At 66.2% G+C, this 57671-nt stretch carries 49 protein-coding genes (1 of these 49 running past the window's edge); 22 read left to right on the forward strand and 27 right to left on the reverse strand.

The window, feature by feature from the left end:
• Positions 1-198: 198 nt before the first annotated feature.
• Positions 199-1101 (reverse strand): hydrogen peroxide-inducible genes activator, encoded by a 903-nt coding sequence (locus SM191_RS07670; protein ID WP_341505669.1) that lies wholly within the window; start codon positions 1099-1101, stop codon positions 199-201.
• Between the two features lie 156 nt (positions 1102-1257).
• Here SM191_RS07670 and SM191_RS07675 point away from each other — a divergent pair, with 156 nt between their 5' ends.
• Both SM191_RS07675 and SM191_RS07680 read left to right on the forward strand, forming a co-directional pair.
• Positions 1258-1803 (forward strand): peroxiredoxin, encoded by a 546-nt coding sequence (locus SM191_RS07675; protein ID WP_007403328.1) that lies wholly within the window; start codon positions 1258-1260, stop codon positions 1801-1803.
• Between the two features lie 120 nt (positions 1804-1923).
• Complete coding sequence (locus SM191_RS07680) at positions 1924-2445, forward strand: carboxymuconolactone decarboxylase family protein (RefSeq protein ID WP_267433287.1); 522 nt, start codon at positions 1924-1926, stop codon at positions 2443-2445.
• Positions 2446-2545: 100 nt separating this feature from the next.
• On the opposite strand, the gene SM191_RS07685 is transcribed toward SM191_RS07680, so the two are convergent.
• Entirely contained in the window at positions 2546-3310 is a 765-nt protein-coding gene (locus tag SM191_RS07685) for a sulfite exporter TauE/SafE family protein (protein WP_341505670.1), read from the reverse strand.
• A 154-nt stretch (positions 3311-3464) separates the two neighbouring features.
• Between SM191_RS07685 and epsC the strand changes: the two genes are divergently transcribed.
• Both epsC and SM191_RS07695 read left to right on the forward strand, forming a co-directional pair.
• A complete protein-coding gene (gene epsC / locus SM191_RS07690) occupies positions 3465-4148 on the forward strand; it encodes a serine O-acetyltransferase EpsC (protein WP_307000744.1) in 684 nt (227 codons plus the stop codon).
• Positions 4148-4480, forward strand: a complete 333-nt coding sequence (locus SM191_RS07695) for a DUF2794 domain-containing protein (RefSeq protein ID WP_267433289.1) — start codon at positions 4148-4150, stop codon at positions 4478-4480. Before epsC ends, SM191_RS07695 begins: the two co-directional genes overlap by 1 nt.
• Before the next feature lie 59 nt (positions 4481-4539).
• Here the strand turns inward: SM191_RS07695 and SM191_RS07700 are convergent, their stop codons facing one another.
• The 8 genes from SM191_RS07700 to SM191_RS07735 form a co-directional block, all read right to left on the reverse strand.
• Positions 4540-4878 carry a hypothetical protein gene (locus SM191_RS07700; protein WP_341505671.1) on the reverse strand — a complete coding sequence of 113 codons (339 nt, stop codon included), beginning with the start codon at positions 4876-4878 and terminating at the stop codon, positions 4540-4542.
• A gap of 105 nt (positions 4879-4983) precedes the next feature.
• A complete protein-coding gene (gene phoB, locus SM191_RS07705) occupies positions 4984-5676 on the reverse strand; it encodes a phosphate regulon transcriptional regulator PhoB (protein ID WP_294274968.1) in 693 nt (230 codons plus the stop codon).
• A gap of 13 nt (positions 5677-5689) precedes the next feature.
• Positions 5690-6373, reverse strand: coding sequence for a phosphate signaling complex protein PhoU (gene phoU / locus SM191_RS07710; RefSeq protein ID WP_341505672.1), 684 nt, complete (start codon positions 6371-6373; stop codon positions 5690-5692).
• An 11-nt stretch (positions 6374-6384) separates the two neighbouring features.
• Entirely contained in the window at positions 6385-7149 is a 765-nt protein-coding gene (pstB, locus tag SM191_RS07715) for a phosphate ABC transporter ATP-binding protein PstB (RefSeq protein ID WP_341505744.1), read from the reverse strand.
• On the reverse strand, positions 7143-8402 hold the full coding sequence (pstA, locus tag SM191_RS07720; protein WP_341505673.1) for a phosphate ABC transporter permease PstA: 1260 nt from the start codon (positions 8400-8402) through the stop codon (positions 7143-7145). Before pstA ends, pstB begins: the two co-directional genes overlap by 7 nt.
• Entirely contained in the window at positions 8395-9771 is a 1377-nt protein-coding gene (gene pstC / locus SM191_RS07725; RefSeq protein ID WP_341505674.1) for a phosphate ABC transporter permease subunit PstC, read from the reverse strand. Before pstC ends, pstA begins: the two co-directional genes overlap by 8 nt.
• Positions 9768-10814, reverse strand: a complete 1047-nt coding sequence (locus tag SM191_RS07730) for a substrate-binding domain-containing protein (RefSeq protein WP_341505675.1) — start codon at positions 10812-10814, stop codon at positions 9768-9770. Before SM191_RS07730 ends, pstC begins: the two co-directional genes overlap by 4 nt.
• Before the next feature lie 72 nt (positions 10815-10886).
• Positions 10887-12131 carry a sensor histidine kinase gene (locus SM191_RS07735; protein ID WP_341505676.1) on the reverse strand — a complete coding sequence of 415 codons (1245 nt, stop codon included), beginning with the start codon at positions 12129-12131 and terminating at the stop codon, positions 10887-10889.
• A gap of 111 nt (positions 12132-12242) precedes the next feature.
• Between SM191_RS07735 and SM191_RS07740 the strand changes: the two genes are divergently transcribed.
• The 4 genes from SM191_RS07740 to SM191_RS07755 are packed head-to-tail and all read left to right on the forward strand — an operon-like array spanning position 12243 to position 14824.
• Positions 12243-12680, forward strand: coding sequence for a hypothetical protein (locus SM191_RS07740; protein ID WP_341505677.1), 438 nt, complete (start codon positions 12243-12245; stop codon positions 12678-12680).
• A gap of 4 nt (positions 12681-12684) precedes the next feature.
• A complete protein-coding gene (locus tag SM191_RS07745; RefSeq protein WP_341505678.1) occupies positions 12685-12969 on the forward strand; it encodes an HPr-rel-A system PqqD family peptide chaperone in 285 nt (94 codons plus the stop codon).
• The gene (locus tag SM191_RS07750; RefSeq protein WP_341505679.1) at positions 12966-13811 is read left to right on the forward strand and encodes an HprK-related kinase A; all 846 of its coding nucleotides are present in this window, start codon (positions 12966-12968) and stop codon (positions 13809-13811) included. The genes SM191_RS07745 and SM191_RS07750 overlap by 4 nt, the downstream gene beginning before the upstream one ends.
• Complete coding sequence (locus tag SM191_RS07755; protein ID WP_445949829.1) at positions 13808-14824, forward strand: nucleotidyltransferase domain-containing protein; 1017 nt, start codon at positions 13808-13810, stop codon at positions 14822-14824. The genes SM191_RS07750 and SM191_RS07755 overlap by 4 nt, the downstream gene beginning before the upstream one ends.
• Here SM191_RS07755 and SM191_RS07760 read toward each other — a convergent pair.
• On the reverse strand, positions 14784-15476 hold the full coding sequence (locus tag SM191_RS07760) for an HAD-IA family hydrolase (protein WP_341505680.1): 693 nt from the start codon (positions 15474-15476) through the stop codon (positions 14784-14786). The two genes, SM191_RS07755 and SM191_RS07760, sit on opposite strands and share 41 nt — an antisense overlap.
• A 60-nt stretch (positions 15477-15536) precedes the next feature.
• Between SM191_RS07760 and glmU the strand changes: the two genes are divergently transcribed.
• From glmU to SM191_RS07780, 4 genes are all read left to right on the forward strand, one after another.
• Positions 15537-16904, forward strand: a complete 1368-nt coding sequence (gene glmU / locus SM191_RS07765) for a bifunctional UDP-N-acetylglucosamine diphosphorylase/glucosamine-1-phosphate N-acetyltransferase GlmU (RefSeq protein WP_341505746.1) — start codon at positions 15537-15539, stop codon at positions 16902-16904.
• A 6-nt stretch (positions 16905-16910) separates the two neighbouring features.
• The gene (gene glmS / locus SM191_RS07770; protein WP_341505681.1) at positions 16911-18734 is read left to right on the forward strand and encodes a glutamine--fructose-6-phosphate transaminase (isomerizing); all 1824 of its coding nucleotides are present in this window, start codon (positions 16911-16913) and stop codon (positions 18732-18734) included.
• 79 nt (positions 18735-18813) lie between these two features.
• Positions 18814-20724: a putative bifunctional diguanylate cyclase/phosphodiesterase gene (locus tag SM191_RS07775; protein ID WP_341505682.1), complete on the forward strand. Its 1911-nt coding sequence runs from the start codon at positions 18814-18816 to the stop codon at positions 20722-20724.
• Between the two features lie 14 nt (positions 20725-20738).
• Complete coding sequence (locus tag SM191_RS07780) at positions 20739-22559, forward strand: ATP-binding protein (RefSeq protein WP_341505683.1); 1821 nt, start codon at positions 20739-20741, stop codon at positions 22557-22559.
• Here SM191_RS07780 and dinB read toward each other — a convergent pair whose 3' ends face one another.
• The gene (dinB, locus tag SM191_RS07785) at positions 22560-23690 is read right to left on the reverse strand and encodes a DNA polymerase IV (RefSeq protein WP_341505684.1); all 1131 of its coding nucleotides are present in this window, start codon (positions 23688-23690) and stop codon (positions 22560-22562) included.
• 166 nt (positions 23691-23856) lie between these two features.
• Between dinB and SM191_RS07790 the strand changes: the two genes are divergently transcribed.
• Together SM191_RS07790 and SM191_RS07795 are read left to right on the forward strand one after the other, a co-directional pair.
• Positions 23857-26883, forward strand: a complete 3027-nt coding sequence (locus SM191_RS07790; RefSeq protein WP_341505685.1) for a ligand-binding sensor domain-containing diguanylate cyclase — start codon at positions 23857-23859, stop codon at positions 26881-26883.
• Between the two features lie 43 nt (positions 26884-26926).
• Positions 26927-27136: a DUF5818 domain-containing protein gene (locus SM191_RS07795; protein ID WP_341505686.1), complete on the forward strand. Its 210-nt coding sequence runs from the start codon at positions 26927-26929 to the stop codon at positions 27134-27136.
• A gap of 100 nt (positions 27137-27236) precedes the next feature.
• Here the strand turns inward: SM191_RS07795 and SM191_RS07800 are convergent, their stop codons facing one another.
• Both SM191_RS07800 and SM191_RS07805 read right to left on the reverse strand, forming a co-directional pair.
• Complete coding sequence (locus SM191_RS07800) at positions 27237-28172, reverse strand: DUF808 domain-containing protein (RefSeq protein WP_341505687.1); 936 nt, start codon at positions 28170-28172, stop codon at positions 27237-27239.
• 79 nt (positions 28173-28251) lie between these two features.
• Complete coding sequence (locus tag SM191_RS07805; protein WP_341505688.1) at positions 28252-29124, reverse strand: LysR family transcriptional regulator; 873 nt, start codon at positions 29122-29124, stop codon at positions 28252-28254.
• A 112-nt stretch (positions 29125-29236) separates the two neighbouring features.
• Here SM191_RS07805 and SM191_RS07810 point away from each other — a divergent pair, with 112 nt between their 5' ends.
• From SM191_RS07810 to SM191_RS07825, 4 genes are read left to right on the forward strand one after another with little or no spacing between them, the layout of a single operon-like run.
• The gene (locus SM191_RS07810) at positions 29237-31336 is read left to right on the forward strand and encodes a malate synthase G (protein WP_445949830.1); all 2100 of its coding nucleotides are present in this window, start codon (positions 29237-29239) and stop codon (positions 31334-31336) included.
• Positions 31337-31906: a gamma carbonic anhydrase family protein gene (locus SM191_RS07815; RefSeq protein ID WP_341505690.1), complete on the forward strand. Its 570-nt coding sequence runs from the start codon at positions 31337-31339 to the stop codon at positions 31904-31906. It abuts the gene before it with no gap.
• A gap of 9 nt (positions 31907-31915) precedes the next feature.
• Complete coding sequence (locus SM191_RS07820; RefSeq protein WP_307000695.1) at positions 31916-32626, forward strand: response regulator; 711 nt, start codon at positions 31916-31918, stop codon at positions 32624-32626.
• A complete protein-coding gene (locus tag SM191_RS07825) occupies positions 32623-33954 on the forward strand; it encodes an ATP-binding protein (protein WP_341505691.1) in 1332 nt (443 codons plus the stop codon). Before SM191_RS07820 ends, SM191_RS07825 begins: the two co-directional genes overlap by 4 nt.
• A 365-nt stretch (positions 33955-34319) precedes the next feature.
• Here SM191_RS07825 and SM191_RS07830 read toward each other — a convergent pair whose 3' ends face one another.
• From SM191_RS07830 to SM191_RS07875, 10 genes are all read right to left on the reverse strand, one after another.
• Positions 34320-37448, reverse strand: a complete 3129-nt coding sequence (locus SM191_RS07830) for a hybrid sensor histidine kinase/response regulator (RefSeq protein ID WP_341505692.1) — start codon at positions 37446-37448, stop codon at positions 34320-34322.
• Positions 37449-37522: 74 nt separating this feature from the next.
• Positions 37523-38149 (reverse strand): retropepsin-like aspartic protease family protein, encoded by a 627-nt coding sequence (locus tag SM191_RS07835; protein ID WP_341505693.1) that lies wholly within the window; start codon positions 38147-38149, stop codon positions 37523-37525.
• 91 nt (positions 38150-38240) lie between these two features.
• On the reverse strand, positions 38241-38429 hold the full coding sequence (locus SM191_RS07840) for a hypothetical protein (protein WP_267433316.1): 189 nt from the start codon (positions 38427-38429) through the stop codon (positions 38241-38243).
• Positions 38430-38522: 93 nt separating this feature from the next.
• A complete protein-coding gene (locus SM191_RS07845) occupies positions 38523-39110 on the reverse strand; it encodes a DNA-3-methyladenine glycosylase (RefSeq protein WP_341505694.1) in 588 nt (195 codons plus the stop codon).
• Positions 39111-39112: 2 nt separating this feature from the next.
• Positions 39113-41506: a malto-oligosyltrehalose synthase gene (gene treY / locus SM191_RS07850; RefSeq protein WP_341505695.1), complete on the reverse strand. Its 2394-nt coding sequence runs from the start codon at positions 41504-41506 to the stop codon at positions 39113-39115.
• A 29-nt stretch (positions 41507-41535) separates the two neighbouring features.
• Positions 41536-43434, reverse strand: coding sequence for a 4-alpha-glucanotransferase (gene malQ / locus SM191_RS07855; RefSeq protein ID WP_341505696.1), 1899 nt, complete (start codon positions 43432-43434; stop codon positions 41536-41538).
• Positions 43431-45125 (reverse strand): malto-oligosyltrehalose trehalohydrolase, encoded by a 1695-nt coding sequence (gene treZ / locus SM191_RS07860; RefSeq protein ID WP_341505697.1) that lies wholly within the window; start codon positions 45123-45125, stop codon positions 43431-43433. Before treZ ends, malQ begins: the two co-directional genes overlap by 4 nt.
• Positions 45122-47224 (reverse strand): glycogen debranching protein GlgX, encoded by a 2103-nt coding sequence (gene glgX, locus SM191_RS07865; RefSeq protein ID WP_341505698.1) that lies wholly within the window; start codon positions 47222-47224, stop codon positions 45122-45124. The genes treZ and glgX overlap by 4 nt, the downstream gene beginning before the upstream one ends.
• 112 nt (positions 47225-47336) lie before the next feature.
• Complete coding sequence (locus SM191_RS07870; protein ID WP_341505699.1) at positions 47337-47630, reverse strand: DUF2934 domain-containing protein; 294 nt, start codon at positions 47628-47630, stop codon at positions 47337-47339.
• Positions 47631-47715: 85 nt separating this feature from the next.
• Positions 47716-48852 carry a Gfo/Idh/MocA family protein gene (locus tag SM191_RS07875; protein WP_341505700.1) on the reverse strand — a complete coding sequence of 379 codons (1137 nt, stop codon included), beginning with the start codon at positions 48850-48852 and terminating at the stop codon, positions 47716-47718.
• Positions 48853-48987: 135 nt separating this feature from the next.
• On the opposite strand from SM191_RS07875, the gene SM191_RS07880 reads away from it, so the two are divergent.
• On the forward strand, positions 48988-50793 hold the full coding sequence (locus SM191_RS07880) for a glycoside hydrolase family 15 protein (RefSeq protein ID WP_341505701.1): 1806 nt from the start codon (positions 48988-48990) through the stop codon (positions 50791-50793).
• Between the two features lie 62 nt (positions 50794-50855).
• Positions 50856-52904, forward strand: coding sequence for a hybrid sensor histidine kinase/response regulator (locus tag SM191_RS07885; RefSeq protein ID WP_341505702.1), 2049 nt, complete (start codon positions 50856-50858; stop codon positions 52902-52904).
• A 15-nt stretch (positions 52905-52919) separates the two neighbouring features.
• Here SM191_RS07885 and SM191_RS07890 read toward each other — a convergent pair whose 3' ends face one another.
• From SM191_RS07890 to SM191_RS07900, 3 genes are all read right to left on the reverse strand, one after another.
• On the reverse strand, positions 52920-53192 hold the full coding sequence (locus SM191_RS07890) for a DUF1488 family protein (RefSeq protein WP_267433326.1): 273 nt from the start codon (positions 53190-53192) through the stop codon (positions 52920-52922).
• A 65-nt stretch (positions 53193-53257) separates the two neighbouring features.
• Positions 53258-53686: a DUF2147 domain-containing protein gene (locus tag SM191_RS07895; protein WP_341505703.1), complete on the reverse strand. Its 429-nt coding sequence runs from the start codon at positions 53684-53686 to the stop codon at positions 53258-53260.
• Positions 53687-53804: 118 nt separating this feature from the next.
• The gene (locus SM191_RS07900) at positions 53805-55139 is read right to left on the reverse strand and encodes an MFS transporter (RefSeq protein WP_341505704.1); all 1335 of its coding nucleotides are present in this window, start codon (positions 55137-55139) and stop codon (positions 53805-53807) included.
• 171 nt (positions 55140-55310) lie between these two features.
• Here SM191_RS07900 and cyoA point away from each other — a divergent pair, with 171 nt between their 5' ends.
• Both cyoA and cyoB read left to right on the forward strand, forming a co-directional pair.
• Entirely contained in the window at positions 55311-56522 is a 1212-nt protein-coding gene (gene cyoA, locus SM191_RS07905; RefSeq protein ID WP_341505705.1) for a ubiquinol oxidase subunit II, read from the forward strand.
• A gap of 11 nt (positions 56523-56533) precedes the next feature.
• Positions 56534-57671: the 5' portion of a cytochrome o ubiquinol oxidase subunit I gene (gene cyoB / locus SM191_RS07910; protein WP_341505706.1), read on the forward strand. It continues 857 nt past the right edge of the window; only the first 1138 of its 1995 coding nucleotides appear in the window; it begins with the start codon at positions 56534-56536; the stop codon falls past the right edge of the window.

Consider the following 57671-nt stretch of genomic DNA (forward strand, 5'->3'; position numbering starts at 1 on the left):
GCGGTGGAGGGGGTGGCGGGCGCGGCCTTCTGGTCCGCGCCTCGTCCGCAGGCCCCAAGCCCGATCAGGGCGACGAGCGGCAGCGCGGCCAGCAGGCGTCGTGCGGTAAGGGTCATCGGGACATCTCCTGAAGCAATGAGGTCGGAGGCAAAGACGCGTGCGATGCGCTCCGGTTGCGGATGGGTGGGCGACGGGCGATCAGGCCGCCTCGCCCAGGACCTGCGCCAGCAGGCGGAAATCCTTCTCGCGCGGGCTGGCCCGCCGCCAGACCAGCGCGATCTTGCGCATGGCGTTCTCCGCATCCAGCGGGCGGGCGGTGATGTTGGTATTCTCCAATATCCCCGCACGCAGCGCCATTTCGGGCAGCATCGTCATACCCAGCCCGTTATCGACCATTTGCACGATAGTGTGAAGCGACGTGCCCAGCATCGTTGCCTCGGCCCGCAATTCGGGGCGGTTACACGCGGCCAGCGCATGATCCTTCAGGCAATGCCCGTCCTCCAGCAGCAGCAGCCGGGCCTCGTCGATCGCAGAGGCCGGGATGGCGCCGGGCGGGGACCGGTCCTCGTCCGTGGGAAAGGCGACGAACAGCCGGTCGTCGAACAGCGGCTCCGCCGTCACCTCGCCGCAGGCGAAGGGCAGAGCGAGCAGCACGCAATCGGTGCGGCCGTTGTGGAGGCGCTCGCAGGCCGGGCCGCTCGGCTCCTCACGCAGGAACAGCTTCAGGTCGGGATAGTCGCGGCGCAGGCGCGGCAGGATGCGGGGCAGCATGAAGGGGGCGATGGTCGGGATGACCGACATGCGCATCTCCCCCGACAAGGGACGCCCGGCCGCGCGCGCCATGTCGCCCAGTTCGTCCGCCTCACGCAGCACGCGCCGCGCCTTGTCGGCGATCCGCTCACCCAGCGGCGTGAAGCGGACCACGCGCCGGGTCCGCTCGACCAGCGTCACGCCGATCAGCGTCTCCAGCTCGCGCAGGCCCGCCGACAGGGTGGATTGCGTGACGAAGCACGCATCGGCCGCCCGCCCGAAATGACCGTGGTCCTGCAAGGCCACCAGATATTGCAGTTGTTTTAACGTAGGTAGGTAGGTCGCGGCCATTGATCGTCTCAGTCGATTGCGATTTGACAAATAGCTTGTTGGATCGAACGCGCCAGTCCCCATATCCGTCACCACAACGAATACAGGCGGCCCACCGCCGATCGTGTGAGAGGATGGCTGAAGCCGAATTTTTGGGAAGAAATGGAGGCTATTGCCATGTTGACCGTTGGAGACAAGCTCCCCGCATTCACCGTCCCCGTCCAGCAGGGGACCAACGCGCTGCCCGCCGGCGAGACGATCAGCGACACCTCCTATGAGGGCAAGTGGAAGGTCCTCTTCTACTGGCCGAAGGACTTCACCTTCGTCTGCCCGACCGAGATCGTCGGTTATGCGCAGCTGAAGGATGATTTCGCTGACCGTGACGCCGTGCTGATCGGCGCGTCGACCGACACTGCCCATGTCCACCTGGCATGGCGCAAGTCGGACCCGGATCTGGCCGCGGCCGATTTCCCCTGGATCGCGGACAATGGCCGCGTCCTGGCCGACGCACTGGGCATCGTCGACAAGAATGAGCATGTCGCCTACCGCGCGACCTTCATCATCGACCCCGACAATGTCATCCAGCACGTCACCATCAACGGCCTGAACGTCGGCCGCAACCCGCAGGAAACCCTGCGTGTTCTCGACGCGCTGCAGACCGACGAGCTGTGCCCGTGCAACTGGAACAAGGGCGACGACGTCCTTCAGCTCGCGGCCGAGTAATCCTGTCGTCCGGGGGCGTTCGCGTCCCCGGACCCATCATTCCCGACGCCCCGGCGAGGGCTGCCGATCCGTGATGATCGGCGGCCCGGACTGGGGCGTCGTTTATCCGGAGCATATCCCATGTCGCTCAAGGAATTTGCCGGGCAGTTGCCCGACTTCGCCAAGGACATTCGCCTGAATGTCGGATCGCTGCTCAACGAGACGGTGCTGAACGATCAGCGCAAATATGGCCTGCTGCTCGCCTGTGCGCACGGCACCGGCCACAAGCCGCTGGTCGAGGCCGCTGAGGCCGAATGCGCGCCCAAGCTTTCGCCCGAGGCCGCCAATGCGGCGCGCGCGGCGGCGGCGGTCATGGCGATGAACAACGTCTATTATCGCTTCACCCACCTGGCCGGGAACCAGGAGTATCGCAACATGCCGGCCAAGCTGCGCATGAACGTGATCGGCGCGCCCGGGATCGACAAGATCGACTTCGAGCTGTTCAGCCTCGCGGTCTCGGCGATCAACGGCTGCGGCATGTGCATCGACGCGCATGAGGCGGTGCTGAAGAAGGCGGGTGCCTCGGCAGAGATCATCCAGACCGCCGTCCGTATCGCCGCGGTGATGCAGGCGGTGGCGACCGTCCACTCGGCGATCGCATAAAAATCCTCCCCAGTGCGGGGACGGGGACCGCCGCGAAGCGGTGGTGGAGGGGGTTTCCCGCCGGATACCCCCTCCGTCAGGCCCATGGCCTGCCGAGGATTTACGCGGCAATCGCCTGATACAATCCCCAGAAGCTGGTCAGCGTCAGGATGACCCCCACCAGCGTCAGCAGAATGCGCGCGGGCACCCGCTTGGCGAGCATCGCTCCGAACGGCGCGGCGAAGACGCCACCGATGAGCAGCCCGACCGTCGCCATGGTGAACGCACCCCAACCAAGCTGGGTGATGAAGGTCGCCGAGATGGTCGCGGTCAGGAAGAATTCCGCCGTGTTGACCGTGCCGATGGTGGTCCGGGGTGCGGCCCCCTGCGCCAGCAGGTTGGAGGTCACGACCGGCCCCCAGCCTCCGCCACCCGCCGCATCCAGGAAACCACCGAGAAAGCCCAGTGGCTCCACCACTTTCGGCTCCCGCACATGCGCCTTGTGCCGCCAGGCGCGGATCAGCAGGTAAAGGCCGATGGCGGTCAGATAGGCGAGCACGAACGGCTTCACGACCGCCGCGTCGATGTTCGACAGGACATAGGCACCCAGCGCCCCCCCGATCACGCCCGGGATCATCAGGCGCAGGAACAGCCGCCAGTTGACGTTGCGATGGACCGCATGGCTGATCCCCGAGACCGCGGTGGTGAAGGTCTCGACGCTGTGCACGCCTGCGGACGCGGCGGCGGGCGGCACGCCCAGGCTGATGAGCAGCGTGTTCGAGATCACGCCGAACGCCATGCCCAGCGCGCCATCGACCACCTGCGCGGCAAAGCCGACCGCCACAAAGGGCAGGATATGGATCAGCTCGGTACTGGTCGGGTCCATCGTGTCTCCTTGGGTCGTCCGGCCAGGGCCATGCCGTGTCGTCTCCAACGCTGCAACAAAGATAGAGTTTGTCGCGCGGATACGCCTTGTCCCGCTATCTGGATTTCGAGGACCGCTGTGCTTAAATGCACCTATCGCATCTGGGGACATGCTCATGCCGAGCCGTTTGGCCGCTTATCTCGATTCGATCCGGGCTCGCGACCCCGCGCCGCATTCGCGCGCGGAGATATTGCTGTATCCGGGCGTCTGGGCCCTGGCCGGTCACCGGATCGCGCATCGCCTCTATCGCGCGCGCGCCTTTTTCCTGGCACGGCTGGTCAATCACTTCACCCGCTTCCTGACTGCGATCGACATCCATCCGGGTGCCGAGATCGGGCGCAATTTCTTCATCGACCATGGCTTTGTCGTGATTGGCGAGACGGCGGTGATCGGTGACGACGTCACCATCTATCAATGCGTGACGCTGGGCGGCACCAGCCCGGACAATGGCGTGGCGGGCAAGCGTCACCCGACGCTGATGGACGGGGCGATCATCGGTTCGGGCGCGCAGGTGCTGGGCCCGATCACCGTCGGCTCACGCGCTCGGGTCGGGGCAAATGCGGTGGTGACCCGCGACGTGCCCGAGGGCGCGGTGATGGTCGGCATTCCGGCGCGCCCGACGGTGGTCGAAGGCGGCGCCGCGCCCGAACGGCGTTTCGTCCCTTATGGTACGCCCTGTTCCGATGTGTTCGATCCGCAGACGCAGAAGATCGAGTTGCTGCGATGCGAACTCGACACGATGCGGCGGCGACTGGATGCGGTGCTGGCCGAGCAGGAAGAGAAGCGCGACCGCGCCTGATGGGGGTCCTGCCGTTTCCCAAGTCCCCAGGGCAGGTCGGGTTCGAGCGGACCGAACTCAACCGTATCCTGGACCTGTATGGCCGGATGGTGGCGGCGGGGCATTGGCGCGATTATGCCATGGATCTCGGGCGGGACGCGGCGATCTTTTCCGCCTTTCGCCGAACCGCCGAGCGGCCCGAATACCGGATCGAGAAGCGCCCCGCCTTGCGCAACCGCCAGGGCATGTGGGCGCTGATCGGCGAGGGCGGGGCGGTGCTCAAGCGCGGGCATGAACTGGGCCCGGTGCTCGCGCCCGTCGAACGCCGCCTGATGAAACTGGTCGAAGAATAAGAAAAGCGCCGGTCCCCTGAGGGAACCGGCGCTTTTTCTACAGCCGGGTGAAGGGCCGGTTACTTGCCGCCACGCTGGCGGCACTGGTCATACTGACCCTTTTTGCAGATCGGATAGCTCTTGAGCGGGGCCGGAGCCGGATAGGCCTGCGACGGGCTCGGAGCCTGTTGGAACACGACCGGCGCGCCGGGGGCGGGGGGCGACGCCATCGGCGGCTGGGCGGGCTGATAGCCGCCTGCGGTCATCGTCGCGGCGGACGCGGCGGCATTGGCCTGCGCATCACCGGTCGTGGTGTCGGTCGAGGCACCCGCCTGCGCGGTGGTGTCGGTCTGGGTCGTGGTCTGGGCCATGGCGGGCATGGCCATCAGCGCGGTGGCGGCCAGAAAAACGAGCTTCATGCGAATCTCCTGTTCAGAAGCGCAAGTGCGTTAGCGCGTGGGCAGAACGTCCCATGCCGCACTTGGCTCCCTCGTTTCGCATCCGGCCCGATCCTGACGCTTTTTTCAGCCTCCCGCGTCGAGCGAATAGCCCGCCGAGCGTACGGTGCGGATGATGTCGGGCCGATCGCCGATATTGATCGCCTTGCGCAGACGGCGGATGTGCACGTCGACCGTCCGGCTCTCGATATCGGAATCGTGCCCCCAGACCGCGTCGAGCAGCCGCTCGCGCGAGAAGACCCAGCCCGGATGCTCGAGGAAATGCTTGAGCAGGCGGAATTCGGTCGGCCCGAGCGAGACGACCTCGCCTGCGCGGCGGACCTTGTGGCCGACCGTGTCCATCTCGATATCCGCATAGGTCAGCGCTTCGCCCGCCAGCGCGGGGCGGACGCGGCGCAGCACCGCGCCGACGCGGGCGACCAGTTCGCGGGGGGAGAAGGGCTTGGTGACATAATCGTCCGCCCCCGTCTCCAGCCCGCGGACCCGATCCTCTTCTTCACCACGCGCGGTCAGCATGATGATCGGCACGTTCGCCGTCTCGGCCGAGCGGCGCAGGCGACGGCATACCTCGATCCCCGAAATCCCCTCGACCATCCAGTCGAGCAGCACGATGTCCGGCGTGCTTTCGCGCGCCAGCAGCAATGCCTCCTCGCCATCGGGCGTGTGCGTGACCTCGAAATCCTCGCGCTTGAAATGGAAGACGAGCAGTTCCGCGAGCGCGGCGTCGTCCTCGACCAGCAACATCTTTACCCGTGCCATGGTGCCTGTTCCCTCAAGAAGGCCAAGTGCCGCCGCGGTCCCGCTCACCCATCTGGGTGCCGGTGGCGGCGAAATAGACCATTTCCGCGACGTTGGTCGCATGGTCTCCGATCCGTTCGAGATTCTTGGCGATGAACAGCAGGTGCGCGACCTGCCCGATCGTCTTGGGATTCTCGACCATATGGGTGACGAGCGTGCGGAAGATGGAATCGTAGAAATCGTCGAGCGCGTTGTCGCTGTTGCGGACCCGGACCGCCGCCTCGGCATCGCGTGCGGCGAAGGCGTCGAGAACGTCATGCACCATCGCCGAGGCGATCTTCGCCATGGCGGGCAGGATCGAGATCGGCTCGATCCGGTCCTCGCTCTCGATCATCGGCACGCGCTTGGCGATATTCTTGGCATAGTCGCCGATGCGCTCGACGACGCTGGCGATCTTGAGCGCCGCGACGACTTCGCGCAGGTCGTTGGCCATGGGCGCGCGCAGGGCGATGGTGCGCACCGCCAGCCGCTCGACCTCGGCCTCGATCAGGTCGATCGCCTTATCGTCCTCGCGAACCTTGCGCGCCAGTTCCAGGTCGGAGCGTTGCAGCGCCTTGATGGCATTGGCAATCGCCTCCTCGGCCAATCCGCCCATCTGGCTGATCAGCCCGCGTAACCGGCCGATATCGTTGTCGAAGGCTTTTACGGTGTGGTCCATGATCCTCGTCCTCAGCCGTACCGGCCGGTAATATAGTCCTTCGTCCGCTCCTCCCTGGGGTTGGTGAAGATGTCGGACGTCTTTCCGTACTCGACTAAAGTGCCGAGGTGGAAAAAGGCGGTACGCTGGGAGACGCGGGCGGCCTGTTGCATGTTGTGGGTGACGATCGCGATGGCGTAGCGGCCGCGAAGGTCGTGGATCAACTCCTCGATCCGCGCGGTCGCGATCGGATCGAGCGCGCTGCACGGTTCGTCCATCAGGATCACCTCCGGGTCGACCGCGATGGCGCGGGCGATGCACAGCCGCTGTTGCTGGCCGCCCGACAGCGCGGTGCCGCTTTCCGACATCCGGTCCTTGACCTCGTTCCACAGCCCCGCTCGGGTCAGCGAGCGCTCGACGATCACGTCCAGTTCGGCCCGGGACGAGGACAGGCCGTGGATGCGCGGGCCATAGGCGACGTTTTCGTAGATCGACTTGGGGAAGGGGTTGGGCTTCTGGAACACCATGCCGACCCGCGCGCGCAACTGCACCACGTCCATTTCGGGTGCGTAGATGTCCTGTCCGTCCAGCCGGACGTCGCCCGAAACGCGCGCCGACGGGATGGTGTCGTTCATCCGGTTGAGCGTGCGCAGGAAGGTCGACTTGCCGCAGCCCGAGGGGCCGATGAACGCGATCACATGATCCATATCGACATCGATCGAAATGTCGTGGATCGCCTGCTTGGCGCCATAGGACACGCTGACGTTGCGCGCGCTTATCTTGGGGGTGCTCACCAGCGTGTCTCGAACCGATTGCGGAGGTAGATGGCCAGCCCGTTCATCGCGAGCAGGAAGACGAGAAGGATGATGATCGCGGCCGAGGTCTTCTCAACGAAGCCCCGGTCCACCTGGTCCGACCATAGGAAGATCTGCACCGGCAACACGGTCGCCGGATCGGTCAACCCATGCGGCGGCGCGGCGATGAAGGCGCGCATGCCGATCATCAGCAGCGGCGCGGTCTCGCCCAGCGCGCGGGCCATGCCGATGATCGTGCCGGTCAGGATGCCGGGCAGAGCGAGCGGCAGCACGTGATGGAAGATCACCTGCACCCGCGACGCGCCGACGGCCAGCGCGGCATCGCGGATCGACGGCGGCACCGCCTTGATCGCGTTGCGCCCGGCGATGACGATCACCGGCATGGTCATCAGCGCCAGCGTCAGTCCACCGACCAGAGGCGCGGAGCGGGAAAGCCCGAAGCTCCCCAGGAACACCGCCAGCCCCAGCAGGCCAAAGATGATCGAAGGCACCGCCGCCAGATTGTTGATCGACACCTCGATCATGTCCGTCCAGCGGTTCTTCGGCGCATATTCCTCCAGATAGAGGGCCGCCAGCACCCCGATGGGGAAGGCCAGGGCAAGCGTGACCAGCATGGTCAGAAGCGACCCCTTGGCCGCGCCCCATATGCCGACCCGCGTCGGATCGGTCGCATCGGCGTCGCGCAGGAAGCCGATATTCCATCCGGTCGACACCAGCCCGTGCGCCCGCAACCGGGCGACGACCCGCTCGGCGTCCGGCATCCCCTCGCCCTTGGCGGCGACGTCATAGGCGCTGGCGAGGGGCAGGCTGAAATCGGTGGTTCGACGAAGGAGCGAGGGATCGGCCTTCACCGCATCACGGACCACGATCCACGCGCCGGGCGACAGCAGGTCGATCCCGTCCGACCCGAAGGCGTTGGTCGCCGCGCGGTCGACCGCATCCTCCAGCCCGGCACCCGCCAGCGCCAGATCGGCCCCGCGCCCCTTCAACCGGGCGGGCTCGATGGGAAGCTCCGCCGCCGCCAGATCGATCGGCAAGGTGACGCGCGTTTCGGTGAAGCCCCGAAAGCCTTGGGCGATCATCGTGATGAGCAGGAACGCCAGGAATGCCGCCGAAAGCGCGACCGCCGCCGCGCCCATCCGGCGGAACCGGCGCTCGGCGGCATAGCGGCGACGCAAGCGCCGCGCCATCGCCGGGCTGCCCCAGCGGTCTGCGGACGAGGGCGGCCTATTCATAGCTTTCCCGATACCGCTTCACCACGCTCAGCGCGACGATGTTGAGGAGCAGGGTGATGACGAACAGCGTCAGGCCCAGCGCGAAGGCGGCGAGCGTCTTGGGGCTGTCGAACTCCGCCTCGCCGGTCAGCAGGTCGACGATCTGGCGCGTGACGGTGGTCGTGCTGGCGAAGGGATTGGCGGTCAGCGTCGCGACGCCGCTCGCCGCCATGACGACGATCATCGTCTCGCCGATCGCGCGGCTGACCGCGAGCAGGACGCCGCCGACGACGCCGGGCAGGGCGGCGGGCAGCATGACGCGGGTGATCGTCTCGGACGGTGTCGCGCCCATCGCCAGGCTGCCGTCGCGCATCGAACTGGGGACCGCAGCCAGGCTGTCATCGGCCATGGACGAGACGAAGGGGATGATCATCACCCCCATGACCAGCCCGGCGGCCAGCGCGCTTTCCGAAGAGGCCCAGTCGATGCCGATCGCGACCGCGAACTGCCGCACGGCGGGGGCGACGGTCAGCGCGGCGAAATAGCCGTAGACGACGGTCGGAATGCCCGCGAGCACCTCCAGCACGGGCTTCATGATCCGGCGCACGCGCGGCGCGGCATATTGGGTCAGATAAATGGCGCTCATCAGGCCGAAGGGGATGGCGACCGCCATGGCGATCACCGCGCCGATGAAGAAGGTCCCCCAGAACAGCGGCACCGCACCCAGCGACGCGCCGGGATCGCGCGGGTCGATGACCTGCGGGCTCCAATGGGTGCCGAACAGAAAGTCGGTGATCGGCACGACCGAGAAGAAGCGTCCGGCTTCGTACAACAGGGAGGCGACGATCCCGGCGGTGGTCAGGATCGCGATCAGCGAGGCGGCGAGGAGCAGGCCCAGCACCACGCGCTCGATCCGGGTGCGCGCCGAGAAACCGGGCTTCACCCGCAGATAGGCATAGGCACCCCCCGCCAGCGCCAGCAGCAGGACGATCGCGGTGGCGATCCAGTCGATCCGCGTCTGCGCCCGGTCATAGGCCGGGGCGAGCGTCCGCGACAGCGCGTGGAAGGTGCCATGCGCACGCCCCGCCGCCAGCGCGCGTGCTTCGGACAGGATCGCCGCCCGCTCGAACCCCGCTGCGGGCAGTTGCGCGGCGGCAGGGGCGTGCAGCACCATGTCGGTGACGAGCGCGGGTGAGGTCGCCGACCAGATGGCGAGGAAGATCATCGGCGGCACCGCGGTCCACAGCGCGACATACCAGCCGTGATGATGGGGCAGCGAACTGACCCGCGTGCTGGACCGCCGCCGAAAGCCGAGCGCGCGCATCCGCGTCGAGGCCCAGGCGATGATGCCCAGCCCCAGGATCAGGATGAGGAGGATTACGCCGCTCATGACGGCAGATGCGCCGGATCGAGCGGAATTTCCCTGGTGATGATCGTGCGGGCCTGCGCCTGGACCGCAGCGGGCGACGCGATCAGGCCGCGCCGCGTCAGGGGGCCGTTGGCGCCCCAATTCGCGGCATAGAGCGTCAGGAAGTGCCGCAGGCCCGGAATGGCGTCGAGATGAGCCTTCTTCACATAGATGTAGAGCGGGCGGGACCCCGGATAACGATCGGCGGCGATCGCGTCATAGGTCGGTGCGACCCCGTCGATGGTGACGCCGTTCACCGTCTGGCGGTTTTCCTCCAGATAGGAATAGCCGAACACGCCCAGCGCATCCGGGTTGGCCTGTAGCTTCTGGACGATGAGGTTATCGTTCTCGCCCGCGTCGATATAGGCACCGTCATCGCGGACGCGCGTGCAGAGCAGATGGTGTGCTTCGGGATCGCGCACGGAGAGCGCCCGTGCCTGCGGCTCGACCGCGTCGCATCCGCGCATCAGGATCAGTTCGGCCAGGGCGTCGCGGGTGCCGCTGGTCGCTGGCGGGCCATAGACCTGGATCGGAATGGCGGGCAGCGCCGGGTTCACGTCGCGCCAGGTCCGTGCGCGATTGGGCTTTCCGCCCGGATGCGCCCCGATCGCGCGATAGATGTCGGCGGTGGTCAGCGCCATGCGCGGCCCGCGCTTCGACTCGGCAAAGGCGATGCCGTCGATCCCGATGGGGATTTCCAACACCTCCGCCGCGCCATGCGCCGCGCAGTCGCGATACTCGCCCGCCTTCATCCGGCGCGAGGCGTTCTCAATATCCGGGTGGCCCGCCCCGATCCCGGCGCAGAACAATTTCATGCCGGCACCCGTGCCGGTGGATTCGATAACCGGCGCCTTGGCCTCGGGATCGGCGGCGACGAAGCGTTCGGCGATGATGGTGGTGAAGGGATAGACGGTCGAGGACCCCACCGCCGTGATCTGCTCGCGCACGCCCGCGCCGCCGCCATTGGCCTGATCGTGACAGGCCGCCAGCGCGAACATCGCGGCGAGAAGGCAGGGCAGGCGCATCGAGATCCTCAGGCCACCGGAACGGGTGCGAACTGGGCGCTGCCACGTTCACCATACCCCCGTGTGACATTTCTATTGCGCTTTTGTGACAGCCTCCTCCGAAACGCCTTTCGCGGCGGTCTTCGCGATGGGCAGGCGCACGGAAATGGTCGTGCCAACGCCGACCTCGCTGGCGATCTCCAACCGACCCCGATGCCGCTCGACGATATGCTTGACGATCGCCAGGCCCAGCCCGGTGCCGCCGATACTGCGACTGCGCCCCGAATCGACCCGGTAGAAGCGCTCGGTCAGGCGGGGCAGGTGGTTGGCGGCGATCCCCTCTCCCTGATCCGCGACGGTCAGGCGCAGCTTGGCGTCGTCCTGTTCCAGCGTCACCCGGACCGGCGTGTCCGCACGGCCATATTTCATCGCATTGCCGATAAGATTGTGGAGCATCTGCGACAATTGCGCCCGGTCGCCCACGACCGGCGGCAGATCCTGGCCCAGGTCGCACACGATATCCGCCGCGCGGGGCGAGCCGGAGTCGAGAAATTCCTCGTGAACATCCTCGACCAGATCGACCAAATCGACTGGCTGGGCAGGCTGGCGGTATTTGTCCGCCTCGATCCGGCTGAGCGAGATCAGGTCCTCGACCAGCCGCTGCATCCGCCGGGCCTCGTCGAACATCACCTTCAGGAACCGGGCGCGGATTTCGGGGTCGTCGCCCGCTTCGTCGCCCAGCGTCTCGATAAAGCCGAGGATGGAGGCCAGGGGGGTGCGCAACTCGTGGCTGGCATTGGCGACGAAATCGACGCGCATCCGCTCGGCGGCGTCATGCGCGGTCTGATCGATCAGATGGACGATGCGTTGGCCCCCGGTCGTATCCGCGACCCGCATTTCCCAGCGCTGTTCCAGCGAGCCCAGCCCGACCAGCGAGATGGGTTGATCCGGCTCGGTAACGCCTCCCTTGGCCAGCAGGCGATCGGCGGCGGCGGGGTGGCGGATCGCGATGCGCGCATCCTCCCCGACGATATGCGCGCCCAGCAAGGCGCGGGCCGATCGGTTGGCGAGGACGACCTGCCCCTTTTCGATCAGCAGCACCGGCTCGACGATCGCGTCCAGTGCCTCCTCCAGCAGAGGTGATAGCGGTCCCCGCCCATCCTCGGGTGAGGCTTGCTCCTCATCCTTCTGGGGCACGCCCTCGCTGGCGACCAGAGCGGCCGCGATGCCGCCGACCAGGGTGATGATCGCCGGGGCGGGGCCGCCGGTCATGAACACCACGATCGCAGCGACGACGATGACGACGATGGCCCATAAGGTGCGAATGCCGAATCCCATGGCATGCCGATGTAGCGGGCGGCGTCCGGCCTGTCTTCCTCCCAGCTTGGGTCAACCTCCGTTCGCTTGGGTGCTTGTCGGGCGGGCGCGAATATGGAACACCGCGCCGTCATGGATGACATGTCCCCATCCCCCGAAAATCCGGCCCCCGACAATGGGGTGGAGCCCGTCGCCGGCACGTCGCCCGTCACCAGTCGGCGGATGCTGATGCTCGGTGCCGTCGGGGCGAGCGCGGTGGTCGCGATCCGCCCGGCGCTGGCGCAGACGGCGGGATCGGTCCTGAACTGCCAGATCCCCGTGCCCGATCCCGGTCGCGCGGGCAGCTATATCGCGCTCGACGGATCGACCGTCCCGGCGCGAACCCTGGGCGCCTTCGCGCCGCCGAGCCGCCCCTATACGGGCGAGGAGGTCCGCCAGGCGTTGCAGGGCGGGATGCTGCCCAATTCCAATTTCCTCAGCAACCGGGCCTATCTCAACTATATCCGGCGGTTGCAGCGCGGGCAGGGCGGCTTCACCTGCTATGCCTCGTTGCAGATGCCGGGCAATTGAGGCCATGAGCGGCCCGCGCTACCGCGCGGCGGGGGCGGAATTGCTGATCGTCGAGCCGCTCGATCTGTTCACTGCCGTTTTCCATCGTGCCTCGGGCATGACGCATCTGCTGACCGAACCCGCACCGCAGATATTAGAGATACTCGCCGGGGAGACTCTGACCGCCGATGCGCTGCTGGCCCGGCTGTCGCAGGATTATGAACTGGGTGACGCGGCGGGTGAGGGGGCCGCGATGCTGCAGGCCCGGCTGGAGGAATTGGAAGCGGCGGGGCTGATCGACGCGCGGTGAGGCATCATGTCACCTTGCGGGTCGGGCCGGTCGGCTTTCGGATCGGGTCGGACTGGCGCGATCCCATCGACGCGGTGACGGCGCTCTATCGCGATTATCCGCGCGCCGACTTCGCCGATTACACGGTTCGTCTGGAGGCGACTTCGCCCATCCGTCGCCGGTTTCGGCCATCCATCCATATCGCGGGCGATTACCGCCTGCCCGAAGCGGCGCCGCTTCCGCTGGCGCAGGGGCTGTTGGCGGCGGAATTGGGGATGAACCTTCAGATGGCGCTGGGTCATCGCCGTCATCTGCTGCTCCACGCGGCGGTGGTCGCGCGGGACGATCGGGCGATGCTGATGAGTGGCATTTCGGGGGCTGGCAAGTCGACGCTGTCGCTGCTCCTGGCGCGGCGCGGTTGGCGCTTCCTGGGCGACGAATTCGCGCTGATCGACCCGATGACGGGGCTGGCCGTTCCCTTTCCCCGCCCGATCAGCCTGAAGAACGAAAGCTTGGCGGCCATCCCGCCGGACAGCCACACCGGCCCTCTGCTCACCGGCACGCCCAAGGGCGATATCCGCCATGTCGCCCCCGACGCTCGGGCGATCGCGGCGATGGATCGGCCGGCGCGACCGGCGCTGCTGGTCTTTCCGCGCTTCGGCTTTCCGTCCGCCAGCCGGGTGCTGCCCCCTGCCGAAGCCTTTGTCCGCCTGACCCAAGCGTCGACGAACTATGTTGCGATGGGCGAGGCGGGGTTTCGCGCGCTCACCCGATTACGCGCCGAGGTGCCCGCCGTCGCGCTCGACTATCCGGACGGCGCGGCGGGTGTGGCGGCGGTGGAGGCGTTGTGGGACGCGCTGTGACGCCGGTCGAGCGGCTGGTCGAGCTGCTTCGCGAGCCGACCGGGGCGATGGCTCTGCCCCTAACCGAATGGACTGATGTGCTGACCGTGGCGCGGGCGGAACTGCTGTTGGGGACGCTCGCCTCCCGTGCCGACGGACTGGCAGTGCCGGCGTCGGTAGCGCGGGTTCTGGCCAATGCGCGCGCCGAGGCGGAGGAGACACGCCGCGCGGCGCTCTGGGAAGCGAACCGGGTGGCGCGGGCGCTGACGCCGCTGGGGATTCCGATCATTCTGTTGAAGGGTACCGCGTTCGTCGCGGCGGGACTGGCGGCGGGACGGGGCCGATCGATCGGCGACTGCGACATCCTGATCCCGCGCGCGACCTTGCCCGAGGCCGAGGCGCTGTTGGCGCGAGCCGGGTGGGAATGGGTGAAGGCCGACCCCTATGACGACTATTATTATCGGGAGTGGATGCACGAGCTTCCCCCGTTGATCCACCGCGAGCGGGACCGGATGCTCGATGTCCACCACACCATCCTGCCGCCAACCGCGCGGCCGAAGCCGGATGCGGCGGCGCTGATCGCCGGAGCCGAGCCGCTGGGTGGTGGTCTGGCCGTGCTGTCGCATACCGACATGATCGTCCACGCCGCTGCGCATCTGTTCGCCGATGGCGATCTGACCGGCGGGCTTCGCAATCTATGGGATATCCACGCCTTGATCGGCGAGCGTGGATGCGACGGCGTCGAACGCCAGGCGGCGCGCCATGATCTTTCGGATACCGTTGCCCGCGCCCTGCGACTGGCCCATGCCATCTATGCCACGCCGGTACCGCCCGCTTATCGGCGAGCGACCGTGATCGACCAGCTTTATCGTCGCCGGGTGCTGGCGCGGGACGGTTGGGGGCGGGGGCGGCACCCGGTGACGCGGGGGGCCTTCTATCTGCGATCCCATGCCATCCGAATGCCGCTGCCGCTGCTGGCCCGGCATTTGTGGATCAAATGGCGGAAGGGGAAAGCCGCGCCAGCGTCGGAATGAGATCGCCATAGCCGTCGATGATCGCGTCGGCCCCCAGCGTCCCGACCGGCTGGCTTAGAAAGCCGAAGGAACAGGCGACGACCGGCAGCCCGGCGGCCTTGGCGGCCTCCACATCGAAGATCGAATCGCCGACAAAGGCCGCCGTCCCGCCCCCGCATCGCTCGACCAGCGCCTGGATCGGCACCGGCGAGGGTTTCGCCACCCCCAGCGTATCGCCGCCGATGATCGCCGCGAACCAATCGGTCAGACCCAGCGCATCGAGGATGGCGCGGGCGAAATGCTCCAGCTTGTTGGTCATGATCCCCATGGTCACGCCGCGCGCCGCCAATTGGTCGAGCGCGGCCAGCGCACCGGGAAAGGGCGCGGTGTGAATGGCGAGATGGCCTTCATAATAGTCGAGCAACCGGCGATGCAGCAGGTCGAGGGTTTCCGTATCATATCCCCCCGTGGCGTCGAGTCCGTGGCGAAGCATCGCCCGCGCGCCGCCACCGATCATCGGCTTGACCGCCTCGACGCTCAGCAGCGGTCGCCCGATCGAGGCCAGCGCATGGTTGACCGCCGCCGCCAGATCGCCGCTGGTATCCAGCAGCGTGCCGTCTAGGTCGAAGCCGACGATGGAAAAGGGGAAACCGTCTGGTGAATTCGCGTCCATGATCTTGTCCGTCGCCGTTCTGTGACTGGCCTTGGCCGGAAAAGCATGGCAGGCGCAACCATCATGACAAGACCGGTCGCTGCCATCATTCTCGCCGCGGGCAAGGGCACCCGCATGAAGTCGGACCTGCACAAGGTCCTCCACCCGATCGCCGGGCGGCCGATGCTGCTCCACCTGATCGACAGCGTGGGGCAGTTGTCGCCCGAGCGGGTGGTCGTGGTGACCGGCGCGGGGCGCGAACAGGTGGAGGCGGCGGTCGCCCCACTGGGTATCGCTACCGCGCTGCAGGGCGAGCAATTGGGTACGGCTCATGCCGTCGCTCAGGCGCGCGAGGCGCTGGCGGGCTTCGACGGCGATGTGCTGATCCTCTATGGCGACGTGCCGCTGGTCGAGGTCGCGACGATGCGGCGGATGATCGATCGGCTGCGGGAAGAGGATCGGCCGGCGGCGGTCGTGCTCGCCTTCCGTCCCGCCGATCCCGCCGCTTATGGCCGGGTGGTGGCCGACGATAGCGGACGGCTCGACCGGATCGTGGAGTATAAGGATGCGAACGCCGAAGAGCGTGCGATAACCCTCTGCAATTCCGGGCTGATGGCGGTCCATTCCGCGGATCTGTTCGGTCTGCTCGACCGGGTGGGCAACGACAATGCGGCGGGCGAATATTATCTGCCCGACGTCATCGCGCTGGCGGCGGCGGATGGGCGTCACTCGGCGGTCATCGAAACCGATGCGGGCGAGGTGGCGGGCGTCAACAGCCGTGGCGAACTCGCACAGGTCGAGGGTGAGTGGCAAAGCCGTGCCCGTGCCCGTGCCATGGCGGATGGCGCGACGCTGATCGCGCCGGAGACGGTGTGGTTCTCGCACGACACCCGCATCGGTCGCGACGTGGTGGTCGAACCCAACGTCGTGTTCGGCCCCGGCGTCCAGGTCGCCGATGGGGTGACGATCCATGCCTTCAGCCATTTGGAGGGGGCGACCGTCGCCACGGGTGCGGATATCGGTCCCTATGCCCGCCTGCGCCCCGGCGCGGATGTGCGCGAGGGGGCGCGGGTCGGCAATTTCGTCGAGATGAAGAAGGCGGTGCTCGGGCCCGGCGCCAAGGCGAACCATCTGACCTATCTGGGCGATGCCGAGGTCGGCGCGGGTGCCAATATCGGCGCGGGGACGATCACCTGCAATTATGACGGCTTCCTGAAATACCGTACGGAAATCGGGGAGGGCGCCTTCATCGGCTCCAACTCCGCGCTCGTCGCACCGGTCAAGGTCGGGGCGGGCGCGATCGTCGGCGCGGGTTCGGTGGTCACCAGCGATGTCGAGGCGGACGCGCTGGCCCTCGTCCGGGCCGAGCGGCGGAGCAAGCCCGGCTGGGCGAAACGGTTCAGAGAGATGATGATGGCCAAGAAGGCCGCGAAAAAGGCTGGGGAGTAAGCGCGTATGTGCGGTATCGTAGGAATCCTTGGCGGTGAGGATGTGGCCGAGCGGCTGCTCGATGGTCTGCGTCGCCTGGAATATCGCGGCTATGACAGCGCGGGCATCGCGACGATCGATCATGGCGGGATCGATCGGCGGCGCGCCTCGGGTAAGCTGATCAACCTGGCCAAGGAACTGGCGGCCCATCCGCTGCCCGGATCGATCGGCATCGCCCATACCCGCTGGGCGACGCATGGCGGCCCGACCACCAACAACGCTCACCCGCATGCCACCGATCATGTCGCGGTCGTCCACAACGGCATCATCGAGAATTTCAAGGCCCTGCGCGACGAGCTGATCGGGCGGGGTCGGGTGTTCACCAGCGAGACCGATACCGAGGTCGTCGCGCATCTGGTCAGCGAGAAGGTCGAGCAGGGGCTGGACCCCGTCGCTGCGGTCCGGGAAGTGCTCCCCCTCCTGCACGGCGCCTTCGCGCTTGCAATCCTGTTCCGCGACCAGCCCGACCTGCTGATCGGCGCGCGGCTCGGTTCGCCGCTCGTGGTGGGCTATGGCGACGACGAGACCTATCTTGGTTCGGACGCACTGGCGCTCGCGCCGTTGACCCAGCGTATCGCCTATCTGGACGAAGGCGACTGGGTCGTCTGCACCCGCGAAGGGGCGCAGGTCTATGACCGCGACAACAATCCGGTCGAGCGGCCCGTCACCCTGTCGGGTGTCACCGGTGCGCTGATCGACAAGGGCAATCACCGCCACTTCATGCAGAAGGAAATCTACGAGCAGCCGATCGTCGTCGCCCAGACGCTGCGCTCGTATCTCCATCGGCTGGAGGGCAAGATCGCCTTGCCCATTCCCGACTTCGACCTGTCGGGCATCAAGCGCGTCACCATCGTCGCGTGCGGCACCAGCTTCTATGCGGGCATGGTCGCCAAATATTGGTTCGAGCAGTTCGCGCGGGTGCCCGTCGACCTCGATGTCGCGTCCGAGTTCCGCTACCGCGCGCCGGTGATGGAGCCGGGTGGGTTGATGATCGTCATCAGCCAGTCAGGCGAAACCGCCGACACGCTGGCCGCGCTGCGTCACGCCAAGTCCGAGGGGCAGACGATCGCCGCGGTGGTCAATGTACCGACCAGTTCGATGGCGCGCGAGGCCGACCTGCTGCTCCCCACCCATGCCGGGCCGGAGATCGGCGTCGCCTCGACCAAGGCCTTCACCTGCCAGTTGAGCGTGCTTGCGGCGCTCGCCGCCAATCTCGCCAAGGCCAAGGGGCGGCTGTCGGCGGACGAGGAGAAGCAGATCGTCCGCCATCTGGCGGAGGCCCCCGCCGCGATCAACGGCGCACTTGCCTATGACGAGGCGATCGAGGGCATGGCGGGTGCCATCGCGGGTGCGCGTGACGTTCTGTATCTGGGACGCGGAACCGATTATCCGCTGGCCCTGGAAGGTGCGCTGAAGCTGAAGGAGATCAGCTATATCCATGCCGAGGGTTATGCCGCCGGCGAGATGAAGCATGGCCCCATCGCCCTGATCGACGAATCCGTGCCGGTCATCGTCATCGCCCCCTCCGGCCCCCTGTTCGAAAAGACCGTGTCGAACATGCAGGAGGTTCAGGCGCGCGGTGGCCGGGTTGTGCTCATTTCGGACTATGACGGGATCGAGGCGGCGGGCGAGGGTTGCATCGCGACGATCACCATGCCGAAGGTGCATCCCCTGATCGCCCCGATCGTCTATGCGGTGCCGGTCCAGTTGCTGGCCTATCATGTCGCGGTGGCCAAGGGCACCGATGTCGACCAGCCGCGTAACCTGGCGAAGAGCGTAACGGTCGAATAACTGCCCGTTTACGTCAGATTAAGCATGATCGGTTACCATCGATCCCCGTGCCGAGTAACGAGGGACTGATGGTAGCCGGATGCGCATTCTGATCGTCGACGACGAACCAGCGGTTCATGACAGCTACGCCTTCTGTTTTTCGGGCGGGCGCGGCGTTGCGGCGGAAACCCGCGACGCGCTGAACGCGATGGCGACCGACCTGTTCGGCGCGCCCGATCATGACGAAGCGCAAGCGAACGACGAGGCCGCCGTCGCGTTCGAGCCGCTTCATTGCCATCAGGGGCTGGAAGCCGTCGCGGCGGTCGAGCGGGCAATGGCGGAGGATCGCCCCTTCGCGGTCGCATTCATCGATATCCGCATGCCGCCGGGCATCGACGGGCGGGAGACGGCACGGCGGATCCGGGCACTCGATCCCGACATTCATCTGGTGATCGTCACCGGCTATTCCGATTTCTCCCCCGTCGAGATCAGCAAGGTGGCCGGGCCCGCCGACAAGATCTTCTACATCCCCAAGCCTTTCGAAGTTGCCGAGATATTTCAGATGGCGCTGGCCTTGTCCCGCCGCTGGCACATCGACCGGGAACTGGCGGTCGCACGGGGACTGTTGGCCGCGGAGGTCGCGGCGCTGGAGGAAAAGAGCGCCGAACTGGAAGCCAATGAAAGCCGCGCCATGCATATCGCGATGCACGACGCGCTGACCGACGCGCCGAACCGCGTCGCCTTTTTGAGGGCCTTGACCGAGCGCGGGCGGCAGGCGCGCAATTTCGCCACCGCGATGCTCGATCTCGACCGGTTCAAGATGGTCAACGACACGCTCGGGCATCTGGCCGGGGACGAACTGATCCGCGAGGTCTTCGCCGCGATCCAGCATGCGGTGCCGTCGGGCACGATGGTCGCCCGGCTGGGCGGCGACGAATTCGGGCTGTTCTTTGATGCGAAGGATGAGGCGGAGGCGATCGCGGCCTGCGAGCGGATCGTGGCGGCGTGTGCGACCAGCTTCAACATTCTGGGCCATGCCGTGCGCTGCGGCGCGTCCTGCGGTCTGGTGATGAGCAGCGGGCGGGGGGATCGCGATCCGACCGATCTGGTGCGGCAGGCGGACATGGCGTTGAACGATGCGAAGCGCTCCGGGCGGGGTGTGGTGCGGGTCTTCGATACGCATATGGACGAGAGCATTCGCATCCGCCGTGAGATCGAGGCGGGGCTGACCCAGGCGATCGCGCGCGACGAACTCAGCCTGTCATTTCAGCCGATCGTCGGACGCGGCGCGCTGGACGTCGTCGGGTTCGAAGCGCTGGTCCGCTGGAACACGCCGGACCACGGCGCGGTCAGTCCCGCGATCTTCATTCCGATCGCCGAGGAAAGCCATCTGATCCACGATCTGGGCGACTGGGTCCTCGACCATGCGCTGGCGGAATTGCACCACTGGCCGGGGCAATATGTCTCGGTCAATTTCAGTCCGATCCAGTTCCGCCGCTCGCACTTCGTCGGCCATATCATGGACAGCGTCCGGCGTGCGGGCGTCGATCCGGGACGGGTGCAGATCGAGATCACCGAAACCGCGATCTTCGACGATGCCGAGCGCGCCTCCAAGACCCTTTGCGAACTGCGCAGCCTGGGCTTTCGCATTGCCCTCGATGATTTCGGGACCGGCTATTCCAGCCTGTACAATATCCGCAAATTTGCACTCGACTGTCTGAAGATCGACCGTAGCTTTATCGACGGCATGGGGCGTGAGCGGGAGTCGGCGGCGATCGTCCATTCGATCATCCATCTGGGCCGCGCACTGGGATTGGGCGTGGTCGCCGAAGGAGTCGAGACCGAGGCACAGGCCCAGGCGCTGCGCGTCGCGGGGGCGAGCCATTTGCAGGGCTTTCTCTTCTCCCGCCCAGTCCCGGCGGAGGATGCGCGCGTGCTGGCGGCCCAACAGTGGCTGACCTTTTCGTCCGGCACCGGTGGCGAGGCCATGGTCGAAGGCGCGCTGAGCTGATCCGGATGAACCGCGTGCGGCGATGGCTGGGCGCTAGGGTCCGGCCGCGATCGCTCCGCGATACCATGGTGTCGGTCCTGACCCTGGCCGGGATCGGCAGTGCGGTGGCGCTGACGGCGATGCTCGCCTTCGTCATCTCGCCTGGATTTGCCGAATTGGAAGAGCGGGCGACGGCAGGATATCACCACCGTTTGCAAACCGTCCTCGCCGAATTTCCCGAGACGATGGAAGGGATCGCGCGCGAGTATGCCCAGAGCGCGGCGTCGGATCGGGCCCGCGATGCCTGGGCCCGGTCGGTCTTCGCCGCCCATGCGGTCGATGCGGTCGCCTATCGTCCGGTATCCGCGAAAGACTGGGCGATGCGTGCCGGATCAGGGATGGAATGGAATGGCCAAGATAGCACGGCGGTCAGGCTGGCGGAGGCACTGAACCGGATCGACCTTGCCCGAACGGGATCGAGAGCGGGCTTCTATCTGCCGGTTGGAGGGGAGGTGATGGCCCTTGGGCTGGCAGCGGTCATGGACAGGAATGGCCGGACCATCGGCCATGTCGCGATGGCACGGCGACTGACCGCCGTAGATCTGTCGGACGTGCTCGGTCGGGCGGCGCGGATAGACCAATCGGCGACGGCCGGGACCGATATCGTCCGACGTCACGCAGGGGTCATCGATATCGCGTCACCGATCCGCAGCGCGGACGGGCGGCCCATCGCGACGGCGACCCTGCGAGTTTCGCGCGAGGTCGTGCTACTCGGGCGCCGGGTGCTGCTGTTGGCGGTCGCAGGGTCGATCCTGTTGTTGGTCTTCATGCTGCTTATGCTGCGACGGGCGCTGGGATCGCTCGTCCTCGCACCGCTTGGACGGGTGGAGCGGCATATGCGGCGCGTCCAGGCATCGGGCGCGCTCCTGCCCTTCGAGGATGGCGGGCGTGGCGATGACGAGTTCGGTGCCCTCGGCCGCAGCTTCAACGCGATGCTCAGCCAGTTGAAGGATTTGCGCGAACAGAATGAAATCCAGAGCTTCGCGCTCGGACGATCCGAAAGCGCGGTCGCGGTGCTCCACAACGTCCGCAACGCGCTGGCCCCGCTCGGCACCATCCTGAGCGTCGGGCTGGTGCCGGAGGATCGGGGTGACCGGATCTTGATGGACAGGGCGCTGGCCGAACTGGCGCGGGACGATATCGCGCCGGAGCGGCGGGCGAAGCTGGTGTCCTTCCTCCGAACGGCGCTGGACGCCGAGGCCATGGCGCGGGACGCCGTTCGCGGGCAGTTGGAGTTGGGGCGCGACGCGATGCGCCAGACGCTGGAAATCATCGGCGCGCAACAGGCCCGTGCCCATGAGCGGCCCGGACGGGAGCGCTGCGACATCACCGACATCATCGCGCGCAACGCGACGATCGCCCGCTATGCCCAGTCGGTGTCGATCGGCTTCACCTTTCCTGCCCATTCCGCCTATGTCCTGGCCAATCGGGTGATCCTGAGCCAGGTGATCGGCAATCTGCTGTCCAACGCGGTCGACGCGATCGTGGCGACCGGGCGGGGGTATGGCTCGATCCTGGTCGAGATACTGCCCCCCGTCGGTGGTCGGATCGCGACACGGATCATCGATGACGGCGAGGGGTTCGAGCCGGGCATGGTGACGCAGCTTTTCCTGCCCGGATTTTCGACCCGTACCGACAAGTCAGGCGGCCTCGGCCTTCATTGGTGCGCCAATTCGATGGCGGCGATGGGCGGCACGCTGGAACTTCGCAGCGCCGGCCGCGGCACGGGGGCGGTGGCGATCCTGACACTCGACCTGGATGGAAGCGACCGGGAGAAGGCCGGGCTGGCCGCCTGATCAGAGAGGCAGTTCGGGTTGGATCGGCGGCGTCGTGTCGTCCTCTTCCCTATGATGAAGCCCCGACAGGGTCAGCCCGAGAAGTCGGACGCCACCCGCGACCGGCAATTGCTGATCGAGCAATTCGCGACCCATGGCGGCGAAGAGCGCGCGGTCCATGATGGGTTGTCCCGTCGAGCGGGCGCGCGTGATGGTGCGGAAATCGCTATGCCGCAGCTTCAGCGTGACGGTCCGCCCCGCGGCGCCGCTCCGCTCGATCCGGGTCCAGGCGGCGTCAACCACCCGGTCGAGCGCGGCGTGAAGGGCGTCGCGGTCGCTCAGGTCATTCTCGAACGTCCGCTCCGCACCGACCGATTTGGCGATGCGATGGGCACGGACGGGGCGATGATCGATCCCGCGCGCGGCGCCGAACAGATAATCGGCATAGCTGCCGAAATGGCGTTGCAGGAACTCCAGGGGCCTGTCGCGCAGGTCCTGGCCGGTCAGTATGCCCAGGGCCTCCATCTTGCGCGCCGTGACCGGTCCGACCCCGTGGAAGCGTTTGACCGGCAGCCCCGCGACGAAGGACTCGCCATGCGATGGCGGGATGACACAGATGCCGTTCGGCTTGTTCTGGTCCGAGGCGAGCTTGGCGATGAACTTGTTATAGCTGACCCCCGCCGATGCGGTCAGCCCGGTTTCGGCCAGGATCGCGGCGCGGATCGCATTGGCGATCGCCGTTGCCGAGCCCAGTCCGGCGCGATCCTCGGTCACGTCCAGATAGGCCTCGTCCAGCGATAGCGGCTCGATCCATTCGGTATAGCGCGCGAAGATCGCCCGGATCTGGCCGGAGACCTCGCGATAGACCTCGAACCGGGGCGGCACGAACACCAGTTCCGGGCACCGCCGCAACGCCGTGACCGATGGCATGGCGGAGCGCACGCCAAAGGCGCGCGCCTCGTAACTCGCCGCCGCGACGACGCCCCGCGCCCGCGATCCGCCCACCGCCACGGGCTTGCCCCGCAACGCCGGATCGTCACGCTGTTCGACCGAGGCATAGAAGGCGTCCATGTCGACATGGATGATCTTGCGTCCGTGCCCGATCGCTGACGGATCGGTGTCGGGGGAATGGGATGGCAGTGGGGAGCCCATATCGTCCTGCTGCTCGCCTCCTGCGCGCCGCGAAACGAAACAGGAACAATGCGCTTAGGTCAAGACCCAGAACACGGCCCATAGGTTAAATTCATTGCGGACCGCCGCAACAGGGTTAACGTCCTTTCAACTTGTCATATGTCAAAAAAAGACCTGGACTAACCCCTTGAACCGCGTTCGATCTTTCGGTGCCGCCGCCCTGTTCCTCCTGGCCCTCCTGCCATCGGCGGGCGCGGCCGGTGTAAATGCGTGGGAGAAGTGGCAATGGGCCGCCTTCACGCGGCTGGGCGGCGATACCGGGCTTCCGCACATCACGGCGACCACCATCGCGCGCGCGCCGGACGGCACCATGTGGATCGGCACGCGTGGCGGGCTGGTCCGCTATGACGGCCAGCGGGTCCGCCGTTTCAAGCAGCGCCTGTCCGATTCCTATTCGCTACCGGACAATTATGTCCGCTCGCTACTCGCGCTTCCCGACGGCAGCATACTCGTCGGTACCAATGTCGGTGGTACGGCGCGTTACGACCCGCGAACCGGTCGGTTCATCCGTTTGAAGGCGATGCGGGGACGGATCGGTACCCGTATCTATGGCTTCACGCCCGACGGGCAGGGGGGTGCCTATCTGAGTTCGGACGGTGGCGTGCATCATTATGTACGCCGTGCCGACGCTATCGACCCTATGGCCGAACAGGCGATCCACGCGACGGACGGTCGCCCGCTGGGGTCCTTCTCCATCCTTCGCGATTCGGATGGGACCCTATGGGTCGGGTGCGAGGAGGGCTTGTGGGTCCGGCACCCCGGTACGGGTCGTTTCACGCTGGTCGAACTGGGCGGCGATCGCGGCAGCAGCGACGTCTGGTCGATCCTGCGTGACCGGGAGGGACGGCTGTGGATCGGGACAGGTGCGGACGGGCTTTATCTGTCGAACGGGCAGGAGCCGTTTCGTGCGCTGCCAGGGCTGGACGGCGCGTCGGCTCTGATCGGCCACCGGACCATTCGGGCGTTGATACAGGATGCGCGGGGGCGGATATGGGTGGGCACCGACGGGTTGGGGATCGTCCTCATCGACCCCTCGCGCGGCTTTGCGGCCTGGCCGATCCGTCATCTGGCGGCCAATCCGCTGTCGTTGGTGGGGGATACGGTTCGCTCGCTGGCGCAGGACGGAGCGGGCGGAATCTGGGCCGCGACCGAATTGGGGGCCGCGCGCACCTCGGGGCCGGGCGGCGGGGTTCTGCGCATCGGATCGGCGATGCCCGATCCGCGCATGTCGCTGTCGGACGACAATGTTCGCGGGATCATGGTCGATCGCCGAGACCGAATCTGGCTGGGGCTGAGCAAGGGCGCGGTCGACCGGCTCGATCGCACGGCGGGGCGGGTGCGCCGGGTCAATCTGGAGGGCCGCCACGCCGGTCAGGATATCAAGGCGCTGCTGGAATCGGATGACGGGACGATCCTGGTCGGCGCACGCGGCGTCGTGGCGATCGATCCCGAGGACCTGAGGCAACGCCCGGTCACGGTGTCGGGGTTGGGCGACCTGCCCGTGATCTCGCTGGCCGAGACGCCGGATGCCCTCTTGGTGGGCACCTATAAAGGCCTGTTCGTCCGCCGTCGTGCCGATGGCGCTGTTCGGCATTTCCAGCACGACATCGCCGACCCCCACAGCCTGCCGAACAACGAGGTGATCAACATCGTCGTCCAGCCGGATCGGACGGCACTGGTCGCGACGCCGGGCGGTATCGGTCGGCTCGACCTGCGGACCAGACGCTTCACCAATTTTGCCAGCCGGGCGGGGAACCCGACCAGCCTGCCGCAGGACTATGCGGGCTCGATCGTCCCGTCCGGTCGGGACATATGGGTCGGAACCTATGGCGGCGTGGGATATGGCCAGGCGGCACCCGGCGGCTGGCGGTTCCGGGCGATCGCCGAGGCACAGGGTCTTGCGGGGGACAATGTCGCCTCGCTCGTCATGGATCGCCGCCATCGCCTATGGGCTGCGAGCACCGGTGGGATATCGCTGATCGATCCGACCGGCCGCCGCGTCCGCGTGATGAGCCGTCGCGACGGCCTGACCATGAGTGCCTTCAACCAGCGGGCTGCTGCGCGAACGGCGGACGGATCGCTGCTGTTCGGATCGCCCGAGGGATTGCTGGTGCTCCAGCCCGACCTTTTGCTGGAGCAGAAGGCCCATGCCGATACCGCGCAACTGATCGTCGGCGGCGCCGAGGTGGACGGGCGTCCGCTGCCGGTCGATCCGGTTTCGTCGGATTTCGCCCTGCGTTTGAACGGGGACGAGCGGACGGTACGCATCGGCTTCGCGCTGACCGATTATGCCGCGCCGGAGGAAATCCGATACGGCTATCGCCTGTACGGGTTCGACCGGCAATGGATGGGCGTGCCCTCCGGCACCCCCGCCAGCGCGACCTACACCAATCTGCCTGCCGGCCGCTATGAACTGGAATTGCGGGCGTCGGTGCCGGGCCTGAACGCGCGGACCATGACCCGTCGCATCCGTGTGATCGTGGAGCCCGAATGGTACGAGGCCTGGCCGGCGCGGGCCGGGCTTGCCCTTCTGGTGATCCTGTCGCTGGGCGTGGTCATCTGGTTCGTGACCGCCGTGATCCGACGCCGGGCCCGCATGTTGGAGGCGATGGTCGAGGAGCGGACCGGCGCGCTGCGCGCCGCCAACGCGCAACTCGACCGGTTGGCGAGCACCGATCCGCTGACCGGGCTGGCCAACCGGCGAACCCTGATGACCGCGATCGACGCGGAGCGGGAGCGTGCGGTTCGCGAGGGCGGCGACTTCGCCTTCGCGCTGCTCGACCTCGACCATTTCAAGCGGATCAACGACCGATATGGGCATGGCGCGGGGGACGAGGTGCTGATCGAGATCGCCACCCGCCTGCGTCACGGCGTTCGGAGCGCGGACCGCATCGCGCGTTATGGCGGAGAGGAGATCGCGATCCTCTTTCCCGCCGCCTCGCTCGATGCCGCGTCGGCCATTGTCGAGCGGTTACGCAGGGACGTGGCGGAGCGGCCCATCATCGTCGACGACCGCGCGATCCCCGTCACCTTCAGCGCGGGCGTGGCGCAGTGGCGCAACGGCGAGGATGTCGAGACGATGATCCGCCGCGCCGACCATGCGCTCTACCGTGCCAAGGGCGAGGGTCGCGACCGGGTAGGGCGGGCGTCGTGATCGTGCGGGAACCGGGCGCGGGAGTCGGCGATTGCCGAGGGTGATGGATAACGACCTCTTCCCGTCAGAGCGAACCTTCACCGGTCGTCTGCTCCGCCGCCACGGCGCCTTCATCCTGCAATGCGACAGCGGCGGGGAGCTGGAATTGCGACTGCCGCGCGTGCCGGTCGATCATGTCGGTAAAACGGTTTGCGTCGTCGGACGGATGCTGGCTCCCGGCCTGATGGAGGCAGAGGGAGTGCGCGGTGCCTGACTGGACCGGGGGCCAATTCACATTCGCCTATGCCCTTCTTTTCCCTTCGCCCCTCATCGAGGGGAGGGGGAAGTAGGAATAACACGTACGTCGATCGGTTTTAGTGTGCGGCCTTGCGGGGGATCAGGTGGAGCACGCCCACGATCACCCCACCGACGATCAGGCCGATGATCGCCGAACCGATCGCGCCGACGACCCAGGCCACAGCCGATCCGGCGACGGGCACGGCCTCGCCGACATGGTGCGCCGTGTCGTGGATCAGGTGGGGAAGGGTGGTGAAGCCGAACTCCTCCATGCCGTGCACGATGATCCCGCCGCCGACCCAGACCATCGCGGCGGTACCGACGACCGCCAGCACGCGGAGCACCACCGGCATCGCCTTGACCAGTCCGCGACCGATCGTCTGCGCGGCGGGGCTCTGCCGCTGCGCGAGGTGAAGGCCGATATCGTCCATCTTCACGATGGCGGCGACCAGGCCATAGACGCCGACCGTGATCGCGATCCCGACCAGAGCCAGCGCGATCGCCTGCGTCCCGATCGACAGGTCGGGCAGTTCCGACAGGGCGATCGCCATGATCTCCGCCGACAGGATCAGGTCGGTGCGGATCGCACCCGAGACCTGGCGATCCTCCAGCGTCTTGGCGTCGACGGTGGCGGCCTCTTCGGCTTCGGCATGGCCGCCCATCAGGCTTTCGACGATCTTCTCGCTCGCCTCGAAGCACAGGAACGCGCCGCCCGCCATCAGGATCGGGGTGATCGCCCATGGCGCGAAGGCGCTGAGCAGCAAGGCGGCGGGCAGCAGGAACAGCAGCTTGTTGCGCAGCGACCCGAGCGCGATCTTGCCGATGATCGGCAATTCCCGCTGTGGCGCCAGACCGACGACATAGCGCGGCGTGACGGCGGTATCGTCGATGACGACGCCCGCCGCCTTGGCACCGGCGCGCGCGGAGGCCCCCGCGACATCGTCGAGCGATGCCGCCGCCAGCTTGGCGATCGCCGCCACGTCGTCCAGCAATGCGACCAGACCCCCTGCCATCGACCCATTACTCCCTATCGATCCTTTCGCCCTGCCTAGAGGCGGATGCGGGGCGATGCACGGGAAAATGACGCGGACGTCATGTCATCCACGCGGTGTCCCGCCAGCATTCGGTCAGGTGCGCAATCAATGCGGGCACGGCGGCGGGCGTGCCGACATTCGCATGGAGCGCCCATAGGGCCACCGACGCCGCGCCCTCGTGTCGGGGAAGGATTCGGACCAGCCGCCCATCGGCCAAGGCATCGGACACGTCCCACAAGGACCGCAGCGCGATCCCGGCCCCCGCCAGCGCCAGTTCGCGCACGACCTCGCTGGAGTTCGTCTCGATCCAGCTCTCCCCCGTCACGGTCACGCCCGCCAACCGCCAGGGGAGTTGCCCGGACGCGGCGAGCAGGCGATGCGCCGCCAGATCCTCGATGTTTTCCGGGGCTCCGGCGCGTTCCAGATAGGCCGGACTGGCGCACAGGATGCGGCGGTTGACGGTCAGCCGGTGCGCCGCGACCCCGCTGGGCGGTGTCGCCGTGATACGAAAGGCGATGTCGATCCGCCCACCGATCACGTCCACGAAATCATCGGTCAGGTCGATCCGCAACCGCACGGCGGGATGCCGTTCCAGGAACGCAGGTAGATAGGGGGCGATCCAGAGGCGACCGAAGGAGGTCGGCGCGGTGACATGAAGCGGCCCTGCCGGTTCGGATGCGGCCTGCGCCATGCGATCCTGCGCGGTGCGAAGCCCGGCGATCAGCGGCGCGACCTCGGCATGGAAGGCGGCCCCGCTTTGCGTCAGTGCCAGCCGGCGCGTCGTGCGGTGGAGCAGGCGGACTCCGAACCGGGCCTCCAGTCGTGCGATCCGCTTCGACACCATGGCGGGCGATAGCCGCCAGACCCGTGCCGCCGCCGCAAGGCTGCCCTCGCGCACCACATCCACGAACAGCGCGATGTCGGGGTCCATTCGTTCCTCCTGCGATCGACATCGCTTCGATTATGCCGACTACCGGGAGGAATGGCGATACCCTATCATGGCCCCATCGCAACGGAGTTGGGACATGGTTGAGGAAAGCAGCATGATCGATCGCCACGGCCTGTCCGTCGCTCCCGAGCTCGTCCGGTTCCTGGAGGAGCGCGCGCTTCCGGGGAGCGGCGTCGATCCGCAACGTTTCTGGGCCGGGCTTGCGGAAATCCTGAACCGTTTCACGCTGGAAAACGCCGCGCTCTTGCGTCGCCGGGACGCGTTGCAGGCGAAGATCGATGACTGGTACCGCCAAGGCGGCTCGGTCAATGGCGCAGAACAGCGGCGCTTCCTGAGCGAGATCGGCTATCTCGTGCCCGAACCCGAACGCTTCTTGATCTCGCCGGAAGGCGTCGAGGAAGAGGTCGCCAGTTTGGCGGGGCCGCAACTCGTCGTGCCGATGTTGAACGCCCGTTTCCTGCTCAATGCGGCCAATGCGCGTTGGGGCAGCCTTTACGATGCCCTTTATGGCACGGACGCCCTGGCACCGCCCTCGGATAAGGCGGGCTATGACCCGGAACGCGGCGCGGACGTCATCGGCTGGGCACGCGCCTTTCTGGACGAGGCGCTTCCGATCGAGGGCGGATGGGACGGCGTGACCGACCTGGAGACGGCGACCGTCCGGCTTCGTGATCCCACCCAATATCGTGGTCGCAGCGAGAAGGGTTGGCTGTTCCGCCATCATGGTCTGCATATCGAGATCATCGTCGATCCGTCGCACCCCATCGGTCGCACCGACCCGGCGGGCATCGCCGATATCGTGCTGGAGTCCGCACTGACCACCATTTGCGATCTGGAAGATTCGGTCGCGGCGGTCGATGCGGCGGACAAGGTCGCTGGCTATGCCAATTGGCTCGGGCTGATCGACGGCAGCCTGACCGCGCAAGTCGACAAGGGTGGCCGAATGCTGACCCGGACGCTGAACGCCGATCGGTCCTATCGGGCACCCGACGGATCGTCCTTCACACTGCCGGGGCGCAGCCTGTTGTTCGTCCGCAATGTCGGTCACCTGATGACGACCCCCGCGGTCTACCTGCCGGACGGCAGCGAGGCGCCGGAGGGGATCATCGACGCCGTCGTCACCAGCCTGATCGCGATGCGCGACGGCTTGAACGGAGAGCCTCGGCGCAACGGTCGCTTCGGTTCGATCTATATCGTCAAGCCCAAGATGCACGGACCGGACGAGGCCGCCTTCGCCGACCGCTTGTTCGACGCGGTCGAGGACATGCTGGGCCTGGCGCGGCACCGGATCAAGATCGGCGTGATGGACGAGGAGCGCCGGACTTCGGCCAATCTCGCCGCCTGTATCCATGCCGTGCGGCACCGGATCGTCTTCATCAACACGGGCTTTCTCGACCGGACCGGGGATGAGATCCACAGTGCGATGCACGCCGGGCCGATGCTCCGCAAGGGCGCGATGAAGGAGACGCGGTGGATCGCGGCCTATGAGGATCGCAATGTCCAGATCGGCCTGGCCTGCGGCTTTGCGGGGCGGGCGCAGATCGGCAAGGGCATGTGGGCCGCGCCCGACCGGATGGCGGACATGCTGGCGCAGAAGATCGCACATCCACGCTCGGGCGCGACGACCGCATGGGTTCCGTCGCCCACCGCCGCGACGTTGCACGCGACCCATTATCACCGTGTCGACCTCGCCGCTCGCCAGGCGGAACGGGCAAACGAGCCGGTGGCGGCGCTCGAACGCCTGCTGACCCCGCCGGTCGCGGTCCAGCCGGACTGGACGGCGGAAGAGATCGCCGACGAACTGGACAATAACGCCCAAGGGCTGCTCGGCTATGTCGTCCGCTGGATCGATCAGGGGGTGGGCTGTTCCAAGGTGCCCGACCTGCACGATATCGGCCTGATGGAAGACCGCGCGACATTGCGCATTTCGTCACAGCATATCGCCAACTGGCTGCATCACGGTATCGTCACCGATGACCAGGTGGAGGCGGCGCTGGCGCGCATGGCGGCTAAGGTCGATGCACAGAATCGGGGCGACCCGGCCTATCGCCCGATGACCGGGTCGGGCGGCGACGGGCTGGCCCTGCCGGCGGCTCGCGCGCTGATCTTCGAGGGGATCTCGCAACCCAATGGCTATACCGAGCCGCTGCTCCACCTCTATCGTCGGCGGGCCAAACAGCAGGAGAATGGCTGAATGCCGCTTTATGCCATGGGCGAGCATCGCCCGGTCGTCCATCCCTCCGCCTGGATCGCCCCGTCCGCCGATGTGGTGGGCCAGGCGATCCTGGAGGAACAGGTCAGCCTCTGGTTCGGCGCGGTGTTGCGTGCCGATAACGGCCCGATCCGTGTCGGGGCGCGCAGCAATGTGCAGGATGGGGCGGTACTTCACTCCGATCCCGGCAGCCCGCTGACCATCGGGGCGGACTGCACCATTGGGCACAAGGCGATCCTGCATGGCTGCACCGTCGAGGATGGATGCCTGATCGGCATGGGCGCGACGGTTCTGAACGATGCGGTGATCGGCGCCGGATCGCTGGTCGGGGCGGGGGCGCTGGTGACCGAGGGGAAGGTGTTTCCGCCCGGCAGCCTGATCGTCGGCGTGCCCGCCCGCGCCGTCCGCGCGCTGGAGCCGGAGCAGATCGCCGGGCTGCGGCTGTCCGCCAATGGATATGCCGCGCGCGCGGCACGATATGCCACGCATTTGCAGCGTCTTGACGGGAATCAGGCCGATGCGGTCGTTGACGTGGGCGGCGCACCTGCCTAGCCAAGCGGGGTGACCCCGCCCACCATCCTGATCGTCGAGGACGATCCCGCCCTCCGCACCCTGACCGCCCGCGCGCTTCAGGAGAATGGTTTCGCCGTCAAGCTGGCCAATGCCGCGCCCGAGATGTGGCAGGCGCTGGAGGTCGGGCAGATCGACCTGATCCTGCTCGACATCATGCTGCCCGGCACCAGCGGCATCGATCTGTGCCGCCAGATTCGTCAGAAGAAGGCGGTCCCGATCATCTTCATCAGCGCCAAGGGCAGCGAGGTCGACCGGGTCGTCGGTCTGGAACTGGGTGCGGACGATTACCTGGCCAAGCCGTTCGGCACGCGCGAACTGGTGGCGCGGATCCGTGCCGTGCTGCGTCGCGGCGGGCTGGAGAACGCGCCGGGCGAACGGGAAGCGGGCATATTGGGTTTCGACGGCTGGACCGCCAATCTGCCGCGTCGCGAGCTGATGTCGCCATCGGGCGCGCAGGTGGAGTTGACCGGCGCGGAGTTCGATCTGCTGGTCGCCTTTCTCGACAATGCGCAGCGGGTCGTCGCACGTGAGCGCCTGATCGAGCTGTCGCGGGCGCGGATCGGTGATAGTTCGGACCGCAGCATCGACGTGCTGGTCAGCCGCCTGCGCCGCAAATTGTCGGGGGCCGGGGGCGCCGCGCCGATCGTCACCGTACGCGGCGTCGGCTATATGCTCAACGTGCCGGTGGAACGACGGTGATCCGTCCCTCGGTCGGCCTGCTCGGCCGGATCGTCGCGATCCTGCTGCTGGCGGTGACGATCGAGTTCGCGGTCTCCACCTATCTCTACGAGCGGGCCAGCCATGTCTCGGTCCGCGATGACGAGGCGCGGCGACTGGCCGAGCATCTGATCGTCGCGCGCCGCGTCCTGAACGAGCGGCCCGCCATCGAGCGGCCCGAAGTGGCGGAGGAACTGACCACCGACCGCTATATCGTCAGTTGGTCGTCGGTGGCACCGCCCCGACCCACCATCGCGCCCGCGATGGACAGCATGCGTCGCCAGATCGTCGATTGGGAGCCTTCGCTGGCGGCGACGGACATTCATCTTCGGCTGACCTCGCCGGGGCGGACTTCGGTGGTGTCGGGGGATTTGCGGCTGGACGACGGGTCTCTGTTGAGCTTCCGGATGCGCGAGGGGGTCCGCACGCTCGACCTGGCGCTCGGGCGCGTGCTGCTCGCGTTGATCCCGGCGATCGCGCTGATGCTGCTGAGCGGGGCGCTGATCGGACGCATCCTGCATCCGCTGAGGACACTCGCCCGCGCCGCCGATACGTTGGGGCGCGGGCAGGGCGGCGGAAAGGGGGCCGCGTTGCTCGTCCCCGAACGCGGGCCGGGCGAGGTGCGTCATGTGACTCGCGCCTTCAACCGGATGCAGGCGCGCATCGGCCGGTTGATCGAAGAGCGGACAAGGGCGCTGGCGGCGGTCGGCCACGACCTGCGCACCCCGCTCGCCCGGCTCAGGCTGCGCGCCGATGCCATTCGCGACGATGACGTGCGCGAGGCGATCGGCAGGGATATCGAGGAGATGGAGGCGATGGTTTCCTCCCTCATGGCGTTTCTGGGCGGCGAGGGCGATGCCGAGCAACCCGAACTGACCGACCTGGCGATCCTCTGCGCCAATCTGGCCGACGATGCCGCCGATCACGGTCGGGACGTCCGCTATGTCGGGCCCGACCATTTCGATTGCCGCCTGCGCCGCTTCGGCATGAAGCGCGCGCTCACCAATCTGGTCGAAAATGCGCTGCATTACGGCGAACATGCGATCATCACGCTGCGGACCGATCCGGGCGACGATGTCCGTATCCGGGTCGAAGATGACGGGCCGGGTATCCCGGAGGAATCGCTGGAGCTGGTGCTGGAGCCGTTCGTCCGGCTGGATACCGCGCGGCGGCGCGATACGGTGGGTTTCGGCCTAGGCCTGTCGATCGTCGCGCGGGTGGTCGCGGCGGAAGGCGGTGTGCTGACCCTCGCCAACCGTGCGGAAGGCGGGCTTTGCGCTGAAATTCGCCTTCCGCATTGCCGGACATGATTTGTCACGTTTTCGCTGCACGACAGCAAAACTCAAAGCGTATTTACTGATCGCAGAGGCAGGATGCCGCCGCGACCGAGCGTCGGATCATCCTCCTCGCCGAATTGGTGTGCGTTCGTGCTCTCCCCAGGGGGAGAGCCATCCGGACACTGGGGTTTGGACATCACTCGGGAGATAGCCGATGACGATGGAGTTCGATTTGACCGCACTGGAATTGCAGGGTGCTCTGCTGGTGCTGGCGGTGATCATCACCTTCGCCGCTATCGAGGGCTGGAAGGCCCGTTAACCGACACACGGTTTCGCAAGGGTTCCTCTGCCGCCCCCCTCCGGCATGAGCCCGACCGAAAAGGGGTAGGCGGCCCGGATCAAGCCCGGGTCGCCTGCTCCATAATTTCAAGCTGACCACGGATCGCGGCGATCAGCCGATCCGCCGTATAGGGCTTGGTCAGCAGCGCGGCGTTCATGTCCGCCGCCTCCGCCGCCATACCGCCATCCCCCGTCGCGAAGACGACCGACAGGCTCGGGCGAAGCTGCCGCGAACGCTTGGCGAGTTCGATGCCCGATTCGCCCGGCAGGTTCAGGTCGGTCACCAGCACGTCGATCTGCGCGGTTTGCAGCGCCGTCATCGCCTCTTCCGCCGTCACCGCGTGGACGACGACGAAGCCTGCTTCCTGCAATGTTTCCGCCGTGTTGGCGCGGATCAGATCGTCATCCTCCACCAAAAGGATCGTTCGCCCGTCATGCAGCGGTCGCGGCGTCGGTTCGTCCGTCGCCTTGGCATCCCGCCCGGGCAAGTCCCGCGGCGCGCCGGATACCGCCATGCGCCGCTGCCGCTGATTGGCGAGCACATGGCGGAATTTCCGCGCCAGCGCCTCACGGGTATAGGGCTTGGACAAAAGCTCGACGCCCTTGTCCAGCCGCCCGCCATGGACGATCGAATTCTCGGTGTAACCCGAGGTGAAGAGGACCGCGATATCGGGCAGCCGCTCGCGCGCCTTGCGGGCGAGTTCGGGGCTTTTCAGCGTGCCGGGCATGACGACATCGGTGAAGAGGATGTCGATCGGAATGCCGCTTTCGATGACGTTGAGCGCGCTTTGCGCATCCACCGCCTTCAGCACGCGGTAGCCCAGGTCCGACAGCAACTCGACCACGGTCCCGCGCACCTCGGCATCGTCCTCGACGACCAGAACCGTTTCGGAGCCGCCGGTGATCGGGCCGGTATCGACCGCGACCTCGACATCCTCGGCCTCCATCGCACGGGGCAGATAGAGCTTGATCGTCGTGCCATGGCCGATCTCGGAATAGATCTTCACATGGCCGCCCGACTGTTTGACGAAGCCATAGACCATCGACAGCCCGAGGCCCGATCCCTTGCCTTCGCTCTTGGTCGAGAAAAAGGGCTCGAAGACCTTCTGGATGATCTCTTCCGACATACCGCTGCCGGTGTCGGACACGGCGAGCATCACATATTGGCCCGGCGTCACCTCGTCATGGGTGCGCGCATAATCGTCGTCGAGATGGGCGTTGCTCAACTCGATGGTCAGCTTGCCCTGGCCATTCATCGCGTCGCGCGCGTTGATTGCCAGGTTCAGCAGCGCATTCTCGATCTGGTTGGGATCGATGAAGGTGTTCCACAGACCGCCACCGACGATCGTCTCGATTTCGACACCCTCGCCGATCGCACGGCGGAGCATGTCGTCCATCCCTTGAACGAAGCGGGTGACGTTGACGACCTTGGGCTCCAGCGCCTGGCGACGGCCGAAGGCGAGCAACTGCGCCGCGAGCTTCGACCCGCGAGAGACGCCCGCCATGGCATTGGCGACGCGCTGTTCGGCGCGGTCGTTGCCCGCCACGTCCTTGCCGAGCAACTGGAGATTGCCCGACACGACCTGAAGCAGGTTGTTGAAGTCGTGGGCGACACCGCCGGTCAGCTTGCCGATCGTCTCCATCTTCTGCGCCTGGGCGAGCTTCATCTCGGCCTGGCGTCGCTCGGCGATCTCCTCGATGACGCGGCTCTCCAGCGTCTCGTTGAGCTGGCGGAGTTGCGCCTCGGCGCGTTCGCGGTGATGGACCTGGCGCGCGAGCACATTCGCCTGATCGCGCAGGGCCTGTTCGGCGGCGCGCTGTTCGGTGATGTCGGTATGGACCCCGACCCACTCGATCAGTTCGCCGTCCGCGCCGATGATCGGCAGAGCGCGGATGGCATAGGTGCGCCAGACGCCGTCGTGACGGCGGACACGATGTTCATGGATGAACTGGCCCTTGGCGGCGACCGCCTCGTTCCAGGCGGCGACGGTGGCGGCGGCGTCATCGGGATGCACCGCGTTCGCCCAGCCGAAACCCTGATATTCCTCAAGTGTCTGGCCCGTGATCGCCGCCCAGCCGGGCTGCTCGCCGACCATCCGGCCATCCGCGGTGTTGGTCCACAGCACGCCGTGCACCGCGTCCATCGCGGCGCGGAAGCGGCGATTGCTCCGCTCTATCGCGTCGGCATGGCGCATCCGCTCATCGACGTCGAACACCAGGATATGGAAGCCGACCACGCTGCCATCCGCGTCGCGGCGGGGGAGATAGCGGGTCTCGGCCCGGCGACGGCTGCCGTCCCGGTGGTGGATATGGACGTCGGCCACCACCTCTTCGCCCGCCAGCGCGCGCTCGATCAGGGGCAGGCGCTCGGCATAATCCTCTTCGGTCAGGACATCGGCGATCCGGGTCCCGATCATCGCATCGGGATCGACGCCGAGGAAATCGCGGTAATAGTCGTTGGCGAAACGGTAGCACTGATCCCGGTCGACAAAGGCGACCAGCATCGGAAGCGAATCGGTGATGACCCGCAACTCCGCCTCGCTCTCGGCCAGGCGGCGCTCCGCCGCGACCCGCCCGGTATTCTCGACGACGGTGCACATCACGCCGCCGACCGAATTCCGCTCGACATAGACCGGGGTGTAATAGAGGTCGAACACCACCTCTTCCTGGACGCCCGCGCGCGTGACGATCAGGGTCTGGTCGCGATAGGCGACGTCCTCACCCTGAAAGCCGCGGTCCAGAATGGACTGGTTCCAGTCCCAGATTTCGGGCCAGACATCCGGCACCAGTCCGCCAAAGGCGGCAGGATGGCGCGGGCCCACGATCGCACGATAGGCGTCGTTGTAGATCATGACATGGGCATCGCCCCACATCAGAACCTTGGCGATCGGCGAATGGACGATATTGGCGACCGTGGTGCGCAACTCGCCCGGCCATCCGCAGATCGGGCCGAGCGGCGTCGCCGACCAGTCATGGTCGCGCACGCGCTGCCCACATTCGCCGCCCCCGATCAGCCAGCTCTTAGGATCGACGGGGCCGCTTTCCATACGCAGCCGCTCGATCGCGGCGCGCAGCAGGGCCTGCTCATCGGGAAAGTCGCCCGCGTCCAGGGCCTGGGCAACATATCGGTCGAGCTGCGGCGGGAGCGACAGCATGCGCGACAGGGGAGTGGTCATGGGTTCGGGCATGAAAAAGCTACATCATCAAGTCAATCGGCAAGAGCGTCAAATACGTTGATCTCTATCAGCTTTCCGCCGACGCGTCATGAGGGCTCCGCCGGCGGCTGGGGATGATGGGGCTCCAGGATCAGGGTCGAGCCCTCGACACGCCAACTCTTCAGCCGGGACAGGAAATTCATGCCCAGCACGTCGGTCTCGCCGAATGCCGCCGACACGACGACGGGGACATTGTCGGCGCGGATCGTGCCGATGCGCAGCGACTGGACGCGTGCGGTTTGTGCGCGGATCATCCCATTCGCGGTGTTGAGCACCACCGGAAAGACCGGCGCGGCGGGACGGAGCCCCGCCGCACGCGCGGTGTCGGTCGACAAGGCGGTCAGGGTCGCGCCGCTATCGACCAGCATCCGGCGGGTGACGCCGTCGATCGTCACCCGTGCCCAGAAATGCCCGTCAGGCGCCATGCGGATGCGCACCGTGTCGCCGACGACGCTTTGATCCTGCAAGTTCAGGATCTGCATCGCACGCTGGATATAGGGATCGAACTGCTCCCGCTGTTGCAGCACGACGAACAACAGGCCCGCCAGCAGGACCCAACTGACCAGACTGATCGCCACCCGCAAAATCGGCACCCGCCGCGCCAGGATACCGGCGGCGACGACCGCAATGACGATGATGACCAGGGGCAGGGGAACGCCCGGATTGGCAAACATGAAGGCCCAAGTCCTCGATCGACCCGAAGATCGGGCCGCAAAGACCATCCCCTAACCCGGCGGATGTGTACGGTAGCTGACCGGCGGACAATCAGCCCTGATCGGGCATTCCCACTTCCGAAGCGGTAAAGCGCCGACCGCCATACCACCGGCGGAAACTACCGTCCGGCTGGCGGAAATAACGGGCGCCGTCATGACGAACAGGAGCGCCCAGCGAACGATAGGCCGCCCAAATTCCATAGACCATGGCGACAACCGCCAGGACCTTGATCCACTCCATCGACTCGCCCTTTTCTTGTTATGACAGGAGGCTGTGTCGAAATACGGCCAAGAGCAAGGAAATTAGTTTGTGCGCTGCGGTCGAAAGTTGCGTTTATCTATGTTGCGATGCGGCGCTTTCGTTCGGAAAGGGACGGCTGAGCCAGGGCGAATGCCTCGCGCCATAGCGTCGTTGCCGGTCCACGGCCTGCGAAATGCCGATGCGGGGACCGCTGACGATATCGGGCTGCCCGGACGCTTGGGTCAGAAGGAAAGGCGGCGACGTCAGCGAGACGCCGTCGAGATCGCGGCCGATCGCCAGGGCGGCGCATAGCCGCCCCGGACCCGCGCAAAGCAGCCGGGGCGCAATCCGCGCACCGCGCCGGGTCTGCATCACGTCCAGGCCCTGACGCGGTTCGATGGCGCGGATCAGCACGGCGCTGCCCGGTGTGCCACAGACGATGTTCAGGCAGTGGTGAAGGCCATAGATGCGATAGACATAGGCATGACCCGGCGGCCCGAACATCGCCGCGTTGCGTGCGGTCCGACCGATGAAGCTGTGGGAGGCGGGGTCGGCCATGTCATAGGCCTCGGTTTCCACGATCGGGCCGCCGACGCCCCCGACCGTCAGTGTAACCCCGATCAGCGCGCGCGCGACCTCGTCGACGTCGCGCGCATAGAAGTCCGGGGGCAGTTCGTCCATCGTCAGGCCGGACGCAATTGATACCAGACCGGCCCGTCGTTCAGCAGCTCCGCCAGACGCTTGGGCCCCTCGGGCAGCGCGACCTCCGTATCGCGCCAGTCGATCCGGCCCTCCGCATCCATCAAGGCCGCCAGCCTCAGGCCGAAGACGCAGAGCAGGCTGGTAGCGCCCTGTCGCCGCTCGAAGGCGATCGCCCGGTCGCGTCCATGTCCGGTGATCGGCAGGGGATGGTAGGAGCCGGTCGTGAACAGGTCGGGATCGGCCCGGCGAAGGCGAAGCAGGTCGGCGATCAGCGCCTGCTTTGCAACGCGCCCGCTTTCCAGCGCCAATTCGCGCGCGGCATAGTCGACGGGACGACGATTGTCGGGATCGACCAGGCTCAGATCGGCGAACTCGGTGCCCTGATAGCAATCGGGAATGCCGGGCATCGTGTAGCGCAAGGCGACCTGCACCAGGCTATTGGCCTGCGCCGCCGGTGCGATATCGGCCAGCAATCGCATCATCCCGTCGCGGAATTCCACCCCGGCATCCTCTTCGATCAGCGCCTTGGCCAGTGCGTTGCACCGGGCTTCATAGTCGCTGTCCGGGGCTTCCCAGGAAGAACGGAGCTTCGCCTCGCGCAGCGACTTTTCCTGCCAGGCGGCGATGCGCTCGGCGAAGTCGGCCAGGTCGTCGGGCTCGGGCCATGCGCCGACCAGCGTCTGGATCAGCATATACCAGTCCGCGGGGTCGACGCCCTCCGATAGAGCCATCGTCTGTCGTTCCCAGTGCTTGACCTGCTCGCGCCATCGATCCGGTATCGCGCTGAGCACCGCGAGCCGTGCGCGGACATCCTCGCCACGCTTGTGGTCGTGCGTCGCCGTGGTCAGCATGGCATGGGGAAAGCGCTCCGCCCGACCCGCCATGCGTTCATGGAATGCGGCGACGGACAGGCTCAACCGGCCCGCATCGAACCCGACATCGTTGCGCGAGAGGAGGATGGCATGGCGATAAAAGGCCGTGTCCTCGACCGCCTTCGCCGCGATGGGGGCGGACAGCTGCTGAAAGCGCCGTACCGCTTCACCCAAAAGGACTTCGTCGCCCGGTCCTTCGCCGGAAAGCCAATCCAGTATCCGGTCCACCACGAAAGCTTCCCCCGGCGGCACGAAGCGGGCGACCCGTTGGCGCACTTCGGCCCGGATCGGTTCATCGGTTTCGGGCGCGTCGGGGCCATAGGTGCGATAGACGGGAAAGACCCAAAGCAAGCGCTCGATCGCGCGCCGCAGCATCGCGGGGGTGATCGCACCCTCAAGCTCGGGCACCGAGGCGAGGAGCTTTGCAAAGGCGGCGACACATTGGTCCAACTGCCCCGCGAACTGCCAGGACAACAGGTCCTGGCGCGCCTGCAATTCCTCCGGCGCGAATTCGACCGAACGACCGCTCAGCTGGGCCCATAGCTCCCCCAGCGGACGGGTCCCCTCAGGCGCATGGAGCAGCGCGGCGACCTCTTCCATGAAGTCATAGCCACTGGTGCCGTCGACGCCCCAGTCGCTGCCCATCGCTTCATCGGCGGCGAGGATCTTCTCCACCACGATATAGGCGCGGTTGCCGTCATCGCGGGCGATGGTATCGAAACGCGCACGGAGTTTCCGACAATAGCCGATGGGATCGGTCAGTCCATCGACATGGTCGATCCGAACGCCGTCGATCAGCCCCTCTTCATACAGGCGGAAATACAGCGCGTGGGTTTCCTCGAAAACCGCATCGTCCTCGACGCGCAGCCCGGCCAGATCGTTGATAGTGAAAAAGCGCCGCCAATTCAGTTCGTCATTGGATACGCGCCATGACGCCAGTCGGTAATGCTGCCGGTCGAGCAATTCCTGCAGGGCGATGGTCTCCGCCGCGTCCTGATCCTCGTCGCGGAGGGGCAGGCGGTGTTCGCCATACGCCACGATCTCCGCACGTCCCTCACGACGCTCGACGGCGATCTGACCGTCCGCGATCACCTTGGTCAGCGGCTCGCCCAGGATCGGCAGGACCAGCTTGCGCGACCAGTCGATGTCGAAGAAGCGCGCATAGCGGCTGGCCTGTCCATGGGCCAGCACATCGTTCCACCAGCGATTTCCGCCGCCTGCCACGCCCATATGGTTGGGGACAATATCGATGATGACGCCCATCCCGTGCCGACGCGCCGCTTCGGACAGGCTGCGGAATGCCGCTTCGCCGCCCAGTTCGGGGTTGATCCGGGTCGGGTCGATCACGTCGTAACCATGCATAGATCCCGCCGCCGCGGTGGTGATCGGCGAGGCATAGACATGGCTGATCCCCAGCCGGTCGAGATAGGGAATCAGCGCCTCCGCCTCGGCAAAGGGGAAGCCCTTGTGAAACTGAAAGCGGTATGTCGCGCGCGGGGTCATGGGCGCAGTCCTTTTGAGCGAGAGGCCGGTCAGCGGGCGTTGAGGATCGCGATCCGGCGCGACACGGCGGGATCACGGAGAGCGGAGGCCAGTTCATCCGGCAGGCGACGGCGCCAATTGGGATGCTCGTTGGTGGTGCCGGGCAGATTGGGTTGCTCGTCCAGTCCCAACAGGTCCTCGATCGGAACGATGGCGAGCGGGCAGGGGGTCGAAGCCACGCCGCGCACGGCTGCCTCCACGACGGGAGTGGGGTCCATCGGCTCGGGTTCGCCTTTGCCGAGGCACGCCCAAAGCGCCGTCCGTTCGGCCGCACGGGTCTGTGTGTCGTCGGATGAAACTGGATGTCCGGCAATCCGGGCGCGCCATTCCAGATCGCGGCCCTGCCACCATCCCGCGACGGTCGGGATGTCGTGCGTCGCGGTCATCGCGATCGCCTGTTCGTCCCAGCGGTCGGGCGGCGTGAAGGCGCCATCCTCGTCCCGCTCGAACGGCAGGACGCGCATCCCCAGCGTCCCGGCGTCCGCCATCACATCGCGAAAGCCCGGAGGTACGGTGCCTAAATCTTCCCCGATCACGATCGCCCCGCGCCCGTCATTGGCTCGGTGAGCCTCAATCTTCAGGATGCGCAGCATGTCGGCGAAGGGCATCGCCAGATAGGCACCCTGATCGGCGGGGGCGCCATCCGGCACCACCCACAGGCGACACAGCCCCAGCGCGTGATCGATCCGCACCCCGCCCGCATGGGCGAAGACGGCACGAAGCGTCTGGATGAAGGGAGCAAAACCCTGTCGGCGCAGCGCGAAGGGGGAGAGGGCAGTGATTCCCCAATTCTGTCCGTTCGGGCCCAGCGGATCGGGCGGTGCGCCGATCGACAGGCCGGTCAGCAGATCCTGCGGTCGGCTCCAGCCATCGGCCCCGTTGCCGGCGACGCCGATGGCGAGGTCGGCGATCAGGCCGATCGCCATGCCGCTCGCACGCGCGGCATCCGAAGCCGTCTGCAACGCACGGTCGGCATGCCACTGTGCGAATGCATGGAAGCGGATCGCGTCTTGGTGCTCGGCGGCGAAAGCGGCCACCGCGTCGCCGGTCGGATCATGATAGGCGCTCGGCCAATCGGGCCATCCGGCGGCGCGGTCCCGCTGGTGGAAATAGGCGTGGAGCGCGTCATAGCGGGCCTGAGCCTCCAGCCTCTCTCCGGCCCGCTCGCGCCAGTCGGCGAACGCCTGCTGCTCGACTTCGGAAAGCCGGTCATAGGCCAGCCGCAAGTCCCGCATCCGATCGGGCGCGGCGCTGGCCCAGTCGATCAGCTCGTCCTCCTGAACGACCGGCTCCCCCGCCGGGGCGAGCCAGATGTTGCGGAACAGGCGGCTTGAGGGGGCATAGGGGCTGAAGCGGCTGGCGTCCGCCGGGAAAAGCGCATGGACCGGACTGATCGCCAGTGCGGCGGCTCCGGCTTGTCCGAGAGCCGAGGCTGCCTCGGCCAGGCTGGCGAAATCGCCATAAGCACCGCCGCCTTCGCGCAAGGACGGTATCTGGACCGCGCTGCCCCAATGGCGCCCGGCTGGCGGTGCCGGGCATCGCGGCGGGGCAATGGCGAGCGTGATCTGCTGTCCGTCCTGCTCCAGCCGATGATAGCCCGATAGGGTCTGGGCAGGCAGGCGAATGTCTTCGCCGTCCCCCGCCAAGGTGACTGAGAGGGTTTCGCCGGTCTCCAGCGTCAGTAGCGCAGGGCCAGCCTTCCAGCACTGAGGCAGGGCGAGTTCCCGCCCCACATCCCCGGACAGGAAGGTCGGCTCGCCCGTATCGGTATCCAGCCGTTCGAGAATGGCCGTCAGCACCTCGTCGGATACCGTCTGCATCTTTCCCTTGGCATCCTGCCATTGCAGCGACAGTCCGGCCGCTTCGGCGCGGGCGTGAAGATCGCTCATGTCTCGATCCAGGCGGCGAAGCGGTCGCCCTCACGATAGATCGGATTGCCTTCTTCCCCCTCGGACAATGTCGGCGCGTCGCCCAGGTCGATCGCGATGGTCAGCGTCGCACCATCGGCCATCCGCCAGCGCGCCTTGACGCCCGCATCGCCCTGCACTTCCGCCGACAGCCCGACCGCGCCTTTCAGGCGGGGGACGATGTGCGTCCGGCGCAGGCTCAGCAATTCGCGATACAGCGCGCGCCATTCCCCGGCGGCGGGGCCGGGCTTGGGGATCGAAGCCTCGAAGGTCGCGGCGGCATTGGGATCTGGAATATTCTTGCGCGCTTCCTCATCGGCGAAGGCATCGAACTTGGCGAATTCACGACGGCGACCTTCGCGCACCGCATCGGCCAACTCGTCGTGAAAGTCGGTGAAGAACAGGAAGGGGCTCTCGCTCCCCTCATCCTCGCCCATGAACAACAGGGGGATTTGCGGGCCGAGCAACAGCAGCGCGGTCGCCGCGCGCAACCTGTCTCGATCGGTCAGGTGTATCAGCCGCTCGCCCATGGCGCGGTTGCCGACCTGATCGTGATTTTGCAGAAAGGCGACGAAGGCGGTGCTCGGCAGATGGCCGGACGGCTTGCCGCGCGGCGTGCCGTCATGATTGGGCGAGCCCTCGCCCTGATAGATGAACCCCTCCTTCAGACAGCGCGCGAGCCGTTCGGCGGGGCGTTCGGCGAAATCGCCATAATAGGCACTGGTTTCACCCGTCAGCAGGACATGCAGGACATTGTGGAAATCGTCGTTCCATTGTGCGTCATAGCGGCCCGGCCCCAATCGTTCGGCATCGTTCTTCTCGTTTTCCAGAACGAGATGCACATGGCGTTCGGGCAGGGCGGCACGGATCTCGCTCGCCATCCGGTCGAGAAAGCCGTCATTGGCGATGGCATGGACCGCATCGAAGCGCAGTCCGTCGATCCGATAGTCGCGCAACCACATCAGGGCGTTGTCGACGAAGAACCGATGCACCGGATCGGCGTCCACCGCCACCGCGCCGCCCCAGGGGGTGTCGATCTCGGGACGGAAGAAGGCCCCGGCATAGGCGTTCAGATAATTCCCGTCCGGGCCGAAGTGATTATACACCACGTCGAGGAAGACGGAGAGCCCCAGGCCATGGGCGGTATCGACCAGCGTCTTCAGTTCCGCCGGTGAGCCATAGGGTTCCGCCACGGCATAGGGCAGGACGCCGTCATAGCCCCAGTTGCGGGTCCCACCAAAGGCGTTGATTGGCATCAGCTCGATCGCGGTGATCCCCGACGCGGCGATGGCGGAGAGTTGCTCGCGGATACCGGCAAAGCCGCCCAGCGTGCCTGCATGAACCTCCAGCAGCACCGTCTCTTCCCAAGGCCGCCCTTGCCATTCGTTCGCGCTCCAGGCGAAGCTTGGGTCCACCACCACGCTCCAGCCATGGACGCCGCCCGACTGAAGGCGTGAAGCGGGATCGGGCACCGCCAGATCGGCGTCCAGCCGGAAGCGGTATCGGCTGCCTGGTCCGGCGGCGGCCTCGGCGGTGAACCAGCCCTCATCGTCGCGGGTCATCGGCACCGATGGCGCGCCGTCGATCTCCAGTGTCACCGCGTTCCGATCCGGCGCCCAGAGGCGGAACCGGGTATCCGCGCCGTCGCGCAGTTCGGGGCCCCAATGCGTCATGCGGACACCACGTCCCGCCATGTGATCAGGACCGCGCTCTGCGGTCCGACCTCATAGCTGTCCTCGATCTCGACCTCGCCCTGTTCGGGCTTGGCGCTGTCGATCAGGACGGTGCGCGAGACATGGGGCGCGGGCAGGGTGAAGGTGATCGGATCGGGCGAGGCGTTGAGCAGCAGCGATACCGCCTCCACCGCGCCGTCCTCGGTCGCGGCGGCGCGGCGCATCATCAGCGCGCGACCCTCGGGATTGTCCCAATCCTCGGCGCTCAACTGCTCGCCGCGCTCGTCCCACCATTCGATATCGTTGATGCCATGGCCCGGCGTATCCTGCCCGTACAGGAATTGCGGCGCACGCAGCACCTGATAGCGGCGGCGCAGTTCGGCAAGCCGCGCGGTGAAGGCGATCATCGCCTCGCCCTCTTCGGACGCGGCGGCCTTCCAGTCGAGCCAGCTGATCTCATTGTCCTGGCAATAGGCGTTGTTGTTGCCCTGCTGCGTCCGGCCGAACTCGTCGCCCGCCACGATCATCGGCGTGCCCAGCGAGGCGAGGAGGGTCGTCATCATCGACCGCATCACGCGACCGCGCGCGGCGTTGATGCTCTCGTCCTCGGTCGGCCCTTCCGCGCCCCAGTTGCGCGAGTAATTTTCCGAATGGCCGTCGCGATTGTCTTCCTTGTTCGCCTCGTTATGCCGTTCCTCGTACATCACGGTATCCGCGAGCGTGAAACCGTCATGCGCGGCGAGCATGTTGAGGCTGGCCCAGGGACGCCGCGCCCGCCGGTCGAACAGGTCGCCCGAACCCGACAGGCGCGCTGCCAGCTCGCCCCGCTGGCCGGGGTCGCCACGCCAGAATTTGCGCACCGTGTCGCGATATTTGTCGTTCCACTCGGAGAAGCCGGGCGGGAAATTGCCGAGTTGATAGCCGCCCGGTCCCACGTCCCAAGGCTCGGTCAGCAGCTTCAGCCGCCCCAGCACCGGGTCCTGCCGCAGCACGTCGAAAAAGGCCGAACCCGGATCGAAGCCGTCCACCTCGCGCCCGAGCGTCAGGCCCAGGTCGAAGCGGAAACCGTCCACGCCGAAGCTGGTCGCCCAATAGCGCAGCGAGTCCGCCACCATCTGGATCACCCGCGCCTTGGACAGGTTCAGCGTATTGCCGGTCCCGGTGTCGTTGATCGTATAGCGCGGCTGATCCTGGACCAGCCGGTAATAGCTGGCATTGTCCAGCCCGCGCCAGGACAGGGTCGGGCCCTTTTCCGATCCCTCGCAAGTATGGTTGTAGACGACGTCGAGGATCACCTCAATCCCCGCCTTGTGCAGCTTGTGCACCGCGCGGCGCAGTTCATCCTGGGTGTCGGTCGCGAAATAGGCCTGCTCGGGCGCGAAGAAACCAAGGGTGTTGTAGCCCCAGTAATTGCGCAGCGCCTTTTCCTGAAGGAACCGGTCCTGGGTGAAGCTGTGGATCGGGAGGAGTTCGATCGCGGTCACGCCGATCCGCTTCAGATGCTTGATGACCGCCGGATGGCCGAGTCCCGCATAGGTGCCGCGCTCGCGCGGGGGGACCAGTTCCATCAGCTTGGTCAGGCCCTTCACATGGGCCTCGTAGATGACGGTTTCCGACCAGGGGGTGTTGGGCTTCACGTCGCGCGACCAGTCGAAGTGATCGTCCACCACCACTGCCTTGGGCATGGCGGCGGCGCTATCACGCTTGTCGAAGCTGAGATCCTCTTTCTTGGACCGGATCTGATAGCCGTGCAGCGCGTCGGTCCACTTGATCTCGCCATGCAGCTTGCGCGCATAGGGATCGAGCAACAGCTTGTTGGGATTGAAGCGATGACCGGCCTGCGGCTCGTAAGGGCCGTGGGCGCGGTAGCCGTAGAGCAGGCCCGGACCGACATCGGGCAGATAGCCATGCCATATCTCATCGGTGCATTCGGGCAGCGTGTAACGCTTCAACTCGCGCTTGCCTTGCGGGTCGAATACGCAAAGCTCGATCCGGTCGGCATTGGCCGAGAAGACGGCGAAATTGACGCCCTCACCATCGAAGGTGGCACCGAGCGGGTGCGGCGAGCCGGGAAAAATCTGGTCGGGCAATGCGGTCAAGGAAGGTCTCCGGCAAAAGTCGAACGACTATGCGACAGGGCAACACGGCAGGATTGCGGGAAACATGGGGGCGTGCTCCGATGGCCGATCCAATCGCCATCGGGGCATCCGGTCAGCCCGTCTTGGTGGCGCGGGGCTTGCGTGCTTTCGGCTTGGCGGCGGGCTCTGCCTCGGAAGAGGGTTCGGATATGGCGGCAGCCTCCGCCTTCTTGCGACGCGACGGAGCGGGCTTCGGGGCGTCCTCGGTCACCACCTCGGGCGTGTCGGACGCTTCGGGCGGGGCGGGGGTGAGGTCGCGTTCGGCCATTTCCCAATGCTCGCGATCGCGCCCATGGGGCTCACCCTCGGCCTGCCAGATGCCATAGGCCCGCTGCCGGAGCTGCTCTTCCCGATCTTCCACCGTCATCTCCCTAACCCGACACACCATGTGTCATCGCGAGCGTAACGATTGATATCGCCGTTCCGCTCCGCCGAAATCGGCTTGATACCGATCAATTCGAGCCGGTTGGGGATTTGGCCTTGACCGGTTCGGGGGCGCTGACCGCCGACAGGGTCTGGCGCTGGCTGGCCGTGTCGATGCGGCGGGTGCGGGTGAAGGGGGGCAGTTCGACGCGCTGGCCGGTCTGCATCGCCTTCACGATCCCCTCGATGACCCGCAGGTCCGACAGGCCCTCTTCCGCATCCGGCTCGGGATCGCGATCGTTCAGGATGCAGTCGGAGAAATAGCGCATCTCGCCACCGAAATGGTCGGTGTGCTTGAATTTCTCATGGCTTTGCTTGTCGCTGATGGTGACGTCGTGCTCGATCGCGGCCTGAAAGCCATAGGCCGGGCTCATATGGATCGAACCCTTCATCCCCGCGACGATCAGGCTGTCGACATTGTTCATCGCATAGCTGACGGTGAAGCTGGCCAGCTTGTCGCCGGGCATGCGCAGCACGACGGCGAAGGTGTCGTCCAGATCGCCAAGCCCGGCGCTCGGCTGGCGCGTGGCGACGGCGCTCTCAACCGCGACCGGCTCGGCGCCGAAGAGATAGCGGATGGCGTTGATCGGATAGGGGGCCATGTCGAACAGCGGCCCGGCTTCCAGCCCATGCTTGGCACGGTGATTGTCGGGGTCCAGCTTCTGTCCGAAGCAGGAGGTGAAGGCGACCAGTTCGCCCAGTTCGCCGTTGCGGATCTTCTCGATCGCGTCCAGCGTGCCGGGTTCGAAATGCAGGCGATAGGCAGTCATCAGCTTCGCCTTCGACCGACGCTCCGCATCCTGGATGGTGCGGGCCTTCTCGACCGAGATCTCCAGCGGCTTTTCGCACAGCACATGGATACCGGCGTCGAGCGCGGGGATGGCGAATTCCGCGTGACGCCAATTGGGTGTCGCCAGATAGATCGCGTCGCAGACATTGGCGGTCAGCAGCTTGTCGAACTCGTCATAGGAATAGACATGCTCGACCCCATATTTCCTGGCGAGCAGGCGGCCCTTCTCGGCGTCGCCGGTGACGATCGCGGTCAACTCCGAATTGCCGGTGTGGCTGATGCCGGGCATCATCGCCGATTGGGTGATGTCACCCGCACCCACCATGGCGTAGCGAATTTTCTTCGTGCCGAATCCCAGTGCCGATGCCAGGCTCATGCCGATACTCCCAAATGACGGTTCGGGTGCTGCAACGCGCCAATGCCGGGAAGGTCCCACGGAGATTTAACGCGTCTGACGAGTTTCCACGACCTAACCTGCATCATTCCCGACATTTGCGGAGCTTGTGCCGACGTGACCCTGCCCGATCAGCATGCCGATCCGCTCCGCGACGCCGACGGGTTTCTCGATCTCGAACATTATGCCGCGATGGGAGACGGGCGCAGCGTCGCGCTGAGCGGGGCGGATGGATCGATCGACTGGTGGTGCGTGCCCAATATGGATTCCGCGCCGCTGTTCGACAGGCTGGTCGATGGGGAGCGGGGCGGCCTCTTCTCGATCACACCTGTCGAGCCCTTCACCGTCGAGCGCGCCTATCGCCCCAGCAGCAATGTGCTGGAGACGATCTTCACGACGGCGAGCGGCCGGGCCAAGCTGGTCGAGTCGATCAACAGCGGCCCTGCCGGACGACTGCCCTGGGCGGAACTGGCGCGGCGGGTCGAGGGGTTGGACGGTTATGTCCGCTTCGCCATCACCCTGCGCTTCAGTCGCCGCGCCGACACGGTCAGCCCCTATTTTGCGCCCGCCGGGGGGCACAATGTCTTCCATGTCGACCGGGTGCTGGGCGTGTTCCGCCACTGCTCGCATGTGACGATCGATCATGTCGAGGACGGGCTGGTGACGGGCACCGCCGCGGTCGGGCCGGGCGACCGGGCGCGGATCGCGATCATCGCGGGCGAGGACGAACCGCTGGTCTGTCAGGACATCGAGCAGGTCGACGGCCGTATCGACCTGTCCGATTTCGAATGGCGGCAATGGTCGCAGAATCTGACCGTGCCGGAGAAGCATCGCGACCGCATCCTGCGCAACGCGCTGGCGCTCAAGCTGCTGCTCTACTCACCGACCGGCGCGATCACGGCGGCGGCGACCACCTCGCTGCCCGAGGGGGTAGGGGGTGCCAAGAATTACGATTATCGCTACGCCTGGGTCCGCGACGCGGGCTACACGATCAAAGCCTTCCTGCGCATCGGCGCGCATGGCGAGGCCAAGGCCGCCTTCACCTGGCTGCTCAAGCGGCTGGGCGAAGGCGATCCGCAGGTCTGCTACACGCTGGAGGGCCAGCCCGTGCCGCCCGAACGCGAGATCGCGGTGAGCGGTTATCGCCATTCCCGCCCGGTGCGTGTCGGCAATCTGGCGGGTGGCCAGCATCAGCACGGCATCTATGGCGATATCTTCGAGACGGCGAGCCGCTTCGTCGCGTGCGGCAATTTCCTGGACACAGCCAGCGCGGAAACGCTTTCGCATCTGGCGGATAGCTGCGCTGATCGTTGGCGCCTGCCGGATGCGGGCATCTGGGAATTGCCCGAGGAGCGCCATTACACCATGTCGAAGATCAGTTGCTGGCAGGCGCTGGCCCGCGCGGTCGAACTGGCCGATGAGGGACAGATCCCGACGACCTGCCGCGACCGCTGGGCGCGCGAGCGCGATCGGATCGAGCAATGGATCGGCGAGCATTGCTGGTCGGAGAAGCGCGGTGCCTATCTGATGCATCCCGACAGCGATGCGCTGGACGCCAGCCTGGCGCTGGCGGTGCGGTTCCGTTTCGACGGGCAGGATCGGCTGGCGCGGACGCTGGATGCGCTGGACCGCGAACTGGCGGAAGGGGCCTTCCACTATCGCTATTCCGGTATGCACAAGGAGGAAGGCTGCTTCCTCGCCTGCACCTTCTGGATGATCGAGGCGCGGGCGATCTTGGGACAGACGGAGGCGGCGCAAAAGGCGTTCGATGCCGCGACCGAGGCGCTCGATAGCCGGGGATGCGGGCTCTATGCGGAAATGATCGATCCGAAAACCGGCCATTATCTGGGCAACATGCCGCAGGGTCTGACCCATTTGGCGGTTATTCAGGCCGCCGCGACGCTGGCGGGCGAAGAACTTTAAGGGGGCCGGGAATTGCCGGACGATGGTGGCGAACCCGGTTTCGACTTGCTAGCAGCATGACCATGAACGCGCTCCCGCTCGATCCGCAGCTTGCCTTTCTGGAGGGAGGGGGTGAGGCGACGCGCCTGATCCTGGCGCGGGACTGGACCGGCCACCCCCTGGGGCCACCGCAGGAGTGGCCGGAGGCGTTCCGGGTGGCGATCAGCCTGGTCCTCAATTCCCCGGAATCGATGATCCTGGCCTGGGGCCCGGACCTGCATTTCTTCTTCAACGAAACCTATTTCCCGCTGCTCGGGCCGCGCCTGTCCTGGGCGATGGGCGCGCGGTTCGATGAGGTATGGGCGGACGCTTTGGAACAGGCGCGACCGATCATCGACGCTGCGCTCGCCGGGCAGACGCAGCGCTTCGTCGATCTGCCCTGGAAACTCGATACCGATCGGGGCGAGGCGCATACTTTCTGGACCTTCTCCTATTCACGTGTGCTGGACGGCATGGGGAAGGTCGCGGGTCTGTTCATCTTCACCAACGAGACCACCGCTCGCGTCCATGCCGATGCCGCCCTGCGCGAAAGTCAGATGCAATTGTCCTATGCTCTGGAGGAATTGCGCGCGCTGAACGTGACGCTGGAGCAGCGTATCGTCGAGCGTACCGCAGAGCGCGACCGGATGTGGGACGTGTCGCCCGATCTGTTGGCGGTTGTCGCTTCCGATGGCGTCATCCATCGGATCAATCCGGCGTGGCACACCATATTGGGCTATGAAGGCGGCGACCTGATCGGGCGATCTATCATGGCCCTGATCCACCCGGACGATATCGTCGCGGCCCGCGCGGCCCTGGCGACGTCGCTGACCGAGGCCAGTTCGCGTATCGAATTGCGGATGCGGCATGCCGACGGCCATGACGAATGGATCGCCTGGGTCGGTGCGGCCAGCGCATACGAAGTCTTCGCGGTGGGCCGCCACATCACCCATCAGAAAATGGCGGAGGAGGCTCTACGCGCGACGGAGGAACAGCTACGCCAGGCACAGAAGCTGGAGGCGATCGGGCAGTTGACCGGCAGCGTCGCCCACGACTTCAACAACCTGTTGACCGTCATCCGGGGTTCGATCGATCTCATCCGCCGTCCCGAATTCCCCGCCGAGCGTCGTCAGCGCCACATGGACGCGATCGCCGATGCGGCGGACCGTGCCGCCAAGCTGACCGCGCAACTGCTCGCCTTCGCCCGGCGCCAACCGCTGACCCCGGAGATCGTGGACGTCGGCGCCAGCATCACCACCCTGACCGACATGATCACGACCTTGTCGGGCCCCGGCGTCCGGCTCGACATCGACCTTCCCGCGACACCCTGTCATGCGCATGTCGACCGCAGCCAGCTCGACACCGCGATCGTCAACATGGCAGTCAATGCCCGCGACGCAATGGCGGGGCAGGGGAGGCTGACCATATCCGTCCGCTCGCAGCAGGATGCGCACGGCAAGGCGCAGGTGCGGATCGCCATCTCCGACACCGGCGAAGGCATTCCGGCGGAGCGGCTGGAGCAGATTTTCGAGCCCTTCTTCACGACCAAGAAGCTGGGGGCCGGAACCGGGTTGGGGCTGAGCCAGGTTTTCGGTTTCGCGCGCCAGTCGGGCGGCGATGTCCAGGTGGCCAGCACACCCGGCAAGGGCGCGACCTTCACCCTCCTGCTGCCGCAGATCGATGGCCAGCCGGTTCCGGACAGTCACGCCGCCTGGCCGGGCGCTCCGTCGCGAACCGAATGCTGCGTGCTGGTGGTGGAGGACAATGTCGAGGTCGGGCATTTCGCCGTGGAGGCGCTTCAGACGCTCGGCTGTCGCACGGTGATCGCGACCAATGCCGCCGCGGCGCTGGAGGAGCTGAACCGCGATGCGGAGCGCTTCGACCTCATATTCTCGGATGTGATGATGCCGGGTCAGTCGGGGATCGACTTCGCCCATGACATCAGTCGCCTCCACCCCCGGCTGCGTATCCTTCTGACCAGCGGCTATAGCCAGGTCATCGCCGATGAGGGGAGCCATGGCTTCGCCCTGCTGCGCAAGCCCTACACGCTGGCCGAACTTGCGCAGCAGATCGACCGCCTGTTCGGCGGTTGATCCGGTAGCGGAGCGTCAGTCGAGATCATTCTCGCTGACGACCACCAGCGACTGCTCCATATCGCGGCCCAGCGCGGTCAGCGCCGCTTCGAGGATGTCGTCCGAATAGCGCTCGAACATCTCGATCGCATCGCCATCGGGCACATCGCCGCTCAGCGCTTCGAGCAAGTCGTATTGGACGGCGAACTGATATTCCTCGCCCTCCATCTCGCCCACGAACTCAACCTGGCGATCGGAGACATTGTCCTCGACCGTATCCTTGATGACCGTCAGTGCATCATCAGCCATGGCGTTCCTTCCCTATTGCCTGTCGTCCGGGACGCGGCAGACGGGTTCCGGTTCCATGGCCGCCGTCATTTGACGCGTTGCCAGCGCTGTTCCCGGCATCCCAGCCGACCGAAGAGGCAACCCTCGCCGACCAGGGTGCGGGCGTCGATTTGGGTGATGGTGCCCTCGACCTCCCGACCGATATCGGGGATGAAGACGGTGCCCGCCCAGCGGCCGGGTTCCTCTTCCTCGAAATCGGCGAACAACTGCGTGCCGATCAGGCGATCCGTGCCGCCGCGCGCCGCGTCGGCTTTCGCCTGCTCGCTCGCCCAAACGACCGTGCCGCACATGCGTTGCGCATCCGGCCCCCGTCCGCAGGGGGCGAAGCGAACCTGTACGGTCTTGGACGGGTTGGCCCAAATCCCCGCCGGAACCCGCGCGTCGGCCACGCCAGCCACCATCGCGAACCCCGAACCTGCGACGGCCATCGCGACCTTGCGCCAGTTGCTCTTCATTGCGCTCAACTCCCGATCTTTGCTGCTGTTTCGGGAATGTAGGGAGCGGAGCGGGCAAAACAAAACGGCCGGTGGATCGCTCCACCGGCCGCCTCGAAAACAAGACCTTAAGAAACTATCAGGACGCGCGCTTGGCGAGTTCCTTGTTGATCCCCAGCGCGGCCAGCGTGGCGACGGCCCCCGAGAGCAGATAGACACCGACCGACAGCAGCCCGAAATTGCTCGACAGCAGCAGCGCGGCCAGCGGCGCGAAGCCGGCGCCCAGCAGCCATGCGAGGTCCGAGGTAATCGCCGCGCCCGTATAGCGACGCAGCGGCGAGAAGCCCGAGTTGATCACGCCCGACGACTGGCCGAAAGCCAGACCCAGCAGCAGGAAGCCTAGGACGATATAGACCGTCTCACCAACACCGCCCTGATCCAGCAACTGCGGCGCGAAACCGGCATAGGCGGCGATCGCAGCGGCGGATGCGCCGAGCAGGGTACGGCGACCGACGCGATCGGCGATCTTGCCCGAGGCCAGAATCGCGAGAACGCCGACGATGCTGCCGATGATCTCGATCATCATGAAGTCCTGCGGCTTTTCACGGTTGAACAGCACGACCCAGGACAGCGGGAACACGGTGACGATGTGGAACATCGCGAAGCTGGCGAGCGGGGCAAAGGCGCCCAGCAGGACGGTGCGGCCCTCGGTGCGCATCGTCTCGCCGACCGGTGCGGGCTGAAGCTCGCGGCTCTCGAACAAGCGCTGGAACTCCGGCGTGGCGACGATGCGCAGACGCGCGAACAGCGCCACGACGTTGATCGCGAAGGCCACGAAGAACGGATAGCGCCAGCCCCAGTCGAGGAAGTCGGCGGTGCTCAGCGTCGTCAGGAAGAAGGCGAACAGGCCATTGGCGACCAGCAGGCCGAGCGGCGCGCCAAGCTGCGGGATCATCGCATACCAGCCGCGCCGACGCTCCGGCGCGTTCAGCGACAGCAGCGAGGGCAAGCCGTCCCAGGCACCGCCCAGCGCCAGGCCCTGCATGATGCGGAAGATGCCGAGCAGCACGGCGGCCGACGTCCCGATCTGCGCATAGCCGGGCAGGAAGGCGATCGCCATGGTCGACCCGCCGAGCAGGAACAGCGCGATGGTCAGCTTGACCCCACGGCCCAGGCTGCGGTCGACCGCCATGAAGATGAAGGTGCCGATCGGGCGCGCGATGAACGCCAGAGAGAACAGCGCGAACGAATAGAGCGTACCGGTCAGCGCATCGACATAGGGAAAGATCAGCGACGGGAACACCAGCACCGAGGCGATGGCGTAGACGAAGAAGTCGAAGAACTCCGAGGTACGCCCGATGATGACGCCGATGGCGATGTCACCCGGTGCGACGTGATGCGGATCGCGGGCATTGACCAGCCGCGCGTCCCGCTCAAGGGGCGTCGAGGTCGATGCGGTTAACTCTGCGCTCATCGGCTGCCAGTCCTGACTTCTTCCAAGTTATCGAGGCGGGTCGGTTGCAGTGCATAAAGACCGCGCATGACCGCCATTCTGCCGCGCCTATGCGCCTTTCGAACGACCACGGGGATTGGACAAACTGTCCAATGTGCGCACGTGCAGCAAAGGCGTAGCGGCGCTTCCCATATGTCTCATTCGTCGAGCCTTGCGCGCCTGCGCCCTCTTCGCTGGGCCGCCTTGCCCCTCCTGGCCATGCTGGGGGGATGCGACGCGGTCGTGCTCAACCCTGCCGGTGACGTCGCCGTGCAGCAACGCGATCTGGTGCTGATCGCGACGGCCCTGATGCTGCTCATCATCATCCCGGTGATGGCGCTGACGGTGCTGTTCGCGTGGCGCTATCGCAAGAGCAATACCGAGGCCGAGTATGATCCCGAGTTCGATCACTCCACCATGCTGGAACTGGTGATCTGGTCGGCCCCGCTGCTGATCATCATCTGCCTGGGCGCAGTCACCTGGACGAGCACCCATTTGCTCGATCCGTATCGCCCCATCGAACGGACTGCCCCTGGCCAGCCGGTTGCAACGGGCGTCAAGCCGCTGGAGGTGCAGGTCGTCGCGCTCGACTGGAAATGGCTGTTCATCTATCCGGAGCAGGGCATCGCGACGGTCAACGAACTGGCGCTGCCGGTGGATCGTCCGGTCGAGTTCCGCCTGACCGGCACCTCGGTGATGAACGCCTTCTACATTCCGGCGATGGCGGGCATGATCTACACCATGCCCGGCATGGAGACGAAGCTGCACGCGGTCATGAACCGCGAGGGTACGTTCAAGGGGCTGTCGTCGCACTATAGCGGCGCGGGTTTCTCGGGCATGAACTTCCCGGTCTACGCGCTTCAGGCGAACGGTTTCGACCAGTGGGTCGAGAAGGTCCGCACCTCGCAGGCGGGGCAGGCCAAGGGCAAGGGTGAGTTGACCCGCGCCGCCTTCCTGGCCGTCGAGCGTCCCAGCGAGTATGTGCCCGCCATGTATTTCAGCGGCGTCCAGGGCGGCCTGTTCGACCGCGTCGTCAACCGCTGCGTCGCCGAGAACACGCCCTGCATGTCGGACGTGATGATGCACGACCGCATGACCGGTGGTGGAGATCCGCACAAGATGAAGGTTGGTGAGGGCAATCCGCCCGTCAACAACACCGGCCCGATGCATGGCGACCGGACCAAGGGCGCGCTCGAAAAGTCGCCTGAGGAAATCCAGACGTCGCCGCATCAGAGCAAGGAGCCTGTGCCGTCGAAGGGCGTGCAGGAACCGGGCGAGATGAAGAACCGCCGCATGTCCTTCCTTTCCATTCCGCAGACCCCCGGCCCGCAGACCCTTGGTCATGCCGGTGCGGGTCGCGGCTGAGGCACGCCATCATGGACAACATCATAAAGACCATCTTCGGACGGCTATCGATCGAGTCGCTTCCGATCCACGAACCCATCGTCGTCGGCACCTTCCTGGGTGTCGCGGTCGGCGGGATCGCGGTGCTGGCGCTCATCACCAAGTTCAAGCTGTGGGGCTATCTCTGGAAGGAGTGGTTCACCACCGTCGATCACAAGCGCATCGGGATCATGTACATGATCCTGGGCATCGTGATGCTGCTGCGCGGCTTTGCCGACGCGCTGATGATGCGCGGGCAGCAGGCGATCGCCTTCGGTGACAATCAGGGCTTTCTGAATTCGCACCATTATGATCAGGTGTTCACCGCCCACGGCGTCATCATGATCTTCTTCGTGGCGATGCCGATCATCACCGGCCTGATGAACTACGTCATCCCGCTCCAGATCGGCGCGCGGGACGTGTCCTTCCCGTATCTGAATAACTTGAGTTTCTGGATGACCGCGGGCGGCGTCGTGCTGGTCATGGCCTCGCTGTTCATCGGCGAGTTCGCGCGGACCGGCTGGCTGGCATTCCCGCCGCTTTCGGAGCTTGATTTCAGTCCCGATGTCGGTGTCGACTATTATATCTGGGCCTTGCAGGTAGCGGGTGTCGGCACGACCCTGTCCGGCATCAACCTGATCGCGACCATCATCAAGATGCGCGCGCCGGGCATGACCATGATGAAGCTGCCGGTCTTCTGCTGGACCTCGCTGTGCGCGAACGTCCTGATCGTCGCCAGCTTCCCCGTGCTGACCGCCACGCTCGTCCTGCTGTCGCTCGACCGCTATGTCGGCACCAACTTCTTCACGAACAATCTCGGCGGCAATCCGATGATGTACGTGAACCTGATCTGGATCTGGGGCCACCCGGAGGTTTACATCCTGATCCTGCCGCTGTTCGGCGTGTTCTCTGAAGTCACCTCGACCTTCTCGGGTAAGCGTTTGTTCGGCTATACCTCGATGGTCTACGCCTCGATCGTCATCACGATCCTGTCGTACCTGGTCTGGTTGCACCACTTCTTCACCATGGGTTCGGGCGCCAGCGTCAACTCGTTCTTCGGCATCACGACCATGGTGATCTCGATCCCGACGGGCGCGAAGATCTTCAACTGGCTGTTCACCATGTATAAGG

The organism is Sphingomonas sp. 2378 (genome assembly GCF_038084995.1).
Lineage (GTDB): Bacteria > Pseudomonadota > Alphaproteobacteria > Sphingomonadales > Sphingomonadaceae > Sphingomonas.

Bases quoted from the DNA above. Each gene is read 5' to 3' on its own strand.
- SM191_RS07760 (WP_341505680.1), bottom strand. From the start codon at position 15,476: ATGGACGCGAATTCACCAGACGGTTTCCCCTTTTCCATCGTCGGCTTC.
- SM191_RS07745 (WP_341505678.1), top strand. From the start codon at position 12,685: ATGAGCGGCCCGCGCTACCGCGCGGCGGGGGCGGAATTGCTGATCGTC.
- SM191_RS07805 (WP_341505688.1), bottom strand. From the start codon at position 29,124: ATGGACCCCGACATCGCGCTGTTCGTGGATGTGGTGCGCGAGGGCAGC.
- SM191_RS07695 (WP_267433289.1), top strand. From the start codon at position 4,148: ATGGGGGTCCTGCCGTTTCCCAAGTCCCCAGGGCAGGTCGGGTTCGAG.
- SM191_RS07800 (WP_341505687.1), bottom strand. From the start codon at position 28,172: ATGGCAGGGGGTCTGGTCGCATTGCTGGACGACGTGGCGGCGATCGCC.
- SM191_RS07900 (WP_341505704.1), bottom strand. From the start codon at position 55,139: ATGAGCGCAGAGTTAACCGCATCGACCTCGACGCCCCTTGAGCGGGAC.
- phoB (WP_294274968.1), bottom strand. From the start codon at position 5,676: ATGGCACGGGTAAAGATGTTGCTGGTCGAGGACGACGCCGCGCTCGCG.
- epsC (WP_307000744.1), top strand. From the start codon at position 3,465: ATGCCGAGCCGTTTGGCCGCTTATCTCGATTCGATCCGGGCTCGCGAC.
- SM191_RS07680 (WP_267433287.1), top strand. From the start codon at position 1,924: ATGTCGCTCAAGGAATTTGCCGGGCAGTTGCCCGACTTCGCCAAGGAC.
- SM191_RS07830 (WP_341505692.1), bottom strand. From the start codon at position 37,448: ATGCCCGAACCCATGACCACTCCCCTGTCGCGCATGCTGTCGCTCCCG.
- malQ (WP_341505696.1), bottom strand. From the start codon at position 43,434: ATGAGCGATCTTCACGCCCGCGCCGAAGCGGCCGGACTGTCGCTGCAA.
- SM191_RS07835 (WP_341505693.1), bottom strand. From the start codon at position 38,149: ATGTTTGCCAATCCGGGCGTTCCCCTGCCCCTGGTCATCATCGTCATT.
- SM191_RS07895 (WP_341505703.1), bottom strand. From the start codon at position 53,686: ATGAAGAGCAACTGGCGCAAGGTCGCGATGGCCGTCGCAGGTTCGGGG.
- dinB (WP_341505684.1), bottom strand. From the start codon at position 23,690: ATGGGCTCCCCACTGCCATCCCATTCCCCCGACACCGATCCGTCAGCG.
- SM191_RS07885 (WP_341505702.1), top strand. From the start codon at position 50,856: ATGAACGCGCTCCCGCTCGATCCGCAGCTTGCCTTTCTGGAGGGAGGG.
- SM191_RS07870 (WP_341505699.1), bottom strand. From the start codon at position 47,630: ATGACGGTGGAAGATCGGGAAGAGCAGCTCCGGCAGCGGGCCTATGGC.
- treZ (WP_341505697.1), bottom strand. From the start codon at position 45,125: ATGACGCATTGGGGCCCCGAACTGCGCGACGGCGCGGATACCCGGTTC.
- cyoA (WP_341505705.1), top strand. From the start codon at position 55,311: ATGTCTCATTCGTCGAGCCTTGCGCGCCTGCGCCCTCTTCGCTGGGCC.
- SM191_RS07700 (WP_341505671.1), bottom strand. From the start codon at position 4,878: ATGAAGCTCGTTTTTCTGGCCGCCACCGCGCTGATGGCCATGCCCGCC.
- SM191_RS07795 (WP_341505686.1), top strand. From the start codon at position 26,927: ATGGATAACGACCTCTTCCCGTCAGAGCGAACCTTCACCGGTCGTCTG.
- pstC (WP_341505674.1), bottom strand. From the start codon at position 9,771: ATGAGCGGCGTAATCCTCCTCATCCTGATCCTGGGGCTGGGCATCATC.
- SM191_RS07675 (WP_007403328.1), top strand. From the start codon at position 1,258: ATGTTGACCGTTGGAGACAAGCTCCCCGCATTCACCGTCCCCGTCCAG.
- SM191_RS07810 (WP_445949830.1), top strand. From the start codon at position 29,237: ATGATCGATCGCCACGGCCTGTCCGTCGCTCCCGAGCTCGTCCGGTTC.
- SM191_RS07775 (WP_341505682.1), top strand. From the start codon at position 18,814: ATGCGCATTCTGATCGTCGACGACGAACCAGCGGTTCATGACAGCTAC.
- treY (WP_341505695.1), bottom strand. From the start codon at position 41,506: ATGACCCCGCGCGCGACATACCGCTTTCAGTTTCACAAGGGCTTCCCC.
- SM191_RS07730 (WP_341505675.1), bottom strand. From the start codon at position 10,814: ATGCGCCTGCCCTGCCTTCTCGCCGCGATGTTCGCGCTGGCGGCCTGT.
- SM191_RS07670 (WP_341505669.1), bottom strand. From the start codon at position 1,101: ATGGCCGCGACCTACCTACCTACGTTAAAACAACTGCAATATCTGGTG.
- pstA (WP_341505673.1), bottom strand. From the start codon at position 8,402: ATGAATAGGCCGCCCTCGTCCGCAGACCGCTGGGGCAGCCCGGCGATG.
- glmS (WP_341505681.1), top strand. From the start codon at position 16,911: ATGTGCGGTATCGTAGGAATCCTTGGCGGTGAGGATGTGGCCGAGCGG.
- phoU (WP_341505672.1), bottom strand. From the start codon at position 6,373: ATGGACCACACCGTAAAAGCCTTCGACAACGATATCGGCCGGTTACGC.
- SM191_RS07875 (WP_341505700.1), bottom strand. From the start codon at position 48,852: ATGAGCCTGGCATCGGCACTGGGATTCGGCACGAAGAAAATTCGCTAC.
- SM191_RS07740 (WP_341505677.1), top strand. From the start codon at position 12,243: ATGGATGACATGTCCCCATCCCCCGAAAATCCGGCCCCCGACAATGGG.
- SM191_RS07735 (WP_341505676.1), bottom strand. From the start codon at position 12,131: ATGGGATTCGGCATTCGCACCTTATGGGCCATCGTCGTCATCGTCGTC.
- SM191_RS07685 (WP_341505670.1), bottom strand. From the start codon at position 3,310: ATGGACCCGACCAGTACCGAGCTGATCCATATCCTGCCCTTTGTGGCG.
- SM191_RS07845 (WP_341505694.1), bottom strand. From the start codon at position 39,110: ATGGACGAACTGCCCCCGGACTTCTATGCGCGCGACGTCGACGAGGTC.
- SM191_RS07840 (WP_267433316.1), bottom strand. From the start codon at position 38,429: ATGGAGTGGATCAAGGTCCTGGCGGTTGTCGCCATGGTCTATGGAATT.
- SM191_RS07815 (WP_341505690.1), top strand. From the start codon at position 31,337: ATGCCGCTTTATGCCATGGGCGAGCATCGCCCGGTCGTCCATCCCTCC.
- SM191_RS07890 (WP_267433326.1), bottom strand. From the start codon at position 53,192: ATGGCTGATGATGCACTGACGGTCATCAAGGATACGGTCGAGGACAAT.